The 48,832-nt window shown below is 40.8% G+C and carries 42 protein-coding genes; 22 read left to right on the plus strand and 20 right to left on the minus strand.

What is annotated here, in order from left to right:
- From DPC56_RS07510 to hacA, 3 genes are all read right to left on the minus strand, one after another.
- Positions 1 to 313 (minus strand): isocitrate/isopropylmalate family dehydrogenase (locus DPC56_RS07510; protein ID WP_245923977.1); only part of this gene is annotated, 313 nt, incomplete at its 3' end.
- Positions 314 to 319: 6 nt separating this feature from the next.
- On the minus strand, positions 320 to 799 hold the full coding sequence (locus tag DPC56_RS07515) for a 3-isopropylmalate dehydratase small subunit (RefSeq protein WP_112094463.1): 480 nt from the start codon (positions 797 to 799) through the stop codon (positions 320 to 322).
- A gap of 13 nt (positions 800 to 812) precedes the next feature.
- Positions 813 to 2,069: a homoaconitase large subunit gene (gene hacA, locus DPC56_RS07520; RefSeq protein WP_112094464.1), complete on the minus strand. Its 1,257-nt coding sequence runs from the start codon at positions 2,067 to 2,069 to the stop codon at positions 813 to 815.
- Positions 2,070 to 2,423: 354 nt separating this feature from the next.
- On the opposite strand from hacA, the gene nrdD reads away from it, so the two are divergent.
- The 3 genes from nrdD (at position 2,424) to DPC56_RS07535 (ending at position 7,132) form a co-directional block, all read left to right on the plus strand.
- A complete protein-coding gene (nrdD, locus tag DPC56_RS07525) occupies positions 2,424 to 4,739 on the plus strand; it encodes an anaerobic ribonucleoside-triphosphate reductase (RefSeq protein WP_394339532.1) in 2,316 nt (771 codons plus the stop codon).
- Positions 4,740 to 4,757: 18 nt separating this feature from the next.
- Positions 4,758 to 5,267: an archaemetzincin family Zn-dependent metalloprotease gene (locus tag DPC56_RS07530; protein WP_112094465.1), complete on the plus strand. Its 510-nt coding sequence runs from the start codon at positions 4,758 to 4,760 to the stop codon at positions 5,265 to 5,267.
- 494 nt (positions 5,268 to 5,761) lie between these two features.
- On the plus strand, positions 5,762 to 7,132 hold the full coding sequence (locus DPC56_RS07535) for a COG1361 family protein (protein WP_112094466.1): 1,371 nt from the start codon (positions 5,762 to 5,764) through the stop codon (positions 7,130 to 7,132).
- Positions 7,133 to 7,364: 232 nt separating this feature from the next.
- Here the strand turns inward: DPC56_RS07535 and DPC56_RS07540 are convergent, their stop codons facing one another.
- The 6 genes from DPC56_RS07540 to DPC56_RS07565 all read right to left on the minus strand — a co-directional run bounded on the left by DPC56_RS07540 (position 7,365) and on the right by DPC56_RS07565 (position 13,744).
- Positions 7,365 to 8,438, minus strand: a complete 1,074-nt coding sequence (locus tag DPC56_RS07540; protein ID WP_112094467.1) for a hypothetical protein — start codon at positions 8,436 to 8,438, stop codon at positions 7,365 to 7,367.
- 6 nt (positions 8,439 to 8,444) lie between these two features.
- Positions 8,445 to 8,936 carry a UGSC family (seleno)protein gene (locus DPC56_RS07545; RefSeq protein WP_112094468.1) on the minus strand — a complete coding sequence of 164 codons (492 nt, stop codon included), beginning with the start codon at positions 8,934 to 8,936 and terminating at the stop codon, positions 8,445 to 8,447.
- Complete coding sequence (gene lysS / locus DPC56_RS07550; protein WP_112094500.1) at positions 8,933 to 10,510, minus strand: lysine--tRNA ligase; 1,578 nt, start codon at positions 10,508 to 10,510, stop codon at positions 8,933 to 8,935. The genes DPC56_RS07545 and lysS overlap by 4 nt, the downstream gene beginning before the upstream one ends.
- Positions 10,511 to 10,542: 32 nt before the next feature.
- The gene (gene thiC, locus DPC56_RS07555; RefSeq protein ID WP_112094469.1) at positions 10,543 to 11,844 is read right to left on the minus strand and encodes a phosphomethylpyrimidine synthase; all 1,302 of its coding nucleotides are present in this window, start codon (positions 11,842 to 11,844) and stop codon (positions 10,543 to 10,545) included.
- 7 nt (positions 11,845 to 11,851) lie between these two features.
- Positions 11,852 to 12,784 carry a carbohydrate kinase family protein gene (locus DPC56_RS07560; RefSeq protein WP_112094470.1) on the minus strand — a complete coding sequence of 311 codons (933 nt, stop codon included), beginning with the start codon at positions 12,782 to 12,784 and terminating at the stop codon, positions 11,852 to 11,854.
- A gap of 108 nt (positions 12,785 to 12,892) precedes the next feature.
- Complete coding sequence (locus tag DPC56_RS07565) at positions 12,893 to 13,744, minus strand: LysR family transcriptional regulator (protein ID WP_112094471.1); 852 nt, start codon at positions 13,742 to 13,744, stop codon at positions 12,893 to 12,895.
- A 104-nt stretch (positions 13,745 to 13,848) separates the two neighbouring features.
- On the opposite strand from DPC56_RS07565, the gene hxlB reads away from it, so the two are divergent.
- Positions 13,849 to 14,433 carry a 6-phospho-3-hexuloisomerase gene (hxlB, locus tag DPC56_RS07570; protein ID WP_112094472.1) on the plus strand — a complete coding sequence of 195 codons (585 nt, stop codon included), beginning with the start codon at positions 13,849 to 13,851 and terminating at the stop codon, positions 14,431 to 14,433.
- Positions 14,434 to 14,493: 60 nt separating this feature from the next.
- On the opposite strand, the gene fdhD is transcribed toward hxlB, so the two are convergent.
- The gene (fdhD, locus tag DPC56_RS07575; protein WP_112094473.1) at positions 14,494 to 15,240 is read right to left on the minus strand and encodes a formate dehydrogenase accessory sulfurtransferase FdhD; all 747 of its coding nucleotides are present in this window, start codon (positions 15,238 to 15,240) and stop codon (positions 14,494 to 14,496) included.
- A gap of 88 nt (positions 15,241 to 15,328) precedes the next feature.
- Here fdhD and nuoE point away from each other — a divergent pair, with 88 nt between their 5' ends.
- The 10 genes from nuoE (at position 15,329) to DPC56_RS07620 (ending at position 27,229) form a co-directional block, all read left to right on the plus strand.
- Positions 15,329 to 15,775, plus strand: a complete 447-nt coding sequence (nuoE, locus tag DPC56_RS07580) for an NADH-quinone oxidoreductase subunit NuoE (RefSeq protein WP_112094474.1) — start codon at positions 15,329 to 15,331, stop codon at positions 15,773 to 15,775.
- Between the two features lie 9 nt (positions 15,776 to 15,784).
- On the plus strand, positions 15,785 to 17,632 hold the full coding sequence (locus DPC56_RS07585; protein WP_112094475.1) for an NADH-quinone oxidoreductase subunit NuoF: 1,848 nt from the start codon (positions 15,785 to 15,787) through the stop codon (positions 17,630 to 17,632).
- Between the two features lie 106 nt (positions 17,633 to 17,738).
- Positions 17,739 to 19,121 (plus strand): OB-fold nucleic acid binding domain-containing protein, encoded by a 1,383-nt coding sequence (locus DPC56_RS08515; RefSeq protein ID WP_348638841.1) that lies wholly within the window; start codon positions 17,739 to 17,741, stop codon positions 19,119 to 19,121.
- Positions 19,122 to 19,167: 46 nt separating this feature from the next.
- Positions 19,168 to 20,178, plus strand: a complete 1,011-nt coding sequence (locus tag DPC56_RS08520) for a hypothetical protein (RefSeq protein WP_348638842.1) — start codon at positions 19,168 to 19,170, stop codon at positions 20,176 to 20,178.
- 21 nt (positions 20,179 to 20,199) lie between these two features.
- On the plus strand, positions 20,200 to 21,135 hold the full coding sequence (gene radA, locus DPC56_RS07595) for a DNA repair and recombination protein RadA (protein ID WP_112094476.1): 936 nt from the start codon (positions 20,200 to 20,202) through the stop codon (positions 21,133 to 21,135).
- Between the two features lie 58 nt (positions 21,136 to 21,193).
- Entirely contained in the window at positions 21,194 to 22,096 is a 903-nt protein-coding gene (locus tag DPC56_RS07600) for an AEC family transporter (protein WP_112094477.1), read from the plus strand.
- Positions 22,097 to 22,327: 231 nt separating this feature from the next.
- Positions 22,328 to 24,304, plus strand: a complete 1,977-nt coding sequence (locus tag DPC56_RS07605) for a CoB--CoM heterodisulfide reductase iron-sulfur subunit A family protein (protein ID WP_112094478.1) — start codon at positions 22,328 to 22,330, stop codon at positions 24,302 to 24,304.
- 43 nt (positions 24,305 to 24,347) lie between these two features.
- Positions 24,348 to 25,013: a DUF169 domain-containing protein gene (locus DPC56_RS07610; protein WP_112094479.1), complete on the plus strand. Its 666-nt coding sequence runs from the start codon at positions 24,348 to 24,350 to the stop codon at positions 25,011 to 25,013.
- A gap of 232 nt (positions 25,014 to 25,245) precedes the next feature.
- Positions 25,246 to 26,517, plus strand: a complete 1,272-nt coding sequence (glyA, locus tag DPC56_RS07615) for a serine hydroxymethyltransferase (RefSeq protein ID WP_112094480.1) — start codon at positions 25,246 to 25,248, stop codon at positions 26,515 to 26,517.
- A gap of 19 nt (positions 26,518 to 26,536) precedes the next feature.
- Positions 26,537 to 27,229 carry a dihydromethanopterin reductase (acceptor) gene (locus DPC56_RS07620; RefSeq protein WP_112094481.1) on the plus strand — a complete coding sequence of 231 codons (693 nt, stop codon included), beginning with the start codon at positions 26,537 to 26,539 and terminating at the stop codon, positions 27,227 to 27,229.
- On the opposite strand, the gene DPC56_RS07625 is transcribed toward DPC56_RS07620, so the two are convergent.
- Positions 27,220 to 27,573 carry a DUF192 domain-containing protein gene (locus DPC56_RS07625; RefSeq protein WP_112094482.1) on the minus strand — a complete coding sequence of 118 codons (354 nt, stop codon included), beginning with the start codon at positions 27,571 to 27,573 and terminating at the stop codon, positions 27,220 to 27,222. The two genes, DPC56_RS07620 and DPC56_RS07625, sit on opposite strands and share 10 nt — an antisense overlap.
- A gap of 105 nt (positions 27,574 to 27,678) precedes the next feature.
- Here DPC56_RS07625 and DPC56_RS07630 point away from each other — a divergent pair, with 105 nt between their 5' ends.
- The 6 genes from DPC56_RS07630 (at position 27,679) to DPC56_RS07655 (ending at position 36,875) form a co-directional block, all read left to right on the plus strand.
- Complete coding sequence (locus tag DPC56_RS07630; protein ID WP_112094483.1) at positions 27,679 to 28,884, plus strand: methionine adenosyltransferase; 1,206 nt, start codon at positions 27,679 to 27,681, stop codon at positions 28,882 to 28,884.
- 35 nt (positions 28,885 to 28,919) lie between these two features.
- On the plus strand, positions 28,920 to 32,042 hold the full coding sequence (ileS, locus tag DPC56_RS07635) for an isoleucine--tRNA ligase (RefSeq protein ID WP_112094484.1): 3,123 nt from the start codon (positions 28,920 to 28,922) through the stop codon (positions 32,040 to 32,042).
- A 12-nt stretch (positions 32,043 to 32,054) separates the two neighbouring features.
- Positions 32,055 to 34,196 carry a phosphoribosylformylglycinamidine synthase subunit PurL gene (gene purL / locus DPC56_RS07640; protein WP_112094485.1) on the plus strand — a complete coding sequence of 714 codons (2,142 nt, stop codon included), beginning with the start codon at positions 32,055 to 32,057 and terminating at the stop codon, positions 34,194 to 34,196.
- A gap of 27 nt (positions 34,197 to 34,223) precedes the next feature.
- Positions 34,224 to 34,793, plus strand: coding sequence for a diacylglycerol/polyprenol kinase family protein (locus tag DPC56_RS07645; protein WP_112094486.1), 570 nt, complete (start codon positions 34,224 to 34,226; stop codon positions 34,791 to 34,793).
- 78 nt (positions 34,794 to 34,871) lie between these two features.
- The gene (locus DPC56_RS07650; protein WP_181454427.1) at positions 34,872 to 36,581 is read left to right on the plus strand and encodes a DUF128 domain-containing protein; all 1,710 of its coding nucleotides are present in this window, start codon (positions 34,872 to 34,874) and stop codon (positions 36,579 to 36,581) included.
- 6 nt (positions 36,582 to 36,587) lie between these two features.
- Entirely contained in the window at positions 36,588 to 36,875 is a 288-nt protein-coding gene (locus tag DPC56_RS07655; protein ID WP_112094488.1) for a DUF2097 domain-containing protein, read from the plus strand.
- Positions 36,876 to 36,987: 112 nt separating this feature from the next.
- On the opposite strand, the gene DPC56_RS07660 is transcribed toward DPC56_RS07655, so the two are convergent.
- The 8 genes from DPC56_RS07660 to fdhF form a co-directional block, all read right to left on the minus strand.
- Positions 36,988 to 38,286, minus strand: a complete 1,299-nt coding sequence (locus tag DPC56_RS07660; RefSeq protein WP_112094489.1) for a formylmethanofuran dehydrogenase subunit B — start codon at positions 38,284 to 38,286, stop codon at positions 36,988 to 36,990.
- A 23-nt stretch (positions 38,287 to 38,309) separates the two neighbouring features.
- Positions 38,310 to 39,122 (minus strand): tungsten-dependent formylmethanofuran dehydrogenase subunit FwdC, encoded by an 813-nt coding sequence (gene fwdC, locus DPC56_RS07665; protein ID WP_112094490.1) that lies wholly within the window; start codon positions 39,120 to 39,122, stop codon positions 38,310 to 38,312.
- A complete protein-coding gene (fwdA, locus tag DPC56_RS07670; RefSeq protein WP_112094491.1) occupies positions 39,119 to 40,831 on the minus strand; it encodes a tungsten-dependent formylmethanofuran dehydrogenase subunit FwdA in 1,713 nt (570 codons plus the stop codon). Before fwdA ends, fwdC begins: the two co-directional genes overlap by 4 nt.
- A 12-nt stretch (positions 40,832 to 40,843) precedes the next feature.
- The gene (gene fwdD, locus DPC56_RS07675) at positions 40,844 to 41,239 is read right to left on the minus strand and encodes a tungsten-dependent formylmethanofuran dehydrogenase subunit FwdD (RefSeq protein ID WP_112094492.1); all 396 of its coding nucleotides are present in this window, start codon (positions 41,237 to 41,239) and stop codon (positions 40,844 to 40,846) included.
- Positions 41,236 to 41,484: a 4Fe-4S binding protein gene (locus DPC56_RS07680; RefSeq protein ID WP_112094493.1), complete on the minus strand. Its 249-nt coding sequence runs from the start codon at positions 41,482 to 41,484 to the stop codon at positions 41,236 to 41,238. Before DPC56_RS07680 ends, fwdD begins: the two co-directional genes overlap by 4 nt.
- A gap of 14 nt (positions 41,485 to 41,498) precedes the next feature.
- On the minus strand, positions 41,499 to 42,551 hold the full coding sequence (gene fwdF, locus DPC56_RS07685; protein ID WP_112094494.1) for a tungsten-dependent formylmethanofuran dehydrogenase subunit FwdF: 1,053 nt from the start codon (positions 42,549 to 42,551) through the stop codon (positions 41,499 to 41,501).
- Positions 42,551 to 43,006: a helix-turn-helix domain-containing protein gene (locus DPC56_RS07690; RefSeq protein WP_112094495.1), complete on the minus strand. Its 456-nt coding sequence runs from the start codon at positions 43,004 to 43,006 to the stop codon at positions 42,551 to 42,553. The genes fwdF and DPC56_RS07690 overlap by 1 nt, the downstream gene beginning before the upstream one ends.
- 107 nt (positions 43,007 to 43,113) lie before the next feature.
- A complete protein-coding gene (gene fdhF, locus DPC56_RS07695) occupies positions 43,114 to 45,768 on the minus strand; it encodes a formate dehydrogenase subunit alpha (RefSeq protein ID WP_112094496.1) in 2,655 nt (884 codons plus the stop codon).
- Between the two features lie 76 nt (positions 45,769 to 45,844).
- Here fdhF and mobB point away from each other — a divergent pair, with 76 nt between their 5' ends.
- Complete coding sequence (gene mobB, locus DPC56_RS07700) at positions 45,845 to 46,528, plus strand: molybdopterin-guanine dinucleotide biosynthesis protein B (RefSeq protein ID WP_112094497.1); 684 nt, start codon at positions 45,845 to 45,847, stop codon at positions 46,526 to 46,528.
- Between the two features lie 2 nt (positions 46,529 to 46,530).
- Positions 46,531 to 47,466 (plus strand): GTP 3',8-cyclase MoaA, encoded by a 936-nt coding sequence (moaA, locus tag DPC56_RS07705; protein ID WP_112094498.1) that lies wholly within the window; start codon positions 46,531 to 46,533, stop codon positions 47,464 to 47,466.
- On the opposite strand, the gene DPC56_RS07710 is transcribed toward moaA, so the two are convergent.
- Positions 47,463 to 48,832, minus strand: a 1,370-nt coding sequence (locus tag DPC56_RS07710) for a pseudomurein-binding repeat-containing protein (RefSeq protein WP_281267931.1), incomplete at its 5' end; no start/stop codon positions are given. The genes moaA and DPC56_RS07710 overlap by 4 nt on opposite strands.

The raw sequence follows: 48,832 nt of genomic DNA on the forward strand, positions 1-48,832 counted from the left end.
CACCATACAAACCACCAACACCAGGCAAAGACCTAACAGGCCTCAAATTAACAAACAAATCCAACTCACGCCTGAGTTTAACTATGACATCGGCTGCGGTTTCTCCAGCAGCGCCGAATAAGCAAGCATCTGATTTTTTTATGATCTCTAGGGTTTCATCTGGGAGTGGGTCTCCTGTTTTCTCTGCGCATTCATCTCCAGCCTCTGCGAATTCATATTCAAAATCTAGATCTAGGCCGCCGAGTATGTGAAGTGCGGCGTCCATTACTTCTTTGCCGACTCCGTCTCCTGGTATGACTGCTATTTTGTACATGTGAATTCACCAGTTTTTATTTTTGAGGTAGGGGATTAAACCACCCTTTTTAAGTATTTCGACCATGAATTTTGGTAACTTTTTAAATTTGAATTCCTTTTTATTCTTTTTTATTATACCCTTTTCTAGGTCGATTTCTATTTCGTCTCCTGTTTTCAAGTGTTTTGATATGCCGGGGGCTTCTAGTAGGGGTATTCCAAGGTTTATTGCGTTACGGTAGAATATTCTTGCGAAGGATTCTGCGATTACTGCTGATATCCCAGCACCCTTTAGGGCTAAGGGGGCGTGTTCTCTTGATGAACCGCATCCAAAATTTTTTCCCGCCACTATGAAATCGCCCTTTTTAATTTTATCTGGGAATTTTGGGTCTATACCTTCCATTAAGTGTTTTGCAAGTTCCTTGGGGTCTCTTATGACGAGGTATCTGCCAGGTATTATCTGGTCGGTGTCGATATTATCTGGAAATTTCCAAACTCTTCCTTTCATGGACTTTCACACCTTAGATATTCTTTGGGTGTGTTATTTTTCCTTTTATTGCGGAGGCTGCGGCCACTGCCGCGGATGATAGGTATACTTCCGATTCTGGGCTTCCTTGTCTGCCTTTGAAGTTCCGGTTAGAAGTTGAAAGGCTGACTTCCCCGGGTCCGAGGAGTCCTATGTGTCCTCCGAGGCATGGGCCGCAACATGGGTTGCATATTATTGCACCTGCATCTATGAATATCTTTATTAGGCCTTCGTTTAATGCTTTTGTGTAAACTTCCCTTGAGGCGGGTATTATTAGCATTCTGACTTTTTTTGATACTTTTTTACCCTTTAGTATTTTTGCAGCGTCTCTCAGATCTTCTATGCGCCCGTTTGTGCATGACCCTATGAAGATTTGGTCTATTTCTGTTCCTTCCACTTCACTTATTGGTTTAACGTTATCTACGTTGTGTGGACATGCTATCTGTGGTTCGAGGCCTTCGATGTTTACTTGTATTTTTTCGAGTGAAGGTGCGTCAGGGTCTGTTTTCATGACATTGTAGGGTTTTTTCGATCTTTTTTTCACGTATTCTATGGTTTTTTCATCTGCTTCTATGATTCCTGTTTTGCCACCCATTTCGATTGCCATGTTGCAGAGCACAAGTCTTTCTGAGATGTTCATGTTTTTCACTGTGCTTCCTGTGAATTCACAGGCTTTGTATGTGGCTCCGTCTATCCCAATCTTCCCTATGATATATAATATGATATCCTTTGCATATACATGATCTTTGGGTTGGCCTTCTATTTTGAATTGGATGGTTTCTGGGACTTTGAACCATAGTTTTCCGGTGGCTAGGACCATTGCCATGTCTGTTGATCCTATACCGGTGGCGAATGCTCCGAGGGCTCCGTGGGTGCAAGTATGTGAATCTGTTCCAACTATAACATCTCCGGGGGTGACATGACCTTTTTCTGGGAGTACTTGGTGGCATATACCTTCTCTGACGTCATAGAAGTCCTTTATATTTTGTTCTTTCACGAATTTTCTCATGATTATATGATTTTCAGCAGCTTCTATGGAATCTGCTGGTACTTGGTGGTCGAAGAGTACAACGATTTTGGAGGGATCCCATACTTTTTCCGATCCTATTTTTTTAAATGCTTCAACGGCGAGCGGACCTGTTAGATCATGCATCATGGCCACGTCTATGTTGGCCATTATTATTTCACCGGCTTCTACTTCCTTTTTACCAGCGGCTTTTGCGAGTATTTTTTCAGAAATAGTCATGGGCATGTTTAATCCTCCTAGATTTAGAATTATTGGAGCGATTATAGAATAAGGCGCTCTTTCCTATCCTGGTATATGTTTTGATTTTGTACAATATAAATGCATATTAGAAATACCCCATACAAACCATTTTATTGTAACTAATCATACCCCCATAGAATGGATAAAATGATTCGGAAGTTTTCTTCCGATTTATTTATAAAGGATCATAGAAAACTTATTAATCACCGGTAATCCCTTTATAAAGGGGTTATTAACCTAAAAAAATCGTAGAATTAATATATAGCTTCTGATATAATACTTCTTAGTAATTTTTTCCACCAAAAAAAATATGGTTTGTAATTTAAAAGTGGTGATTTTGTGATTAAAGATTCGCACGTTTTAGCTGCACTTCCTTCAAAAGCAGATATTAGCGTTGAAAAAAACAACGGGATAAGAGAAAAATTCAGCCACGAAAAACTCGTCAAATCACTATTAATGGTCGGTTCACCACTCTGGGCCGCTGAAAAAATAGCATCAAAAGTCGCCAAATCAGCCTACGATGGCATCCCCACCAAAGAAATAAAAATGTTAGTATACACTTCACTAAAAGAAATCGACGAAGAAACAGCAGACAAATACCTAGCCGCCAGAAAATTAAAAGTTAGAACATCACGTGACACAATAGAATCATTCGACCAGAAAAAGATAGAGAAAAGCCTAATAAAAGAAGCTGGGGCGTCACCGCAACTAGCAAAGAGAATAGCCACAGAAGTGTGGAAAGAACTTAAAAAACTTGACGTAGAATACCTTACAGCCCCCATGATAAGGGAAATGGTCAACACCAAACTCATCGAACACGGCCTAGAAAAACTAAGAAGAAAATACACCAGACTAGGAATACCAGTATACAACATAACAGAACTCATAACCGAAGGCTCCAGGGACAACGCAAACATGATACACAACCCAGAAACAGTCCACAAATATGTAGCCGACGAAGCACTCAAACAATACACCCTACTCCACATACTACCACACCGCCTAGCAGACGCACACATGTCAGGAGACATCCACATACACGACCTAGAATTCTTCGCAGCCCGACCACTAAACTGCCTACAACATGATCTAAGATTATTCATAAAACACGGCCTCAGAGTCGACGGCACAGGAGACCACACATCAGTCGCCGGACCTCCAAAACACCTTGAAACCCTCATGAACCATGCCGGAGAGATAATGCTAGCAGCACAACAAAACATGTCAGGCGGCCAGGCCATGAGCCTCTGGAACGTATTCGTAGCACCATTCGCCGCCAAACTATCCTATGATGAGATAAAACAAGCAGTGCAAATGTTCATATTCAACCTCAACATGGCATACGCCGCAAGAGGGAGCCAAGTCCCATTCACAAGCATAAACCTAGAATTCGCAGTACCAGACTTCCTACTAGATGTACCAGCTTACGGGCCCAGAGGCGAACACGTAGGAGTCTACGGAGACTTCTATGAAGAGGCTAGGCAAGTTACAAGGGCATTTACTGAAGTGCTCCTTGAAGGAGACGCTGATGGCAAACCCCACCTATTCCCGAACACAATCTATGTTATTCGCAGGGAAACCCTCAAGGACGAATTTGAAGATGACCTACACCTTGTACATGAATTAGCTGCTAAGTATGGGACAGCATACTTTGTTAACATGCTAGCAGATTACAGGGGCGAAATGTCCAATTACATGGGGTGCAGAACACTCCTATCAGATAACTGGACAGGAGACTGGGAAAAAGATTGTCTCAGAACAGGAAACCTTGCATATGTAACATTAAACCTTCCAAGAATAGCCTACCAGGCAAAAGACGACGATGAGATATTCGATTATCTAGACGAATACCTAGATCTTGCAATAGACGTGTTAAAATTGAGAAGAAAACAGGCTCTTGAATGTCTAAATGACTATAATTTATTACCATTCCTCACACAAGAGATTGAAGGCGAAAACTATTATAGGATAGAAAATGCAACCCTAAGCTTTGGATACGTCGGCCTAAACGAAATGTTAGAATATCATACAGGAAACAGCATCACAGATCCTGATGCCAACAAATTCGGACTCAAGGTAATAAAATATTTATATGAACGCGCCCAGGAACTCAAAAAAGAAACAGGACTGCGATGGAGCGTCCTACAGACGCCAGCCGAGAGCACAGCCCACAGATTCGCAATGCTAGACAGTGAATTACACAGTGAAAAGGCCATACTCCAAGGAAAGGAAGACTCATACTATTATACCAATTCAAGTCACGTTCCAGTAGACTCCGAAGTAGATATTGTGAAAAAGATAAGAATAGAGGAAAAATATCATCCACTGACACCAGGAGGACATATATTCCATGCATGGCTTGGAGAAGCACAACCAGACGCCCAAGCCCTCCAAAAATTCACAAAAAACATCTGCAAAAATACAGACATAGGATTCTGGGCCTACAGCAACACCCTAAGCTTCTGTCTCAGATGTAAAACCCTAATGAGAGGACTCCAGGAGACCTGCGCTAACTGCGGCGAAAAAGATGAAGTAGAATGGTACGACCGCATAACAGGATACGTGCAACAGGTCGGAAGAGCCAAATCATCAAGCGGAGGATGGAACAAAGGGAAAAGACAAGAACTACTCGACAGAAAACGCTACAACCTATAAGGGGTAATTCAGAACACAATGATACTTATACAAGCAATTGGAAAAATTGAAGGAAAAATCCTAGAAATCCTGAAAAACTGTATAAGTAAAATTCTTAACACTAAAGTTATAATCTCTAGCCAATTTTTAGATATTCCAGAAAATGCCTATAATCCACTAAGAGGTCAATATAATTCAACAAAAATACTATTATTTTTAAAAAGTGTCATAAAAGAAGACTTTGATCGCATATTAGGGATAACCGACGCAGATTTATATGCACCAGGTCTAAATTTCGTATTTGGAGAAGCAGAATCCCCTGGAAAATTTGCCATAATATCCCTGTACAGATTAAAACATCCAGATAAGAAAATATTCATAGAAAGAATGCTGAAAGAAGCCATACATGAACTCGGCCACGCCTTTGGATTAGCCCATTGCAGCAATCCATCTTGTGTAATGTATTTCAGCAACAGCATCATAGATACGGACAAAAAAACTTACATGTTCTGTAAAAAGTGTCTAAAGAAATTAAAACTAGCCAATTAAATTTTTTATGGGCTCTGAGCTGAAATTAAATCATTCTTTTAAACAGCAAGGGGGAGCTTTCATGGTCCAAATTTTTCTTTGCAGAATAAGGCCATTGAATAAAATGATAGATTTAAATAGTCCGAGTAGTGAAAATGATTTAGATCCCTTGTAGTATAATTTTTTGGGATAATAATTTCATCTGGTAAGTCCACAAAGCTTTAGACTTCACTTGGACTTTTCTTAGTGGATTTGAGCTCCTTGACTTTGAATGGGTAATGGACTTACAATGTGTTACAATCAATTTATATGTTTCCATTCAAGCCCCTTCCATGTCTAATTTAAACATTTATCGGGAGGTCTCCCCATTATAGATCATACCTACATATCATTATCGTGTATTCCAATAATTTATACAAAAAAATTTTTGATATTGAATAACTTTTCTATTTTATGTACTATTTTAAAAATCTTTAAATAATATCCAACATAAATAGATATAATGACATAGCATTATGAAAAAATTAAAGCAGAAACATAGCGCTATGAAAAAATTAATTGGAGGAATAAAAATACAAAAACAAAAAGTCATTTTCGTCACATTAACGATACTTATTGCACTTTCAATATCCTCAGCAGCATCCGCCACCGACACAAACGAACAAGACTCTAACTTCTCATTAATGGCCGCCCCCATTCAAGGTCAAGCAGGGACCACATTAAAAAATGCTAGTGTTACTGCCACACCTCTCTGGGAAACACCATTTACCTGGACAATTGAGAAAACAGGCCCCACAGAAGAATATACAGTCAATGTTGGAGATTCAATCACAATCCCATACAATGTCACAATCACCAATACACAACAACCAGACATCAGAAAGATCACTGGAATTGTCAACGTCACTAATGGCGGAGACAAGGCCACTGAAAACTTGAACATCATACTAGACTTGTACAAAAAACCAGATGGGGGAGGATACACGACCTTTGTGGGCTCATACCCCGTGGATGTTTCATCAAACCCTGTCCTAGACCCTGAAGAAACTGGAATATACCCATATACCATCGAATTGACAGATGAACAAGTGCAACCAGGCTCAGGATACAAAATAAGCGCGAATATAACAATAACCAACCATTCAGGACGTCTAGGACAACCATTTGGTCCAAGTCCAGATACCACGTTTATATGGCCTTCCCAGTCCACTCTAATTGATGAGGCGATCACAGTCAAGGACACATACATCGACTTAAATGGTGTGGAACATGTCATAGATCTTGGCACATACAGTACCGACCCTACTCTGCCAGGGACCACATATGTGGAGCCTAACAGTTCATATCAGATTCCAACCCAGATTACCATTGGACCTTTTAATACACTTGGCGGGCCATACCCATTCACTAACACTGCAAGTTTTGTCACAACTGACACTGGTGCAACTGGTTCAGATTCTTGGACTGTAAATGTTTATGTAATGGGCGCGAAAGGTACTTTAACTATCGGTTACTGGAAGACACATACTGGCCTCTATGGAAATAACAAGGATGTAGTCACACCACTTTTAGGATCAGGCATCTGGTTAGGTACACCAGATGGAGCTAAAAGTGTGCTGGTAACTAGTGCAGAGCAGGCAAGAGAATTGTTGTCAATGAGTGGAGATGCTTCAAACGGTATTAATAAGTTATATGCTCAACTATTAGCCGCGAAGTTAAACATCGCAAATGGAGCTGATGGCAGTTCTATCTCAACTACAATAGTCGCTGCTGATGAGTTCTTAGCTACTCATAACGCAAGTGATTGGAGTTCATTAACTAAGAAACAAAAACAAGAAGTTCTTAAATGGGCATATCTGCTAGACCAGTACAATAATGGATACTAAAATGTGACATTTTAACTAAAATTCCCCCTTTTTTATTTTTTAGTTTTTTGGGTTGCCTAGTTTTATGTTTAACAGCCAAATGGTAAGCATTGAGAAATCGTATCAAAGGCTTCTTTTTTCATGGATCTCACATATAAAGAAATTTTATCATGTGTTTATATCAATTATGGCCAAGTCATAAAAGCATTTTTTTAAGGGGGGATTATTTGCTGTTATCTGTTTTTTGTGAAGATTATCTTTTCAGGTAATCTTCTATGGAAGTTGCATAGGACCCATTTTTTAATTTTAAAGGTTTGGTGATGGATTTTGAAGATTCTCCGAATCCGGGCGCTACAAGTGTGTGTCTACCTATCCCACCAGCAACCACTATCACTATATCATCCCTTGAGCGTGTTATCCGCACCATATTATCCTCAGCAAACTTTTTATCGAATGAACGACCACCCCTATCAGCCAAATCCAACGAAACCATCGCATTTTCATGTATATAATCTTTCACGTCCTCCTTTTCCCAACCTTCATCTGCAATAGAATTTGCATGCTCCGGACCCATTATAACTAATATTTCACCCGGCACGTGACTATTATTTGAACCAGCAGTGGAAATAGTATGTATTATTGTGTCTAGTATATCCTCTGGCTTAATACTTCTATGGTCGTTTACATTGTATGGAGCTTCTGCACCCATGACAGTCACTGTAGTTGAATTTTCTGGGAAGCCTCTTTCAACATGTAATGGCTCCCAAGGATTTTCATCTTCATTTTCTGCAAAACAGTAAGTGTATTTTGCAGGAGACCCCATGGTAGCATGATCCCCCACCCCTGGTATGGCCCCTGCAATATTGATTAAGCAGAGTCTTAGGGCTCTTCCAAGTGTTGCGTTTGCAAGGTTTCCAGGGCCGAGGCATCCTGTTGAATAATTAAATCCTATCTCGTCTTTCATCGGCCCGTTGATTATCATAGCAACTGCTATTGGATGTGTTGTTGCATTTAATGCTGCTAAGTTGAATTTTTCTTCTGCGATGGCCATGATGGCATGTTCAAGGAATGGCATTAACTGTGGAGGGCATCCTGCCATAACCGCGTTTACCGCGATCTTTTCTATGGTTGCTTTACCATTTCGTGGCGGTAAAACTGCTATAACATCCTCAGGATCCTTTAGGGAATATCTGTAGAATTTTTCCACTCTTTCTGGTGTGGGTGGTATGATGGGTAAGCCGTCGGTGAAACCTTTCTGGTAGAATTCCATGTTTATTTTTTCGAGAGAATCAACTTGAAGGTCGATGTAGCATCCGCATCCTTTCATTGTCTTTCACCGTATGTGTTTTTTGATGTCTTTTATTGTCTGTTTTGTTTTTTTGATAACTTTTTGTTTTTCTAGGCCGGCTATTGGGTGTTTTATTTCGACTATTCTGAGCTTTGGTGCTCCGTGTGCTGTGGCTAGTTCTTTTGCGAATTTGCTGAATTTGTCTGAGCAGATTGTGATAGTTGGGGTTCCTGTTTTTTCGAGGCGTAGGGCGTCTAGTATGAGCCATGTTGTGCAGGATCCGCAGTCTCCAAGTGCTAGTATGCAGAGGTCTGATTGTGCGGCTTCTTGTATTTTTTTGTCTGTTGCGGGTGCTCCTGCGGGTTTTGTGGATCTTAAGATTTTTATATTACCTTTTAGGCTTTTTGGGATTTCTTCGAGTATTATGTCTGCGTTGGGTTTTGTATTGTTGAATAGGGTGATTTTCTCTATTTTCCCTATCCTGTTTATACTGGTTTCTTTTTTTTCTGTTTCTGCGAGTGGACTTAGGATCATCATTTTTCCAGTTTTAGTCTTTTTATGACGAATTCTTTGTCAAGGGATAGGAGGAATGATGCTGCTCTTGGGCCCATCTTTTTCCCTATAAGGACTTTGTAGATTGCCTGGAATCCTTCTCTTGGTTTTAGGTTGTGTTTTCTCAGTGTCTTGTAGATTTCGTCGTGTAGTTCTGTTGCAGTTAACTTTCTTTCTTCTATGATGTCGGCGACTTCGCTGAGGAACATTTTTTGTTCTTTTGATAGTTCTACTGGGGGTAGTTTTTCTTGGACTTGGAATTTCACCATTTCTGGGGCGTATTTTCCCAGCCAGTTTTTCACGTGTTCTATTCTTTCAATGAGTTGTTCTCTTTGAAAATTCTTCAGATCATTTAAGTTTTTATCATCGAATTCTGGGGGTAATTGTGAATTTTTCTTGAGGATTTTATAGATTCTCTGAAGGTTTTCGCCGGCTATCTGATAGGCCACTACCATGAACCTATAGGATGGACGTAATGGCAAGTCCTCAAATTCTTGTATCATAGATGTCTTGTAGATCCTCTTCAATTTTTCTTCTTCTTTTTTTGACGTGGCTGATTCCATGCCATAGTATATTCTTTCTGTGCGGTCGAATTGGTCCATAAAATCTAGGAATGGCATTTCAGGGTTGAAGTCTTTGTGTTTCATTGGTTTGCTCCTGAATATGAAATAATTCAAACTTTCTGGAGGTCCTATTTCTAGCCATTGTCCTGGTGTGAAGAATATGCCCTTTGATTTTGACATGGCTTCTCCTTTGAAGGTTATCCATTCATAGGGTACAGGGTATGGTGGTGGATAATCGAATATTTCCCTGGATATTTCGCTGCTGACATCATAGGATCCTCCGCTCGCTGCATGATCTTTACCAAAGGGTTCGCAGGTGACATTTAACATTTTCCATCGCGCAGCCCATTCCACCCTCCAAGTAAGTTTACCATTTCCCATTTTGATATCTGTTTCACCATTAAATCCGCACTTACATTTATAATAGACAGTATCCCCTTGGAAGTCGTTGGCATAGGTTGTGTTTATTCTACCACATTTATCACAGATGGGATTATAGGGTAACCAGTCATCTGGGAGCGGATTTTCACGATACTTATTAAATATTCTCCTTATATCATCTGCCCTTTCCAAGGATATCCTAATATATTTATTGTATGATCCATCCTTGTACATTTGGGCTCCAGAATATGCTTCAAGTTTTATTTTGAATTTTTTGAGGCTTTCTAAGAATGGTCTTTGGAAGTGTTCCACGAATCCTTCACAACAGCCTTCGGGGCATGGTATCATGGAATATGGTACTCCAAGATACCTCTCGAAACTTTCAGGTAAGGGGTATGGTACTTTACGGAGCGGGTCATGATCATCAGCCACCCATATGGTCTTGGCTTTCATATCATCTTCTAACAGGCTCCTTGTTATGGCATTGGCTATAAAAACGTCACATGAATTCCCAATATGTATGGCTCCTGATATGGAGGTTCCACTGGCTATTACATGTTCTTCTATGTCCTTTTTTTTAAGTTCGTCCGCTATTCTTTCAACCCAGTGCTTCAATGTCATCACCAAAACCCCCTAAAGTTGGAGGTTTAGTCTGTGAAGATATCTTCTTGTGCACTTTCAAGCCATTCGTTCACTATCTTCACTGCACAATACTCTCCACACATTGTACAAGTGTCAGGATCTTCTGGTGGTCTTTCTTCTCTTATTCTCCTGGCGTCTGCAGGACACATTGCAACATCAAATTGTGCTTCCCAGTCCAACTTTTTACGTGCATTGGCCATTATAAGGTCCTTTTCACCATTGTGTATTCCTTTGGACATGTCACCTACGTATGCTCCTATCCTTGTGGCTATAACACCCTCTTTAACATCTTCTGGGAATGGTAGTGCAAGGTGTTCTGCTGGTGTGACATAACAGATGAAATCTGCGCCAGCGGCCGCGGATGCTGCGGCTCCTATCGCGGCTACAATATGATCATAACCGGCTGCTATGTCGGTGACAATAGGTCCTAACATGTAGAATGGGGCTCCTTTGCATAACTTTTTTTGTAATATAACATTTGCTTTTATTTCATCTAATGGTATGTGCCCCGGACCTTCTACCATGGCCTGGACTCCAGCTTCCCTGCTCTTGTCGATTAATTCTCCGAGTATTATGAGTTCTTGGACTTGCGCGCGGTCTGTTGCGTCTGCGATCGCCCCTGCGCGCATACCATTTGCGAGTGATAATACGAAGTCATATTCTTTCGCTATTTCTAGGATGTAGTCGAAGTCTTTGTAGAGTGGGTTTTCTGTTTCATTTTCAACTATCCAAGCTGAAATGAATGCCCCGCCTCTGCTCACGAGGCCTCCTTCGCGGCCTTGTCTTTTTAATCTTTTGAGGGTTTCCATGTTTATGCTGCAGTGTATGGCCATGAAGTCTATGCCATCTTTTGCTTGTTTTTCTATGGTTTTGAACATTATGTCTTCGTCCATGTAGATTGCGGCGCCTTTTTTCCTTATGGTTTCTATGGCCGCCTGGTATACTGGTACGCTGCCTACTGGTATCTGGGAGATTTCTAGGATTCTTTTTCTGATTTTGTCTAGGTCGCCTCCGACTGAGAGTTCCATGAGTGTGTCTGCTTTGTTTTCGATTGCGATTTTTGCTTTTTCTTCCTCCATTTTGAGGTCTACTATGTCTGTAGAGGTTCCTATTGTGGCGTTTACTTTTGTTCTGAGCCCTTCACCTATACCAACGGGTTTCACTTCCCTGTTAATGTTGTTTGGGATGATTATCCTACCATTGGCCACGCCCCTTCTTATAAAATCTTCTGGGACATTTTCTTCTTTGGCGATGGCTTTCATTTCTTCTGTTATGATACCTTTTTTGGCTTCGTCCATTTGTGTCATGGGATCTTCACCCTTTGAGTTTTAGTTTTTCATTCCAGTAATTTTCGTACCGGTTTTTCACCATTTTGTAGTTTGGTATGTTGGTTTGTGTGCCTTCGGCTTCCACTATGAATGATGCTACTGTGGATGCGAATTTTCCACACGTTTCGAGGTCAGCCCCTTCAAGGTAGGCTCGTAGGAAGCCTGCACGGTATGAGTCCCCAGCGCCGGTGGGGTCGATTGCTCTGCGTACTATAGCTCCTATTTCTATTTTTTCCTCTGCGTATATTATGCTGCCTTGTTTTCCATAGGTTTTCACTATTATATGTGGGCCGATTTCTTGTAGTTTTTTTATGTTCATTGAGAGTTTCTTTTGGATTCTGTCTATTTCGAAATGGTTGCCGAATAGTATGTCTGTTAGTCTTATTACCTTTTCTAGTTGTTTTTTTGTGTAAAGGTGGAGGTCTTGTCCCGGGTCGAATGATATGATTTTGTCTTCTTTTCGTGCGATTTCTCCGCATTTGCCATTGAATGATGGGTCGCCTGTGGCTAGGTGGACTGCGCGGGCTTCTTGTATTGTCTTGTATGGTGCTTCAGTGTTTTTGAAGTTTTTGGCCGCTCCCCAGTAAAAGTAGCTTATCTGGTCTTTTTTGGAGTTTGTCATTATGAATGCTGTGGGCGTGCTCTCGTCTTCTATGATGATCATGGAATCTGTGTTTATTTTGAATTTTTTGAGTTTTTCATGGTATTCTGATCCTATGAAGTCTCCTCCTACTGCTGATACTAGCGAGGTTTTGAGGTTGAGGGATGATGCGGTTAGTGCAACGTTTGCAGCGGCGCCGCCGTGCATTTTTTTCATCCTTTTTATGGTTACTGAAGAGTTGGGTGGTGGGAATTCGTCTATTTGGATTATATAATCGATAGCTGTGTGTCCTATTGCTAGTAGGTCTATTTCGTTCAAAGGGAATCACCTTGCAAAATGATTGGGGGGAAAATAGAATATCATCTTAGATGGTATGGGTATTTAGTTACTGGTTAATATTAAACTTTCACTTTTTTTGGGCGTTTTTTATTTGATTCTTTCGAATCCTTCTTTTTGGATTGTAGATTGTCCTTTGTTGGATATGAAGTCTATGAAGTCGTTTATGCGTTCGTTGAATGGTATTATGCTTATCACGTGTCTTGTCTCATTCTTTAGTATGTCGTTTCCTGGGAATTTGCTCGCGTTAAGGAAGGTGTAAAGTTTTGGGTTATTTTGCACTATCTCGAATGCTTGGAATGGTGATTTAACCTTTTTTGCGATCTTAAACTTTATGCCTTTTTCTCTTAATATTCTCCATGCTAGTCTTTGTGAGGAGTTTTCCACGGCGACGAACCTTGCATTGTTAAGTTCGTTGATCTTTTGGATTTTGTCTCCTGGTATGAGTGCTAGGTGGTCGTAGGCGATTGGTATGAAGTCTAGGTTGTTCCTGAATGCTATAAGTGGATCATCTAATGCTATTAGGTCCAATCTGCATTTTTTTGAAAGGTGGTATGCTTCATCGTCGCTACAAGTGTATAGTGCCGCTTCTAATTTATAAGCTTCTATTAATGCCATCATAAGCTGGGAGGATATGTAACCGGCTGCTATTAGGATCCTTTCACTCTCTTCTAGGAGGTTCTTGTATTCATGGTATTTTTTAAGGATTTTAGCCCCTTCTGGTGTGAGTTCAGAACCACTTTTACTACTTTTAACTAACTTGAATCCTAGTTTATCCTCGAATTTTAGTATGCGCCTATTAAATACTTGGACTGTTATACCAACCTTATCGGCGGCTTTTCTCTGGGAACACGTCCTTGAGACCCATTCTAACATTTCAAGTAATTTGTAATCTAATTCAACACCATCTATGGAGATACCAATAATTGGTTTTTCTTTCATGCCAATCAGCGGGGACTATAAAATTTTTTATAATGGATTTAAGACAAATCTTATAAATGTAGTTAAAGTAGTTTATCCTATAAAAAGGGGGTAAGGTGCGAAGGTTGATAATAAAAGAAGCTATCAAGTTAATCATAAAAAACATCCAAGAAGTTTTAGAGAGCATAGATGAAAAAGCCATAGAAAGATTGATTGAAACCTTAACATCCTCTAAGAGAATATTCGTGATCGGATTGGGACGTTCAGGGCTTGTAGCAAAGGCTTTTGCAATGAGACTAATGCACTTGGGCATGAACGTATTCGTAGTTGGGGAGACCATAACCCCAGCCATAAAAGAGGATGATTGTCTGATAGCAATCTCAGGATCTGGGGAGACAAGTTACATTATAAAAGCTGCTAACATAGCCAAGGACAGAGGTTCAAAGGTAGTTGCCATAACATCATACCCGAAATCATCCCTTTCAAAAATCGCAGATCTTACAGTGACTGTAAAAGGGAAAACTAAAATAGATGGTGAACAAAATTATATAAAAAGACAAATGAAGGGCGAACACCACTCAAAAGCACCCCTAGGGACACTATTCGAAGTATCTGCTCTAGTATTCCTAGACGGGCTAATAGCAGAGCTAATGGAAAAACTAAATAAAAAAGAAGAAGATATGAAAAAAATGCATGACGTTTTCGAATGAAATTAACCCATTTCATAGTACAATTGTAGCCCGGCCACCCCCCACTCTTGACCTAAAAATTTATATTTTTATTCTCTCAGGGTGGGTGTAAATATTAAACCTCCTATCCCTCACAAAACCTATCATGGTAAGACCAGCATCCACAGCAACCTTGTAACCAGAATATGTTGGAGCGGCATTTGAAGCTATGATGGGTATACCCACCCTTGCAACTTTTATGAGCATGTCAGCTGGCATGCGACCACTATAAACTATAAAAGTCTCTGCAAAATCAACCATATCAAGGGCACCCGCCCCTATTATCTTATCCACCGCAACATGACGGCTAACATCCTCTGCAAGTATGAACCTATCCCCGCCTACAAGAGCGGCCACATGGGCCCCTCCAGTCATCTTCCATAACCTCGCCCCTTTTACCAGCCTATCAAAAGCCTCAAAAAGTTCATCCTTCGTTATGCTAAATGTGGAATCGACTGCTTCCACAGATTCTATCTTATATCTCCACCCGCCCAGACTATCTGATCCTATAACAGATTCCTTGGCCATGCTATCCTTTAGGTTTATTTCCACGTTTATGGTTTCCCCATTTATATCTAAAAGTTTTATATCAGATACTGTGTCGATTAAACCTTCACCTAAAAGGTATCCTATTGTGAACTCTTTCAAATTATTGGGGGTAACATAGAAACGCCTGGAGAGCATCTCATTTATTATAAGGTGAATTTCTGAATCTTTAACGACTCGTTCTTTGACCTTAGCAATTTTTCCATCAACCTTAAAAGCAATGACATCCTTATATAATCTCATATAATATCCTCTCCTTTAGGATAATATTGGCAGATGGGGAATAAATCTTTGATGTGATGTTGATTTTCGCCAGTAGAGGAGGTCGTTAATGCAAAAATTGAGGGAAATATTAGAATCCTATCAAGGTAAAAGGGAAGATATTATACCAATACTCCAGGATATCCAAGGAAAGTATGGATATTTGCCAGAGAATGCTTTAAGGGAGCTTTCGAAGTTTACGGGGGTTAGTGAGAGTCAAATTTATGGTATTGCAACATTCTATGCTCAATTTAGGTTCACGCCAAAAGGTAAGAAACATGTAATGGTTTGCACGGGCACGGCATGCCATGTAAAAGGCTCTGATCAGATAATAGACGCTATTCAAAGGCACCTCAAAATAAAAGAGGGGGACACCACCCCAGACAATGAATACTCCCTAGAAGCTGTAGGTTGCATCGGCTGCTGCTCACTCGCACCATGTGCCATGATAAACGAAAAGGTAATATCAAGGATAAAACCGAGACAAATAAAAAGACTACTCCCACAAAAGTCATAGAGTGTCAACATGAACTTCGAAAAACTCGTCCAGAAAGCAAAAAAAGAATACTACTCCATCTTCCGAGGAGAACCACCAGCCATCCTCATAGGCTCGGCCACTTGTGGCATATCAGCCGGATCAAATGAAATAAAAAAAGTAATAGAAGATGAAATAACCAGAGAGAACATCGAAGCGAGGATAATACCAGTTGGGTGCATAGGATCATGTTATGCAGAACCTCTCATAGGAATATTCAAAGATAACAAGGAAGGAATATTCTACGGTCCAGTAAACAAAAAAATAGTTAAAGAGATCATCAAAAAGAACATCATAGAAGATGAAGTGGCCGAAGAGAATATTCTAGGCACAATACAAGTAAAAGAAACAGGGAATACAGGTAGTTTTTTCGAATCTGATTTTATGAGGTTACAATCCCGTCAAATACTCAGGAGATGTGGTCTGATAAACCCTGAAGATATAAACCATTATCTTGCAACAGGAGGCTACACAGGCCTATTGAAGGCTCTTGAAATGGGAGCTGATGAAATCATAGACACTATTAAAAGATCGGGTCTGCGTGGAAGGGGTGGAGCAGGATTCCCCACATGGCTGAAATGGGATTTATGCAGACAATCAAATTCTAAAGAAAAGTATATTATATGTAATGCGGATGAAGGAGATCCAGGCGCATTCATGAATCGTTCACTTCTTGAAGGAGATCCACACTCTGTAATTGAAGGAATACTGATAGGAGCCCATACAATCAAGGCCAAAAAAGCATACATTTATTGTAGAGCAGAATATCCAGCCGCATTGGAGAAATTGGAGAAGGCCATAAAAGATTTGGATAAAATAGGCCTCCTAGATATTGAGATCGTGATAAAAAGGGGTGCGGGCGCCTTCGTATGTGGCGAGGAGACCGCGCTCATTGCATCAATTGAAGGCCGAAGAGGCATGCCACGAACAAGGCCACCATTCCCAACCACAAAAGGCCTATGGGGCAAGCCCACTGTAATAAATAATGTGGAAACATTCGCAGCAGTATCCTTAATATTCCAGGAAGGAGTTGAACAGTTCAGTTCAATAGGTACTGGATCAAGTAAAGGCACTAAAACATTTTCACTCGTGGGAGATGTTAAAAGAACAGGCCTTATAGAAGTACCCCTTGGCACAACCCTTAAAAGGGTCATATTTGATATAGGGGGTGGTATAAAAAATGGGGGAAATTTAAAGGCTGTTCAGATAGGGGGGCCATCAGGGGGTTGTCTTCCAGCTTCAATGATGGACACTGAAATTGATTATGATTCACTCACTTCTGCAGGGGCTATCATGGGATCAGGGGGCCTTGTAGTTTTATCAGATGATTCTTGCATGGTGGAAATTGCACGTTATTTTCTTGAATTTACACAAAGGGAATCATGCGGTAAATGTGTACCTTGTCGTTTGGGGACCCAGCAAATGCTATTAATCCTTAATGATATAGTCCAGGGGAATGGAAGTCCAGAGGACATTGAGACGCTCCATGAAGTTGCAGAGGCTGTTAAAGCGGCTTCACTTTGCGGGCTCGGCCAGACAGCGCCGAATCCTGTTCTCACCACCCTTAAATATTTCAGGGAAGAATATGTTGAACATGTTATGAATGGGAGGTGTCCAGCAGCATATTGTAGGGAGTTGATGCATTACTTCATTGACGAAAAACTGTGCACAGGATGCATGGTATGTTCAAAGGTTTGTCCAGCTGATGCTATTGTGGGCTTAGAAGATGAAGTACATTTTATAGATCAGGAGAAGTGTCTGAAATGTGGTTCTTGTATGGATGTTTGTAAAGAAGGTGCGATATTAAAGGTGCCCGGTCCTGGGAAGAGCATAGAATAAACTTATATACCATTTTGTTATTAATTATTATTATAATAGTTTTCACACGCTCTTTCACCAATTTTATTAGGTTTATGATAATGTATTATAATATTGAGGGACAGCGATGAAAAGGGAAATATTAGATGAATATGAGAAGATAAAAGATAAAATTTCAAAGGAAGAGTTCCTAAAACAGCTTGAAGAAAGAAAAAAAGAATACGATGTAGGTTTCATCGATGAGGTTGACATAGCCCATATGATAGTAGGCGAGTACTTAAACCAAGAAAACAAACCATTATCAGAAAGGGAGTATAAGATCGCTGATATAGCGGAAATGGAGGGAGCTGATCGGAACCTTAAAATTATAGGTAGAGTCCTCAGAATATCCAATATAAGGAGCTTCATTAACCGTGCCGGGAAAGAGGGGAAAGTAGCGAATGTCCTATTAGCAGATGAAACCAGGAAGATAAGGGCGGTATTCTGGACACCTAATATAAAGTTACTCAAGAAATTCAAAGAAGGAGACATAATCCAAATAGAAGGTTTCCAAGTGAGAGGGGGTTTCGCAGGTAGAAAAGAGATCCACTTACAACCTCGCGCCACAATAAAAGTATTAGACCCGGAAGATCACCCAAACATCCCAGAATACAAGGAAGAAATAACACCCATAGCCGAAATCAAAGAAGAAGACGAAGAAGTCAACATTATAGCGAGGATAACCCGCATATCAAGGATAAGAACCTTCGAAAGGAATGGTAGGGAAGGCAAAATCGCATCAATGGAACTAAAAGACGAAACAGGGAAAATAACCTACACCCTTTGGAACAGGGACACAGAACTTATAAAAAACCTCCCCTTGAAAGAAGGTGACGCCATAAAAGTACTAGGCGCCCAAACAAGAAAAAGGGAAGGAGAAGTCTACTTAACCCATCATGGACTTACAAGGATTATAAAAGGAGACTTCAAAGTCCCTGAGGTGGAAGAGAAAATATTAAAAATAGGGGACCTCCACGAGGAAAGAGACGTGAACGTAATCGGCCTCGTTACAAAAGTCCACGATAAAATAAACTTTGAAAGAGCCGATGGGACAACAGGATCCCTAAGATCCCTTGAGATAATGGATGATACAGGAGCTGTTAGAGTAACACTATGGCACGAAGACGCGGACCTAGACATAAAAAAGGGTGATATAATAAAAATAGAAGGCGGGAATGTTGAATTTGACAATTACACATCATCCTATCGTATAAACACAAACTGGAACACTAGGATAACCATAAACCCTGAAGAGGACACAGGACTCATAAAAGTCCTAAAAGAATATAGGGAACATTTAAAACCTGCGAAGATATCCTCAATACTGGAAATGGAGGATGAAGGCGAAGAAGTTGATGTGGTCGGCCGCATATTATCACTAAGAGACCCTAGGGAATTTCAAAGGGAGGATGGTGTAGGTATATTCAGGAGCATGGAGTTGGCAGATGACACAGGCGTCATAAGACCCTAGGGAATTTCAAAGGGAGGATGGTGTAGGTATATTCAGGAGCATGGAGTTGGCAGATGACACAGGCGTCATAAGAGTCACATTATGGGATGATAAAGCAACCACATCATTAAAAGTAGGAGACGCTATAAGAATAGAAAATGCTAGAATCCGATTGGGCCTATATGACATTGAATTAAGTGTGGGTAAAACCGCAAGGATAATGAAACCCCTCCCAGAGGACGTGAAGGAGCTCCCAAGCATGGAAGAACTTGAAGATGTTATCTACACCACCAAGAAAATTGATGAGATAGAGGAGGATGACAGGAGAATAAAGATTGTCGGGAGAGTCATCGACCTTTACGAGCCTAGGGAATTTCAAAGGGAGGATGGTGTAGGTATATTCAGGAGCATGGAGTTGGCAGATGACACAGGCGTCATAAGAGTCACATTATGGGATGAGAAGGCAGACACACCCCTCAACATAGGGGATGCTGTGAAAATAGAAAACCCCCGTGTAAGATATAGAAACGAGAATCTTGAACTTAGTTTGGGTCGAGATTCCCAGATAGAAGTTATCAAAGGAGAAGTCGAGGATTTACCCAGTTTCGAGGAAATAGAGGAGATGGTTTACCCATATAAGAGTATAGGCGACCTTGATGAGGAGTCCGAGAATGTGAAAATTTCGGGGGAATTAACAGACCTTTATGGTGATAGAATAGTATCATATCGTTGTCCAAGGTGTAACACGCGCCTTGATGTCAGCGAGGAAAATATATGCAATTTCTGTGGCGAGGTAATAGATGAACCACGCCACCTACTCATAATACCCGGCCGGATCACTGATGAGACCGGAGAAATAAGGATAACATTCTTTGGAAGAGAAGCCGAAAAATTGCTTGGAATGAAAACAGAGGAAGTAGTGGATGTGATTAACAAGACAGGTGATGAAGGGGCTTTACATGATAAAGTTGAAGATCTTAATGGCGTGCATGTAACTGTAATAGGGAATGCGAATTTCGATGAATATAATGAAGAATTAAGATTCAATCCCAAAAAGATTGTGGATATCAAATTTTAAAATCAAAGAAGGAGAATGAAAATGGTTGAACTCGAAGATCTCCCAAACGTAGGGTCCAAAACAGCTCAGAAGCTTAGAGAAGCAGGATTTGGGGACATGATGCGTCTTGCAACAGCCACGGCTAAAGAGTTATCAGTTAAAGCAGATATAGGTGAAGGAGTGGCTGAGAAGATAATAGAAGCGGCTAGAAAAGCCGAGAAGATAGACTTTGAAACAGCACTTGATGTGATGGAAAGGCGTAAAGATATTGGAAGGATAACCACTGGTAGCAAGGCACTAGATGAGCTTATAGGTGGTGGAATAGAAACACAAGCCATAACAGAGGTTTTCGGAGAATATGGGTCTGGTAAGAGCCAATTAGCCCACGAACTTGTTGTTACAGTCCAACTACCCGAGGATAGGGGTGGGTTAAACGGTGAAGCAGTATTTATAGACACAGAGAACACATTCAGACCAGAAAGGGTCGAACAGATAGCTAACGCTTTCGAACTTAACATCGAAGAGGTCATGGAAAGGATATACATTGCAAGGGCTTTTAATTCAAGTCATCAGATACTCATGGCCGAGAAAGTGAATGAATTAATCCAGGAGGGTAAGGATATAAGACTTGTCATAGTGGATTCGCTCACATCCCATTTCAGGGCAGAATATGTGGGGAGAGAATCCCTTGCAACGAGACAACAAAAGTTAAATCAGCACTTGCATACCTTACAGAACATTGCCAATACTTACAATGCGGCCATTTTCGTAACTAACCAAGTCCAGGCACGGCCTGACGCTTTCTTCGGGAGCCCGACAAAGGCTATAGGAGGGCACGTGCTTGGACACGCGGCCACTTACCGTATATGGTTGAAGAAAGGGTTAGCTGGTAAGAGGATAGCGAGATTAGTTGACAGCCCACACCTACCAGAAGGTGAATGCGTCTTTAAAATAACTAATGATGGTATAGTAGACTAGCCCCCCTGTTCCCCATTTTTTTGGTGGGGGGCTTGTGTGGATGTAATTGTGATAATTTATGAACTCCTTTGAGACCGTGCTTTCAATAGTCTTAATGGTTTTACTTGGTTATATCACAAAAACTTTAGGTGTTCTCAAAGAAGAGGATGCTTATTCTCTGAATAAAGTGGTTGTGAATATTGCTATACCATCTTTGATTTTTAACTCGATTTATAATTCGAAGATTTCAACTATCACGGCCCTTTTAAAGATGCCTTTTGTATCTATGACAGTTAGCCTTTTAATTGGGATAATGGTGTTCTCATGGACTAGAATAGCATATTATGATAAGAGACGTGCTTGGAGCATAATATTACCAGCTGCCATGGTCAATTCTGGTTTTATGGGCTATCCAGTAATCTTGGGAGTTTTTGGCGGTTCTGGTCTTTTAAGGGCGATATTATATGATATGGGGTCGGTATTCGTCTTTTTAACTATGGGAGTCTTATTATCTTTCATTTTTGGCAATGATTATAGGAGGATTTTGAAGAGGACGATCTTTTTCCCTCCACTCTGGGGTCTTTTCTTGGGCATAGCATTTAATGCCTTTAATTTACCTCTTGGACTCATATCCCATATTATAGATTACCTTTCAAAGGCAGCCGTACCTCTTATAATGATCTCTTTGGGTTTATCATTAGATTTTAAGGTTATAAAGTCTTCTTTAAAGGATGCTGTGATAGTAAGCACTTTCAGACTTTTGATATCGCCACTTTTAGCTGTTCTGATCGTGATGTTATTCCTATTTTCGGGTTTGGAAAAATCTGTTGCAATTATAGAAGCTGCAATGCCATCTGCCATGCTTAGCATGGTCCTATCCATCGAAAACGACCTTGATATTAACTTAACCGCTGCTTGTGTATTCATGAGCACAACACTCAGTCTAATAAGCCTACCACTGATAATAGCCCTTATTGGATGAAAAACACTTCCCAATTCTAATCAAAACCCCCCAAAGTATGATCTTACTGATCCGAAAACCCATATATTCTTTTAGCTACCTTTTTCAGGCTACAATGGAAATAAAACAAAGGTCATGGTTATCATATATAAAGTTTACTTAAATACACTAATAGAAACTTTTATTTATTACTGTGATAGAGTTTACATCATCTTATAGTTATATCTACATTTTAGTAAAAAGGTGGTTTAATTGGCAGAAGAAAAAAAGGAAGAAATGGAAGAACCACGAATCGGCGTCTACGTTTGTCACTGTGGGGTGAACATAGCCGGAGTAGCTGACATTGATGAAATAAGAGACTATGCAGCAACCCTCCCCAACGTAGTCGTAGCCAGAGACTACAAATACTACTGCTCAGACCCAGGACAATTAGAAATACAACAGGACATAAAAGAACTAGGACTAAACAGGGTCATAGTGGCCGCATGCTCCCCTAGACTCCACGAACCCACTTTCAGAAGATGCGTTGAAGAAGCAGGCCTCAACCCATTCCTATTTGAATTCGCAAACATAAGGGAACAGAACACATGGGTCCACATGCACGAACCAGAAGCGGCAACAGAAAAAGCTAAAGACCTAGTAAGGATGGCAGTCGCCAAAGCAAGACTGCTAGAACCACTAGAAACTTCAAAAGTCAGCGTCGAAGACAAAGCATTAGTCATAGGAGGGGGAGTAGCAGGTATACAAGCAGCCCTAGACCTAGCTGACATGGGCTTTAAAACATACCTCGTCGAGAGAAGGCCAAGTATCGGAGGCCGAATGGCCCAACTAGACAAGACATTCCCAACCTTGGACTGTTCAATGTGTATCCTCTCACCAAAAATGGTGGACGTGGGTAAACACGAAAACATAGAACTCATAACCTACGCAGAAGTTAAAGAAGTGGACGGTTACATTGGAAACTTCAAAGTAACAATCGAAAAGAAACCAAGATACATTATTGAAGAAGAGTGTGTAGGCTGCGGTACATGTGTAGAAGTATGTCCAATTGAAATGCCAAACTATTTCGATGAAGGCATTGGAATGACCAAAGCAGTATACATACCATTCCCACAGGCAGTTCCATTATGCGCCACCATAAACAAGGACTACTGTATAGAATGTAACTTATGTCACGAAGTCTGTGAAAGAGGCGCTGTAAACCACGACCAAGAACCAGAAGAAATAGAACTAGAAGTAGGCACAATCATAGTAGCAACAGGCTACGACCCATATGATCCAACAGAGAAACTAGAATACGGATACGGCAAATACACCAATGTAATAACTGGTATAGAACTCGAAAGATTGATCAACGCATCCGGGCCCACAGAGGGTAAAGTACTCAAGCCATCAGATGGTAAAAAACCAAAGAGGATCGCCTTCATACACTGTGTCGGTTCAAGAGACGAACAAATCGGAAAGCCCTACTGTTCAAGAGTCTGCTGTATGTACATCATGAAAAACGCCCAATTAATAAAAGACAAAGTCCCAGAAACCGAAATAGCATGCTACTACATGGATATTCGAGCATTTGGTAAGGGATTCGAAGAATTCTACAAACGATCACAAGAACAATATGGTATAAAATTCATCAGAGGAAGAGCAGCCGAGATAATAGAAAACCCAGACCTCACATTAACAGTAAGGGCAGAAGACACCCTCCTCGGCAAAACAACAGAGTACACATATGACATGGTCGTACTAGGCGTTGGATTAACACCACCAGAAGGAATCGAGGACCTTAGAAAGACCATAGGATTGTCAAAGTCTGCTGACGGCTTCCTAATGGAAGCACACCCAAAACTCAGACCTGTTGACACCTTAACAGATGGAGTATACCTAGCAGGCGTATCACAAGGTCCAAAAGACATACCAGATTCAGTAGCACAATCTTCAGGCGCAGCAGCCCGAGCAGCCATCCCAATGGTCAAAGGAGAAGTTGAAATCGAACCCATAGTTGCTGTCACAGACCTTGACATATGCGGCGGATGCCAAGTATGCGTAGAATTATGCCCATTCGGTGCCATTGAAATAAAAGACGACCAAGCAAACGTAAACGTTGCCTTGTGTAAAGGCTGCGGAACATGTGTAGCCGCATGCCCATCAGGCGCTATGGACCAACAACACTTCAGAACAAAACAGATAATGGCACAAATCGAAGCAGCATTCAAAGAACCGGCAAAATAACCCCTCAACCCAATATTTATTTTTTTATGGGGGTTTCCCTATTTTGAATAAAGAAACTGCGGAAAAGCTTAAAAAATTACTAAACCTAGAAAAGGAACCAGTCGCAATCGCATGGTCAGCGAAAGAACCAGATGACATGACCAGAGAAAAAGGGAAGTCACGTTTTTGTGAAAAAGTAGATAAAGCACTTGAAGGGGAAGTATTTTATTCAACAGCCGAAGAAGAAGAATGCTTTGGAGGCGCGAGATACTCTGGTATGAAAGACCCCAAAGAGTTCCCAAAGAATATGAGAACAGGAGCATTCCTAGTTTCCATGGGAATCCACGATAGCATACAATCAGTCCAGAGATCATGGCAAAAAAACATGGCAATAGAACCAGGAATATTTTCAAGCATACTATTCGCACCACTATCCAAGGCAAAATTCACACCAGATGTAATAGTCATCATATGTAATGGTAAACAAGCAATGGAATTACTACACGCTAATGCATATGATAGTATTTCAGATCCACTCGGTGCTGATGTTGGCCCTATCTGCAGTACAATGGGTGCCTGTCCATACCTCACAGGACAGGTGACATATGGTTTCGCAGATGTTGGTTCAAGAAGACACATGAAAAACCTCAGAGACGAGGATGTGATGGTCAGCATACCATACCAGCACGTTAATAGGATCGTCCATAATCTAGAAGAAATGAAAGCATAGAATAGACACTCCCCTTTTATACAATTTTAGATTCTTTAAATTGGCATTTGAGATTTTAAACATTTTTGAAATAAACCCTACACTAGGAATGTTTTACTTTTTTTTTATATGAGAAGTTCATAAGGGAATGATACAATACTATAAAAACTTAAACTATAATAATAATTCCCAAGCTCAATTAATCTTGGGAAATAAAATTTTTTTGGTATAAACTGTGAGGGAGATGAACCAAATGATAAATAATCAAATTTACGCTGAGAAAATCCGAAATTTCATGAAGGACCATAATAAATGGATGGAAAATAGCATCAATTTAATTGCCAGTGAAAATATTACAAGTTCGCGGGTTAAAGAGGCCCTAACATCTGATCTATCCCATAGGTATGCAGAAGGCCTGCCAGGTAAACGATTCTATGAAGGTTGCTACTATATAGATAAAATCGAAGAATTGGCAATAGATTTATGTAAAAAACTTTTCAATGCAGAGCACGCAAATGTACAACCCACATCCGGTGTTGTGGCAAACCTAGCATCATTCTTCGCGCTCACAAATGTAGGGGACACCATAATGGCATTGGAGATCCCATATGGGGGCCATTTATCCCATGCGAGTGTGAGCGCGGCTGGTGTAAGGGGATTAAGGATCCAAGCCCACCCATTTGATGTGGATAGGATGAACATCGACCCTGAGAACATGAAAAAGAAGATAATCGAATTAAAACCCAAACTGATACTCTTAGGCGGGAGTCTTTTCCTGTTCCCACATCCAGTGGAAGAAGCAAGGGAAGCCGCCGATGAAGTGGGTGCCAGCATAATGTATGACGGAGCTCACGTACTAGGTTTGATCGCTGGTAAATGTTTCCAAGACCCTCTAAAGGAGGGAGCCGATGTTCTAGTAGGCAGCACCCATAAAACCTTCCCAGGACCACAAGGTGGCATAATACTATGTGGGCAGGAACTGGCAGATAAAATAGATGAGGCCGTATTCCCTGGGCTGGTCAGTAACCATCACCTGCATCATGTAGCAGGTCTTGGGATCACTGCAGCTGAAATGTTAGAATTTGGGGAAGCTTATGCGAAGGACACCATAAAGAATGCTAAGAAACTCGCTGAAAACCTCTATGAGTTAGGATTTAATGTTTTATGTGAAGATTTTGGATTCACAGAATCCCACCAGCTTGTTATGGATGTTTCAAATATTGGGAGGGCTGTGGAGATTGCTAAAAGACTTGAAGATAACAATATCATATTAAACAAGAATTTGCTCCCATGGGATGATGTTAACAAGTCAAATGATCCCTCAGGTATACGTATAGGCACCCAAGAGGTTACAAGGCGCGGCATGAAAGAGTCAGAAATGGGTGAGATAGCAGAATATATAAAAAGGGCGGTTATAGATAAAAAGGATGTTAAAGAGGAAGTTTCAGAGTTCATGTCCGAGTATACGAAAGTTCATTACGCATTTGAAGAGTCAGAAGCCTATAAGTATCTGGACATCATCTGATGGAGGGGACTGATTTAGAATGAAAATAGCCTGGGCATTCACAGGAGCCGGACACCTACTCCTTGAAAGCGTCGAAGAACTCGAAAAACTTGCAAAGGAGCATAAAGTCACAATAATGGTCTCAAGAGCCGCTGAAGAAGTACTAAAAATGTACGGCCTCTTCGAACGTGTTAAAAAATTAGAGGGAGGATACTATAGAGAACTAGTACTAGAAAGGGATGAAGGTTTCAGTTTCCCGATAACTGGGAGATTCTCCCTCGGCCGTTATGATCTGCTTATAGTATCGCCTGCAACTGCAAATACAGTGGCCAAGATAGTTCATGGAATAGCAGACACTCTCGTCACGAATGCGGTTGCACAAGCCGGTAAAGGCAAAGTCAGGACAATAATACTCCCAGTGGATTTAGAAGAAGGCGAAGTCGAGACTGTGATACCCTCAAAGTTAGAATTGAGTATTTGCAAGAGGTGTGAAACATGTAATGCCGCCGCGGCCTGCCCACAGGATGCGATAATACCAGGGGTGGAAATACAACTTTTAAAATGTATAGGATGTGGTAATTGTCAAAGGGCTTGTCCATATGGGGCTGTATCAGGTGGGAGTATCATAACACTTCATATGAGGAGTATAGACGTGGATAATACAAGGCGCCTTGAGAAGATGGATGGCATCCAGGTCATCAGAGAACCAAAAGAGTTTTGGGATCATCTATAGAACTCCATAATATCCCCTATCCTCGTCCCGGAATCTTCTATACTCCCCTGTGGAAGTTCTATTATATACTTAGCCGGCTTCTTGGGTATGTATATCTGCCATGGTTTTAGAGTGGCCAAGTCCACAACCCTTTTCTCTGAATCTAGGAATATGACATCTAATGGTATTTTCATAAAGAACATGTGTATACTCGAACCCCTACGCCCCCTACCCTCTGGCATCTCTAAAAGTAAACCCCTTTTTATATCTTTTTTAAACATAAAGCCTTTGAATCTTGAAATGAATGTATCCGCGATTTTCACATTACCAAGGCATTCGTTCCTGGTCCTGTTCAAAACTTTCATCGAGTCACCCTTTACTTACTGGAAGATTATAATTATTTATATTATCAGTTCAAAAAATCATATCTATCATAGTAATTATTTTCATATACTTGGGAGGTTACTATTGTGAGAAACATAATCGTAGAACCACTTAAACAGCCGTCAATCGAGGAGCAAAAAATAGAAATAGTAGAAAGGAAGGGTATAGGACACCCTGATAGTATAAGTGATGGTATAGCAGAATCTGTTAGCAGAGCTCTTTGCAATGCTTATCTCGAACATTTCGGGGCTATAATGCATCATAACACCGATGAGGTTCAGATAACAGCAGGAGAGTCCGCTCCAAAATTTGGCGGCGGTGAAATATTAAGACCAATAAACATACTATTAACCGGCCGGGGCATCTCAGAAGTTGACAATAAAAAAATAGGGATAGACCGTATAGCAATAGGAGCAGCTAAAGAATACCTGAAAGAAAATATAAGAAACCTCGATGTTGAAACATGCACTGTAGTAGAATGCAAGATAGGCCACGGCTCAGGAGAACTAAGGGACGTGTTCGCAAGAAGGGACAGCGCCCCATTATCCAATGACACATCATTTGGGGTTGGATTCGCCCCATTTTCAGAAACAGAGACCATAGTACTTGAAACTGAAAGGCTGCTAAATTCTAAAAAGTTCAAGAGAAAATATCCAGCGGTCGGCGAAGACGTGAAAGTCATGGGTTTAAGGGAAAATGATGAGATAACCTTAACAGTCGCAGTTGCCATGATTGACAAATACATAGCAGACCTTGAAGAATACATAGAAGTTAAAAACCTCCTCGAAGAGGAAATCATAGATCTTACCAGGAAATACACTGACAGAAACGTTGAAATATTCATAAACACAGCTGACAGATACGATGAAGAAAAACCTTCAGTTTATATAACGGTTACGGGAACATCAGCCGAAATGGGAGATGACGGCTCAGCAGGGCGTGGGAACAGGGCTAACGGGCTCATAACACCCAACAGGCCAATGTCACTGGAGGCTACTTCTGGTAAAAATCCAATAAACCATGTGGGTAAAATATACAACCTCCTAGCTAACCAGATGGCATCAGATATCATAAAAGAAGTGGAAGGTGTTAAGCAAGTCCATATAATGATCCTAAGCCAGATAGGCAAACCAATCAACCAACCCAAAACAGCAACATCCCAGATACTACTTGAAGAAGGTTACAAGATAGAAGACGTCAAAGGGGATATCTCAAGGATAATGGATGAATGGCTCGACAATATAGGGGACATAACAGAGATGTTAATAAAAGGGAAACTTAAAACATTCTAATTCTTCACAACATCCCCCAAAATGGGAGAGTTATCATGCCAATCCAGGAGGCTGAAAGAACATATCAACCGCACCGTATCGAAGAAAAAGTCCAAGACTTCTGGGAAGAAAGGGACATCTACGAGCGGATTAAAAGACTCAGAAAGGATAAACCAAGATATTCATTCCTAGACGGTCCACCATATTGCAGTGGCAGGATACACCTTGGAACAGCATGGAATAAGATTATAAAGGATGCATACCTCAGGTTCAAGAGCATGAACGGATTCTATGTCAGAAGACAAGCCGGTTGGGATGCTCACGGACTCCCAATTGAACATAAGGTAGAAGGGCTCCTCGGCATAAAAAGTAAAAAGGAAATAGAGAAAGTAGGGATAGAAAAGTTCGTGGAAAAGTGTAGAGAATTCGCAATTAAAAACAAGGAAATAATGACGGGACAATTCAAAAGACTAGGGGTTTGGATGGACTGGGAGAAACCCTACATTACCTTCGACCCAAATTACATGGAATCTTGTTGGTGGACCCTAAAACAAGCACATAAAAAGAACCTGCTCATAAATGACCTCCGAGTTATAACATGGTGCCCACGTTGTGAAACGGCCTTGGCACTGGCTGAAATAGACTACCATGAAAAGGAAGATCCTTCAATATACGTGAAATTCCCACTAGAAGAAAAGGATCATTACATCCTAGTATGGACAACAACACCATGGACCCTCCCAGCCAACATGGCAGTAACCGTGCACCCTGATTTTGATTATATCTATGCAAAAGCTGGTAAAGAAACATACCTTTTGGCAGAGTCCCTGGCAGACACCATACTAGAAGATTACGAGATAACAGGAAGGGTTAAGGGGAGTGAACTTGAAGGATTAAAATATGAGCACCCCCTCAAGGAAGAAGTACCATACCACAAGAATTTTGAACATCGTATCATAGTAGGAGAACATGTAACCCTTACAGAGGGGACAGGATGCGTGCACACAGCCCCAGGCCATGGACCAGAGGACTTTGAAATCGGTAAAAAGTATGGACTGCCAATATTCTGTCCAGTAGATGAAGCTGGGAAATTCAAAGAAGAAGCGGGCAAATACAAGGGCCAATTTGTAAAGGATGCCGATCCATCCATCATCCAAGATCTCAAATCAAAAGGTCTGCTATTCAAAGCAGGTACCATCAGGCACCGTTACGGTTTCTGTTGGAGGTGTAAGACACCAATAATATACCTTGCAACCCAACAATGGTTCCTGAAAATCACAGAAATAAAAGATAAAATGTTAGATGAAATCGAGAAGGTTGAATGGATCCCAAGTTGGGCTGGTGAAAGCAGATTCCGCAATTGGATCGAAAACGCGAAAGACTGGACAATATCAAGACAAAGGTATTGGGGGATACCATTACCCATTTGGATATGTGAAAAATGTGGTAAAATCAAGGTTATAGGATCCATCAAAGAACTTAAAGAAAACATGATCCAAGGAGAGCTCAAAGGCGACTTCATACACAGACCCCACGTGGACAGGATAATCTTAAAGTGTGAATGCGGTTCAAAAATGAGAAGAACACCAGATGTATTAGACGTTTGGATCGACTCCGGGGTCGCTGGTTGGGCTTCACTCTACTACCCAAAGGAGAAAAGCTTATTCAATAAATGGTTCCCGTATGATTTCATAACAGAAGGTCATGACCAGACAAGGGGTTGGTTCTATTCACAGCTTGGCTGTGGAGTCATAGCACTCGACCAAGTACCATACAAGAAGGTACTAATGCACGGCTTCACCCTCGATGAGGAAGGCCGAAAGATGAGTAAATCCCTTGGAAACGTGGTCGAACCTGAAGAAGTCATCGAAAAATATGGCGTTGACGTCCTCAGATTCTACCTCCTATGGGCCAATAAACCATGGGAAGATCTTAAATTTGTATGGGAAGAACTTAAAAATATTAATAAGATGTTCAACATTCTCTGGAACGTTTACGTTTTCGCAACCACCTATATGGTCCTAGACCGCTTCAACCCTTATGATCATGATGAAAAAGAACTTAAATTCAGGCCAGAAGATCAGTGGATACTATCAAGGATAAATTCAGCAGCTGATAAAGTGACAAGCGCACTTGAGAGACTCCTATTCCATAAAGCCACACGAGAATTACACGATTTTATAATAGAGGATCTTAGCAGATGGTATGTTAGGCTTATACGTAGCAGGACATGGATCGAAAAGGAAGACCCAGATAAGATAGCAGCATATTATACCCTCTACAATGTCCTTAAGACCCTAATAACTATAATGGCACCTATAACACCCCACTTAACGGAGGACATTTACCAGAATTTAGTAAGGGGCGCTGATCCAAACGTCCCTGAGAGCATACACATGCTAAACTGGGAATACAACCCAGAACTCATAGATGAGGATCTTGAAGAAAAAATGGATATTGTGAGAGATGTTATTGAAGCATGTGCACGTGCAAGGGACAAGGCAAAATACAAGCTCAGATGGCCAGTTAAGAACATAACAGTAGTATCTGAGGACAAAAGGATACTCAAGGCTGTGGAATCACTTAGGGATGTTGTTATCGAACAAGCGAACACCAAGGAGTTAGACGTGACCTTGGAGTTTGAAAGGATGAAAATACATGCCAAACCCAACCCAAAAACCCTAGGACCGCGCCTTAGAGGAGACATGCCCCTAGTAATGAAAAAACTTCAAGAAAAAGACGGATCCAGTATAAAATCCATCTTAGAAAGTGAAGGAGTATACACAGTGAATATCAAGGGCAAAGAGATACAATTGGGCGAAGAGGATATCATATTCGAGACAGAATTGCCAGAGGATATAGTGACAGCCAAATTCGATGGTGGGAGCGTATTCGTAGATACAAAATTAACCCATGAAATATTAAGTGAAGCCATGGCAAGGGAGCTCATACGCAGAATACAAGACATGAGAAAAGACCTAGACCTCGATGTTGAAGCACACATTAAAGTCGATGTTAACTGTAGCAACAAATTCAAAAACCTTGTGGAACCCCACAAAGAGTTCATTAAAAATGAAGTGAGAGCAGAAACATTATCATTTAAAGGAGAAAAGATAGGATACGCTAAAAAGTGGAATATATCAGATGAAAGACTTACCATATCAATCTCCAAATTATGAACCGGTGTTAAAATGGTTTTAACTGATGAAGAAATCGAATTTATAAAAAAAAAGCTTGGGAGAGAACCCAATCCACTCGAATATGGGATGCTCGACGTCATGTTCTCAGAGCACTGCTCATATAAAAGCAGCAGGCCCATACTCAAACTATTCCCCACAGAAGGCGAAAAGGTCATAATCGGGCCAGGAGACGATGCAGGAGTTGTGGAAGTAACACCAGAACTAGCACTAGCAGTCGGAATAGAAAGCCATAATCACCCTTCAGCCATAGAACCATATGGTGGCGCCGGCACGGGAATAGGTGGAATACTACGCGATATACTTTCAATGGGGGCCATGCCCATAGCCCTATTAGACTCCTTGCACTTCGGATACCTAGAAGACCAAAAATCAAGATACCTTTTCGAAAACGTCGTGAAAGGAATATCAGATTATGGGAATAGAGTGGGAGTCCCCACAGTAGCTGGTGAAGTTGAATTCGATGAAAACTTCAAATTCAATCCACTAGTAAATGTCATGTGCGTCGGCCTCGTTAAAAAAGATAAGATAAAAAGGGCCACAGCACCTAACCCAGGTGAGGTATTCCTATTAATGGGTGGTAGAACAGGCAGAGATGGGATACATGGGGTCACATTCGCATCAGAAGAACTAACAAGTTCATCAGAGATAGAGGACAGGCCAGCAGTACAAATAGGGGATCCGTTCACAAAGAAGATGGTTTTAGAGGCTAGTCTTGAAATAATGGATAAAGTGGAAGTTTCAGGAGTCAAAGACCTTGGTGGGGGCGGGCTCACCTGTTGCATTTCAGAGATAGTTGCAAAATGCGATAATGGTGCAATAGTAGAACTAGAAAAGATACCTTTACGTGAAGAGGGGATGACACCCTATGAGATAATGTTATCAGAATCCCAAGAAAGAATGCTCTTCGTAATAAAACCAGAAAACATAGAAAAAGCCATGAGGATATGTGAAAAATATGAGCTCCCAGCGGCCATAATAGGCAAAGTCACAGATGACAAAAGAATGAAAGTAATAAAAGGTGGTGAAGTAATCGCGGATTTACCAGCCAAACTCCTCGCAGATCCGCCAGTTATCATAAGAGAAGCCAGAAGACCAACATACACACGAGAAAGTATAAAAGTAGAACATCCACCACTCAAAGAGGCCCTCTTAAAGGTTTTATCTTCACCTAACATTGTAAGTAAAGAATGGGTTTATCGACAATACGATCATGAAGTCCAAATCAGGACCGTGGTCAAACCTGGGGATGATGCAGCGGTCCTAAGAATTGATAAAGAAAATGGGATAGCACTCACAGTAGATTCTAATAGTATACATACAAAACTCGACCCATACCATGGCGGTGCAGGTTCAGTGGCAGAAGCCATAAGAAATGTGGTTTCAATGGGTGCTTGGCCACTTTGCATAGTGGATTGTCTTAATTTTGGAAACCCTGAAAAACCCACTGTATTCTGGGAATTCAGAGAATGCGTTAAAGGCATGGCAAAGGCTGCAAGGACATTTAATACCCCAGTTATAAGTGGTAATGTAAGTTTTTACAATGAGACAGAAGGAGTTACGGTTAACCCCTCACCAGTAGTAGGGGTTGTGGGCTCCCTGAAACTTGACAATATAAAGACAATGGATTTTAAAGGAGAGAATGACAAGATTATAATCGTTGGTTCCACAAGGGAGGAACTGGGAGGATCCGAATATTATAAGAGAGTGCACGGACTCGTAACAGGAGAACCGCCAATTGTAAAGTTCAAGGATGAATTAAAGGCCGCAGAATCCATTCGTAACATTATAGAAAAGTTTGGTGATGGTGTTACGGCAATACATGATTGTTCTAAGGGCGGATTAGGAGTGGCATTAGCAGAGATGAGCATAAAATCAGGTCTAGGAGCCAAGATCAATACCATGAAAATCCCGAACAATTGCAAAAATCAACATCAACTCCTATTTTCAGAATCACATGGCCGGTATATTATAACAGTGAAAGAAGAAATAGCCCATGATATAATAGCAAATATAGGGGTACCATCTTCAGTTATAGGCACCGTTGGTGGCGATAATTTCCAAGTAGATGACTTTAAAGTCCCAGTAGAGAAATTACAGGAGACATATCATGGAGTGATAGAAAGGTACATGTAAAATCCCCCAATTTTTTTGGTGTTTTATTTGAGACATAAGCGAGAAATCCTAAGACAAGCTATACATGCTACTGGCATAATATTCGTGATAATACAGCCTTGGATCGGAGTTAAAAACCTTATTCTACTCGGCATCCTAGCAGCAGTTATAGGAGAGACCATCCGCCGATACGACCTCAGACGCCCCATACCTCTATTTTCACGACTATTAAGAACTTGCCGCAGAGATACTAGTGAAAGAGGATTCATATACTATTTTATAGGCTTAGCCCTCACCTACGCCTTTTTCGGGTCGTATATTCCCATTGCAAACGCCGCCATACTCATTCTAACAATCGGTGATGCTGCATCTACCCTCATCGGTAAACTCTATGGCAAACACCCACTACCATACAAGCCCAATAAAACATTTGAAGGTTCCATCGCATTCATATTCATAGGATTCATCGGAGCATTAACACAAGTGAACCCCCCAATAGCTTTTATTGGAGCGTTCATAGGATCATTAGTAGAAGCATATACTCCCATAGAGGATAATATCACCACACCCCTAATAGCAGGAGTTGGCATGTCCATCTTCTATCTAAACTTTATCTAATCAAAAAAAATTCCATAAAATATATAAAACCAAGTACAATACACTTTAATTGAATTTTTTTATTCTTTTTCGTGGGCGATGGTGTCAAACGTGTCTAGGGAAACCGACAAGAAAATGATGGAAATTTTAAGGATATTATCCGAACACGAAGAGATCCTCGGAGCGAAAGCAATAGCCAAAGAACTTAAAAAGAAAGGCTACAACCTAGGGGAAAGAGCAGTCAGATATCACATGCGCATACTCGACGAAAAAGGATTCACTAAACGCATAGGATACTCCGGCCGGAAAATAACAAAAAAAGGGTTAAAAGAAATAGAAAAGGGCCTCGTATACGACCAAGTCGATTTCATATTCTCAAAGTTCGAAGAAATGATACACAATACAAGCTTCAACCCGAACACTGGTAAAGGGAAGGTTGTAGTAAACACATCCACAATACCTCCCGGAGCCTTTCCTATTATCAAAAAAGCCTTCAAAGAAGGATTATGTGTAAGTCCACATGCAAGATTGGAGAAAATAGATGGAAATTATAAGATAATGACAGTATGTGGCACCACAATCGATGGTCTACTCCTCAAAGAGGGCATACCCATAATCCCAACCTTCGCAGGATTAGTTGAAATAAAAGATCATACGCCAAGAAGGTTTACAGAACTCATAGCATATAAAAAGACTTCAATGATGCCACTTGAAGCCTTCACAGCAAGGGAGATGACATCAGTCCTCAATGTGATAAAACATGGCGAAGGGATGATACCCGCCAACTTCCGCCTCGTACCAGAAACAGGCCGCAAAAAAGCCCTAAGAATATTGTATAAACTCCAAAAGATGAACATCGGGGGAGTCCTCAAGATAGGCGAAGCCGGGGAAAACATCCTAGGCATACCAGTAGATGATGGAATGGTCGGAATAGCGATCATAGGAGGTATAACACCCCTCTGCGCAGCCCAAGAGGCAGGCTATAATATTAGTATTAAAATGGCCGAGACCCTACTAGAATTTAACAAACTAGATTTAGTTACACGCCCCAGAAAATTGTTAAAAAAGCCAAAAAAGCCCAGTAAAGAAAAGATTAAAATCCTATTAACCAAGGCATGGAATCTAATACAAAAAGTAGATTTTGACCCTGATACAATAAGAGGAAAAGTTATAACTAACATTTCAATTTTAAAAAAAGAAGACCTTGACAGGGCCCTTACAATTATCCGAAGGGTGTGCGAGGAAAAACCAGAATACTTAACATCACCCTATTTTAGGATCATGGAATTAGAAGGGGACAAAGTAGGCATAGCTACTATATGTAGTTTAACAGTTGATGGAGTTCTCATAAACAGTGGCATAATGTCAACACCCACCTATAGTGGATTACTCGAGATAAAAGATGGCATGCGAAGGTTTGTTGAACTTACAGCATATAGTGGATCATCAGTCGAACCCCATGAAATATACATTTCAAAGGGCATGACAAAAGTATATGACCCTCACAGCGAATCTGATAGGATACTGGCAAGTTTGAGGGAGATACCTTATATTGCAAGGGAAAAAACCCTAAAGGTGACGGAGAAACTCAAAGAAGCTGGATTCAACATTTTCAAGGTTGGTAAAACAAACGAGATCCTCTATAATGCCAAGGTTGGAAGATATAAAGTGGGCATCGTCACACCAGGCGGTTTAAACCCCATTGCAGCGATAAAGGAAAATGGAGTGGATGTGAAAGTTAAAGCCATTGAATCACTCATGGATATAGATAACTTTTTTACCATCAAAGAAGATAGAGAAATAAGGTGATAATATATGGAAACCGAAAAAAGATGTGCAACATGTGAAGAACTCTGCCGTTACATAAAAGAGGAAGTAAAACCTGGAGACATTGTAAGATTGTCCCTTGGCAGGGTATATATCCCAGGGGAAGTTATAACAAACAACAATGGTATCATACAAGTAAAAATTGACAGTGAAATGATAAAAGGACTTACAACAATCGACGTGGAAAAACTCAAGGATTATCTCATAGAACTAGAACACGAATGTGAAGGTAATGTCTGCATAATAGAGGCAGTGGATGAGGAGGGTCAAGAATGAGTCAAACATTCCAAATAATCTCTATAATATTAGTAGGTTTTGTTGTTGTATCATTATTATGTCATATGCTTAACAGACACCCCATATAAAAAAATATAAAATAAAGGGAGTTTTATTTGGATGCTTTTATCTCCCTCACTTTTTCTAGGATTTTCTCCACAATTTCTTTATCTGGTAATAGGTCTGTTTCAACGACTTTTCTCATCCTTATAGGCACGCCTTCCATCCTATAAGCTGTGCCCTCTGCTTCAAGGCCGACGATAGCTGGTGGGATTATAATATCTGCTAATTCCGTTGTTGGAGTCCTGTGGGGTTCAACAGCTATCACTGGGATCTCTGTCATGTATTCAACAGCCTTCTGTGGGAAATGAGCCCCAGGGTCAGATGCTATAACCATCAATGCATCTGCTTCCCTGTTCTGGAGTAGATCATTCGCACCAGTCTCCCCAGGGTTGTATCTTGGTTCGCCAGCTGAAAAGTCGACACAGTATGGGAATCCGCTCTCCCAAGAAGCCACCTGGTTGAATCCGGTAACATTATAATGGCCTCTCATTGGTATTAGGTTGAATTTACCAAAGTCGTTCAAGTCTTCGGTTAGCATAATGGCCGTGTCAATGTTCCTGTGTTTTCCTCTACTCTGGGTTAGGCCCATACCCCAGAATAGTATCCCGAATTGGGCGTTTTTCATGATTTCAACTGCTTCTTCGATGGTTTCTCTTGGTATTCCTGCCACTTCCTCGTATAGTATTTCATGTCCTAATAGGTATGCTCTCATTGCATCGATAAGTTCATAGTCCCTGTCGAATTCTACCTGTAAGTGGATGTCTGCAAGTTTTGCGGTGTCTGTTTCCCTGGGATCTACTACGATGACTGTCCTGTCAGGTCTGCCACGTTCCCTGAAGAATCCTCTGGAGAATACATGCCGTGATATGTGTCTTGGGTGGGCGTGCATTGGGTTGCATCCCCAGTAGACTATAACATCTGCTCTGTTTTTAACTTCCCCGAGTGTACATGTGGGGTATCCCACGTCCTGTAGTGCTAGTACTGAAGGACCATGGCATACAGATGCTGTGTTGTCGATGACTGCTCCTGTTTCCTCTGCTAATTCCATGCCCACAGCATGCGCTTCACATTCAGTAGAACTCCAACCATATAATAGGGGTCTTTTGGCTTCTGCAAGGATCTCAGCGGCTTTTTCTATTGCTTCATCATAAGTTACTTCGATTAGTTCCCCATTTTTCCTTATGAGTGGTTTTGTATAGCGTGTTGCACCCTTTGTATGTACGAACTTGTTGTGAGCGATTCTGCAAGCGTTTATAGTACCTACTATTTCATTGTTTTCTACTTTACATATGATGTCGTCACATAGGGTTCCGCAGAAGGGGCAGACAACATTTTTAACATATTCCATGACGATACCTCCATCTTGGCCTCTTATGGGACTATATGGCCGTTACCTCTAACAGCCACGTATACTGTCCCTTTCGCGCCTTTAATAGCATGATCTCCTAGGAACTTGTAGAAAGCTCCGGGTATTGTTTGTCCATCTACTTCAATATCTTTTTCAACGCCTAGGTATTCGAATCCTGGGAGGAATTCGTTGACTATACCTTTTACTACTATTGTTCCTCCAGCCATTTCGGCACCGACCCTAGCAATAGCGTCTCCTTCGACTATGATAAGTCCATTGTTCATGTGTATTCCTGTCATTATGTTCACGTCGCCTTTGATGATGATTTTGCCACCGTTCATGTATTCTCCGATCTCGTTACCAGCGTTTCCATGGACTATTATGGTGCCGCCTTGCATGCCTCTCCAGTCTCCACGGTATGAGGATCCTACATAGTCTCCAGCATCTCCTAGGATTTCTAGTTCGCCACCCATCATGGTTTGCCCTGCCCATGGTCCGGCGTTTCCTTCAACTGTTATTTTACCACCTTTCATCTCAGCGCCGACATACATGTTGACATCGCCTTTTATGAGGATTTCGCCGGCGCTCATCCCTTCTCCTATCCTCTTTGTCCTGTCAACGTCGCCGTCAATGATTATTTTGAGGTCTGCAGGATTCTCGGATGATTCGCCAGTTACTTCGAAGAAGTCTGATAATTTAACAGGGGTGTTCCCATGGAGTATTTCAATGTTTTTGATCTCTTCGACAGTTTTACCTGCGAATACGTCAGGTTTTATGTTGGAGGCTTCTAATGGCACCTCTGGCTGGTCTAGAGGAGTTAATATTATCTCACTCATAACATCACCCCTTTAACTGGAGCAGACTTTGGCAGATATGTATCTTGTACAGGATAATTCTCTAGGTTTACAGAATAGTATTGTTTGAATTTTCTTTCAACATCAGCTAGGACTTCTTTGTATATGTCTTCTTCTACTTGGGTGTCAACCCAGTATGTTCTTCCATGTTCTCTTGTCTTGACAACGTTACCATCTTTTACTATTATTTTCCCATCTTTTAGGACGTAGCTTGCATTTTCGAATGCTTTTTCGATTTCCATGTAATCGTTGGATGGGTCTGTGGTCTCTGGGTTGATATCATATATTGCTATATCAGCATCTGCACCCACTCCAAGGTGTCCTTTAACATCACTTAATCCAAGGGCTTTTGCTGGTGTGGATCTTGAAACTTGGGCTATTTCATAGAATGTGTATTCTCTGTCAATGGTGGCTATGCTGCTCCTTCTCTGGGCCCAACTGTGCAATTTCTCTTCTATATATTCCATTCTGTATTTGTTACTCATTAGCCAAGCTTTGATCCTTGGGTACCTGGTGAATGGGCCGGCGTTTGGATGGTCTGTTGTAAGACAAACTTTGTTAGCATCCTTGATTAATAGGAATAATTCTAGGCCTATCCCCCATTGGACTGATGGGACCGGCGCTCTTGGCATGTATAAGAATGGGACTACACCTGCACCGGTTTCGAGTTCGACGTCACAGTTTGCCCATTTGAGGCCGTTTAGTGAGTGCAGGTCGTATTCCATTGGACCATCTGCTGTCATGGTGGTTGTTTCATCTAATGTTACTTGTCCAACGTCTATGATTAGATGGTCATGTTTGTTCACATAATCTGCTATTTCTGGGGCTCCTGATTCGAAGTCTCTCCATGTTGTCCCGGCATAACTATGGAATTGTACGTGCGTAGCATATAATATTGTATCTCTGCTTCCTACTGCCGGGTTGGGTTTTATGCCCTTGGGGACGTCAAAGGATGCGAGTGTTGTCTCGTAATTACCAGGGTGTCCGAGGTCGTTACAATGTAAGTGTATTGAATGTGGCATTCTTAATTTCTCATTGACTTCTGCGAGTCCTTTTATGATCTCTGCGGGGGTGATATCAAAGTATGGTGCGGGTTCGTGTATGCCATGAACGTTTCCACCCCATCCCCATGCTTCTGTACCTGCAGGGTTCACAAGTTTGATGGTGTAGCCTTTTGTGGCTTTTAGGAGCCATGATGCGTATGCTGCGCATCTGTCGATATCTCCTTCTTTGAGGTATTCCATTACGAACCAGTTGTTACCGAATAGTGTGTAGGCTGAATGGTCTATTAGGGGTGTGTCATGGAATTCTTCGTGTGTGTGTCTTGCGAGTAATGGTGGCATTGCAGCTTCCATTGCAGTGGTATAGCCCATCTTTGCATAATTGTATCCTGCCATGAAGGTTGAAGGGACTGAAAATCCGCTCCCGGCTCTTCCACCTTTAAATTTTGCAGCGGCTTTTTTACTGTCTTCTGGCCTGTAGGTTCTTCCTATGTTGACTTTTGGGCCTGCTATGTGTGCGTGTGGATCCACACCTCCAGGCATTACTATTTTGCCTGAGGCGTCGATAACTTTTGCATCGTCGCTGACGCTTTCAACGATTTTACCGTCTTTGACGCATATGTCCATCTTTTCCCCGTCAATGTCGTTTAGGGGGCAGTAAACAAATCCGTTTTTTATTATAAGCTCCATTTTTATCCTCCCTTAAATTTGACCGAGTTTGCCATAAACTTTTTTCATTAATGTGGGCATGTCAAGGACTTCTTCATCTGTTGGTATGACTTCTACAGGAATGTTTTTAAAGCTTGGTGTTGCTGTGGAGTCTGTGTTGGGTCTTACAACGCGATTGGCCCATGGCCCCATTGGAATGTATATCATGTCTTCTGGTAGGGCTTCTTTTGCTTCGGCAACTTTAACGACAACGTCTCCGTATTCTGAGATGACTTTTACGTTGTCGCCTTCTTTTACTCCCAGTTCTCTCATCATCTCGGGGTTCATGTAGACTATTGCAGCAGCATCCACGTATAATTTAAGGTCTTTCCCGGCTTCTATGGCTTGTCCTTGCCATATGGTTCTACCAGTATTTAGTATTGCTCTCATTCTGATTCCTCCAGTCTTATTGCATCTACGGGACAGCTTTCAACGCATGTTCCACATTTTCCGCAAAGATCTGGATTTTTTATGTTGATGACACCATCTTCTACTATCATTATAACTTCTACGTCTTCTGTTGGTCCTTTACCTCCTGCGATTTCAGGACTTCTTAGGGCATTTACTGGACATGCTACGACGCAGTTTCCACACCCGTGACAGAGGTCTGGGTATGCTTTTAATTCGATTGCCATTGGTTAAACCCCCATTATTTTGTTAAGGATTCGAATGCATTTTGCCATGCTTTTGATCTGGTTGGTGTGTAGTTGATGTTTGTCCTTTTGACTGTTATTGCATCTACAGGACAAGATTTTTCGCATGCTCCACAGTAGATGCAGAATTTTTCGTCTTTGTGGAGCTTTTCGGGTTTTTCTCCGGGTTTTTCCGGTTTGGGGAATGAGAGGACGTTACATGGGCATACCATGACGCATGTTTCGCATCCTTGACATTTTTCTTCGTCGAGTATTAGTTCGCCTTCGAATGGTTTTGTGACCTTGGCAGCGTCTACTGGGCAAATTTCTTGGCACCATCCACAGTTGACACATAATTCGGGGTCTATGTAGGATGTTCCTGTTATTTCTGGTTCTTCTATTTCATAGTCTCCGTATGGGCAGATTCTACATACTTGCATTATTGCGTCGACTGGGCATACTCTCTTGCAGATTCCACAGTGTACGCATTTGTCTTCGTCTACGTTGATGTCGCTTGCTATAACTGGGTTTATTGATGTTGGTTCTTCGTAGGTTATTTCGATGGCGTCTGCTGGGCACATTTCTTCACAGATTCCGCAGTAGATGCATGTGTCTTTGTCTATTTCGATTTCTCCCGTGACTAGATCTTTTCTTTCTGGGAGGTCTCTTGTTATGGTTATGGCGTCTTGTGGGCATGCTGTTTCACAAGCTTTACAGTTTATGCATTCTTCTTCGTCGATTTCGGCAGATTTTAACAGTTGTGGATATGCTGGGATTTCTTTTATGGATGTGCCATCTATTTGAAGATCTAGTGCTTGGAATGGGCATATTGAACTGCACATCCCGCATAGTACGCATTTTTCTTCGTCTATTGTTATTTTACCTGTTTCTTGTTCTGTCCTGATCATGGCACCTGTGGGGTTGACTTCAATTGCTTCTACTGGGCATATTTCTTCACATAATCCGCAGACTGCGCAGAGACCGTTGTTGAAAGACAATTTTCGCGTTTCTTCGCCGGCTCTTTCAACTGTGATGTTCCCCCCTTCCTCTATTACTTCTGTAGTCTCCATCAATCTTCTACCTCCTCAATTTCTATAGAATTTGTCGGACACATTTCAACACATATGAGGCAACCACAACACCATTTAGGGTTGATTTCTGCTTTTAGTTCATTTAGTTTTATGGCTTTCATAAGGCAACTGTCTATGCAAATTCCGCATCCGATGCACGAATTTTTCACTGAGGCTTTGAATTTTCTTTTTTGGCAAGCTTTGATTATTGTTCTTGTTTTATTTGTGTCCTGTAAGAGGGCGTAGGTTAGAAGTAGGAAGTCCCTTGGGCATAATTCCGTTATCACCTTTGCGACTTCTATCGATTTTATTGAAAGGTTTCTGCCGTTTAGGTAGTGGGAAACTGTGGATCTGTTGATGCCTAGTTTATTGGCTACCTCTTTTTGTGTGTGTCCCTGTTTTGTCAAGTTTATTGCTGCAAGGTACCTGAGTCCTGAAATTATATGTTTTGGCATCGGGTCACCATGTGTGCTAATCACACTTTTATGATTATTTTATTTAAAATATTTCTACCAAGAAAAAATAGAAAATTATATATACTATTGTGTGGTATGTACACGTACTATTGTGGGATTAAATCAACACAAGAAACCTTTAAAGCAGGCATCCCAGAAAGAGGATCCCTCACAGAACTTGTAAGACAATTGACAAGAGCAAAATGGAAACTCATAAAAGCAACACCCTCCATTAAAGCTTCATTAAATTTTACCTTCGCCTTAACAGCCCCTCGCCTTGACTTAACCAAAACAAAATCGCCTTCACGGACTCCTAGCCTCTCCCCATCGACAGGATTCATCTCAAGAAACTTCCAATCCTTAAATTTTTCAAGGCCCCTGACTTTACTCGTCATGGTTCTTGTATGATACTGATATAAACTTCTACCTGTAATGAGCATGAAGGGATAATCCTTGTCAGGAGTCTCAAATAACTTTAATGAGGGTAAAATGAACTTTGCTCTACCATTTTCCCGTGTAAAACCATCCTTATAAAGAAAAGTAGACCCTGGATCCTCTTCACTTCTACAAGGCCATTGTATTCCCTCACTTTCTAGTCTTTTATATGATATGCCGCTATATGATGGTACAACTTCTCTTATCTCATTAAATATTTCCCTAGGATTTTCGAATTCGAAACCAGCGGCCCCCATTTTCTTAGCGATCTTGGATATGATCCACCAGTCAGGTTTAGCATCTCCTGGTGGTCTAATAGCAGATCTTATCAATTGCACCCTTCTTTCAGTGTTTGTGAATGTACCATCTTTTTCTGCGAATGAACAAGCAGGTAAAATAACATCCGCAAATTTTGAAGTTTCACTGGGGAATATGTCCTGTACGATTAAAAATTCAATATTTTTAAGGGCTTCTTCCACACTCTTTATATCTGGTTCGCTTAAAATGGGATTTTCACCCATGATATACAATGCTTTTATTTTACCTTTGCATGCATTTTCAAAAATTTCAGGCAATATTATCCCTTTTTCTGTGGGAAGTTTGCAATTCCATTTTTTTTCAAATTTTTCCCTATGATTATCAATTGATTGATAACCTGGGTACATATCTGGTAGTGCACCCATATCAGAAGATCCTTGAACGTTATTCTGTCCCCTTAGTGGGTTAATACCAGTATTGACCCTTCCAACGTTACCAGTTAGCAGTGCTAGGTTACTAAGTGCAAAGACATTATCTGTCCCATTAACATGCTGGGTTATTCCCATGGCATAGATTATTGAGGCGGTGGGGGAAGATGCATAGAGTATACCAGCCTCTCTAATATCATCATGGGATATTCCAGTTAATAATTCTATTTCGTCCCATTCAAGACCGCTAAGATATTCCCTGAATGATTCAAATCCTTCAGTTCTTTCTTTTATGAATTCGTGGTCTATAAGATCCTCTTCTAATATGGCCTTGCACATTCCCAAAATTAGGGGAACATCAGTACCTGGTTTATTCCTTAAGTAAATATCAGCATGTCTTACAAGCTCTATCCTTGTTGGATTAACCACTATAAGCTTTGAACCATTTTTAACAGCTTCTATAATCTTATATGCGATTACTGGGTGTGTTTCGGTTGTGTTGGTTCCAATTGCTAAAATGCAAGCGGATTTTTTAAGTTCGTTGATCGAATTGGTCATTGCACCGCTCCCAAGACTTTCCTTTAAAGCTACGAGGGAAGGGGCATGACAGAGTCTTGCACAGTGGTCTATATTATTGGACTTCATCACAGTCCTTGTAAATTTCTGCAGCAGATAATTTTCTTCATTAGTACACTTTGCAGAGGCTATGGCTGCAAATTCATCCCCATTATATTTTGAAAGTTTATCTGCTATGAATGAAATAGCTTCATCCCATTCAACCTCTTTGAACTCGCCATCTTCCTTTATGAGAGGTTTTTCTAATCTTTCAATGCTGTTAACGAAATTTAAGGCGAATCTCCCCTTTACGCAAAGTCTGCCATTGTTAACCGGATTTTTAGGATCCCCCCTTGCACTGACAATCCTATTACCCCTGATTCCAAGGTAGATTCCACAACCCACACCACAGTATGGACATACTGTTTTAACTTCTCTTGATGGTTTCTCTGATTTCTTTACAAGGGCCCCAACTGGACAAGTTTCAACACATTCACCACAAGATACACAAGATGAATCTAATAAAGGTTTATCCATGAATGTACTAATCTTGGTTTTGGCGCCTCTGAATGCGAAATCTATTGCATTTACACCTATAATATCACATGATTGGACGCATAAACCGCAGAGTATGCACTTACCATTATCCTTCAGGAAGAATGGGTTAGAATCATCAATTGAATTGTCAATTTTAAGTTCCCTCAATTTTGCCAAATTCTCGGCATTAATACCAAGATAAGAAGATACATTCTCTAATTTACATTCTCCAGATTTAGGACATTTAAGACAATCCCCATCATGTTCATTTATTAACAGGGAAACTATAACCTTCCTAATCCTGTTAAGCCTATCAGAATCAGATGTTACTTCCATACCATCCTCTACCCGGGTTTCACATGCAGTTACAAGTCTGCCGTCAGAGGTCTCAACTAGACACAACCTACAAGCGCCAAAAGCATCCAAACCCGGCCTGAAACAAAGATGGGGTATGTATATATTGTTTTCCAATGCAGCATCCAATATACTTTTACCCTCATCTACTCTAATACTCTGGCCATCCAGGATAATCTCTATTTTCTTCTTCATAAAAATCCTTAAAATTTTTTATTTGATTGAGAAAATTTATCTTTATCTAAAAATAAATCTTTGTCCTGGTGACCCTATGAAGATACTTGGCATAATAGGCACAAAAGACACTGGTAAAACAACGCTTGTAACAAGGTTAATAAAAGGATTGACCGACAAAGGCTATAAGGTCGGAACAATAAAACATACTCATGGAAGATTTGACTTTCCAGGTAAAGATACTGAAATACACCGCAAGGCAGGGGCGAAATTAGTCATAGGAGCGGGAAAAGAAACATTTTTCCTCTCCCCAAAAGAAAAGAATATCAAATGGATAATATCAACAATACCATTTATAGAAGAAATAGATTTCCTAATCATAGAAGGATTCAAAAAAATGGAATTTGCCAACATATCCACATCTATAGAAAATGAATTCACCATAAAAAAAGTAGATCCATTCTCCCTCAAAGACGAAGAATTCAAAGAAATACTACAATTAACAGAAAAAAGAACCTATGGCCTCCTATTAGGCCTAAATTGTGGAAAGTGCGGTTTCGAATCTTGCGAAGAATTTGCACGGGCAAAGGTTAAAGGGGATGCAGATGATGTTAATTGTAAAAGCCAATTCAAAAGGGCAATGTTACGCATAAATGGCAATCCAATACCACTCAACCCCTTTGTCCAAAAAATCATGTCAGAGACCATTACTGGGATGGTTAAATCTCTTCAAAGAGAAGAAACCGAAATTGACAAAATAGAGATCATAATAAAATGGTGAAAATGAAAATCTATGACAACTATAACAGGCCGGTAACATCATTAAGGATCTCAATAACTACAAAATGCAACTTAAATTGTTTCTATTGTCATAAAGATGGTATAGTCCCCAGTTCCCAGGAGATGACAGCAGATGAAATAGAAAAAGCATGTAAAGTCGCATCCCGATTAGGTATAACCAAAATAAGACTATCAGGTGGCGAACCGTTGCTCAGGGATGATATAATCACAATAATAGAAAAAATCAGCACCATAGGATTCAAAGACATATCACTCACTACCAACGGCACACTACTTGAAGAATACAGTTCCAGACTCAAAGAAGCCGGCCTTAATAGAGTCAACGTGAGCCTTGACACGCTCGATTCCAACACATACAAGTTCATAACGGGTAAAAACCACCTAGAGAAAGTTAAAGCTGGTATAAAAGCCGCAGTTAAAGCAGGCCTATACCCAATCAAGGTTAACATGGTAATGATGAAAAATATAAATTCACATGAAATCTGGGACATGTTCAAATTCTGCCATCAACAAGGAGCCATACTCCAACTCATCGAACTTTTAACCACAGAGCAATGCCCAGGTAATGGTTTTGAAAAATACCATTATAACCTCGCCGAAATCGAAAAAAAACTCTCCAAAATAGCTGATAAAGTGAAAACTAGGAAATTCATGCAAGATAGGAGAAAATATTATATCAATGGTGGGGAAATCGAAATCGTAAGACCAATGGACAATACACGATTTTGTGAAAACTGTACAAGGATGAGAATAACCCCAGACGGCAAATTAAAACCATGCCTCTTGAGAAACGACAATCTCATTGACATGAAAAAAGCGCTTCAGGAAGATAACCTAGAAAAACTCCGCAGATTATTCATTAAAGCAATAAAAAACAGATACCCATATTATCAAAAAAATAAAAAGGGAAACCCCTAATTTGGTAGATAGTATGGATTCCCATCCCAGAAACTACTATCGATGAGACCATACCTGAAAAGCACGTAGCCAGTTGCCCCACCATTAAACGCGGCCATTATATCCGATTCAAGCTCCGCTTTGGGGATTGGTGTTGGATCGGAATCTGATCTATAAGTTTGTAAACCTGTCCACACTTCTTTCCCGCCGCACCTGTTCTTCACATACTCTGTCACTTCTTCTATCCAAGCTGTTGTCTCATAATAGTTACCCTTGTATGCCATTGGGATGAGCACGTCAAGATATGGCGCAAGCCGACCGTAATCCTGGCCATAAAGGTAAGCATTTGATGTTTCTTCTGGCATTAGCGCCGCTGATACTAGAATCGCTGGATTAACGCTTTTCACGGTCTCATATATTCTCTGAACCACTCCTGTTATAATATCTGTCGCATTTGGGAACTTATAGGCAGTTCCTGGATAGCGGATATAGTCAAGGTGGATACCACCAACACCCTGAAAACTTAGAAGCTCTTGAACCCTGTTTATCAATTTTTCAATATGGGATTCATTTGTGGGATCAACCCAATCACCGTTTTCTCGCAGACAGATTACCCATGCACTTACACGAATACCAGCATCTGAAGCGCCTTTAAGGAAGTTCAGAAGCGCAGTCCTATATTCCATCTTGGTGAAGGCCTGCTGTTCCAAGAATATATCTGTTATACCCTTATTCTTAAGGGCGGCGAAATTAACCTTGTCCATGGTATAAGCATGAACCCATATCGCACCATGTGCTATTGGACCTTCATTATTTTTTATATTAATTACTGTCACGTAATTTGGTAGTCTTCCGTTGGTGTTGTAGAAGTTTATTATCCTGCTGTAGGCGTAGATTAGGCTTTGGTAGTTTACTTTACCAATGCTCGTACTAACATAATCAGGGGATCTTTTGTTGGTTTCCATGAATTTTTTGATGCTTTGGGCCATTTGCAAATATTCTGTCTTTGTTAGCGTCCCAATCGCTGTGGTCTTCAATGGATCCGTCGGCGATTTATAATTATTAATAGGTACACTTATTTTCTGGTTAATGTTTAAGTTTATTGTTGTGGTTACTGCAGCGTATAAGTAATCATCTGATGTTATGTTCCTATTGTTTACCACGATCTTGGAGGGTATCCCACAATTTTGACTTACATAACTTGTTATTGCTCTAGCAATTGAAGATATCTCATTATATGATAACTGGGGCGTTGATGTACTTGGTATAGTGCTGATTTTCACATTTTTTATTGTCACAGAACTTGGTAGTCTTCCGTTGGTGTTGTAGAAGTTTATTATCCTGCTGTAGGCGTAGATTAGGCTTTGGTAGTTTATTTTGCCAATGC

It is taken from the genome of Methanothermobacter tenebrarum, from assembly GCF_003264935.1.
In the GTDB taxonomy this organism is placed as follows: Archaea; Methanobacteriota; Methanobacteria; order Methanobacteriales; family DSM-23052; genus Methanothermobacter_A; species Methanothermobacter_A tenebrarum_A.

Excerpts from the sequence above, each read along its gene's own strand:
- fdhF (WP_112094496.1), bottom strand. The coding sequence starts at position 45,768 with ATGAAGAAGAAAATAGAGATTATCCTGGATGGCCAGAGTATTAGAGTA.
- DPC56_RS07620 (WP_112094481.1), top strand. The coding sequence starts at position 26,537 with ATGAAAATAGCCTGGGCATTCACAGGAGCCGGACACCTACTCCTTGAA.
- fdhD (WP_112094473.1), bottom strand. The coding sequence starts at position 15,240 with ATGAGATTATATAAGGATGTCATTGCTTTTAAGGTTGATGGAAAAATT.
- DPC56_RS07565 (WP_112094471.1), bottom strand. The coding sequence starts at position 13,744 with ATGAAAGAAAAACCAATTATTGGTATCTCCATAGATGGTGTTGAATTA.
- fwdF (WP_112094494.1), bottom strand. The coding sequence starts at position 42,551 with ATGGAGACTACAGAAGTAATAGAGGAAGGGGGGAACATCACAGTTGAA.
- DPC56_RS07545 (WP_112094468.1), bottom strand. The coding sequence starts at position 8,936 with ATGATGATCCTAAGTCCACTCGCAGAAACAGAAAAAAAAGAAACCAGT.
- radA (WP_112094476.1), top strand. The coding sequence starts at position 20,200 with ATGGTTGAACTCGAAGATCTCCCAAACGTAGGGTCCAAAACAGCTCAG.
- moaA (WP_112094498.1), top strand. The coding sequence starts at position 46,531 with ATGAAAATCTATGACAACTATAACAGGCCGGTAACATCATTAAGGATC.
- DPC56_RS08515 (WP_348638841.1), top strand. The coding sequence starts at position 17,739 with ATGAAAAGGGAAATATTAGATGAATATGAGAAGATAAAAGATAAAATT.
- DPC56_RS07660 (WP_112094489.1), bottom strand. The coding sequence starts at position 38,286 with ATGGAATATGTTAAAAATGTTGTCTGCCCCTTCTGCGGAACCCTATGT.
- DPC56_RS07650 (WP_181454427.1), top strand. The coding sequence starts at position 34,872 with ATGGTGTCAAACGTGTCTAGGGAAACCGACAAGAAAATGATGGAAATT.
- mobB (WP_112094497.1), top strand. The coding sequence starts at position 45,845 with ATGAAGATACTTGGCATAATAGGCACAAAAGACACTGGTAAAACAACG.
- fwdA (WP_112094491.1), bottom strand. The coding sequence starts at position 40,831 with ATGGAGCTTATAATAAAAAACGGATTTGTTTACTGCCCCCTAAACGAC.
- DPC56_RS07600 (WP_112094477.1), top strand. The coding sequence starts at position 21,194 with ATGAACTCCTTTGAGACCGTGCTTTCAATAGTCTTAATGGTTTTACTT.
- fwdD (WP_112094492.1), bottom strand. The coding sequence starts at position 41,239 with ATGAGAGCAATACTAAATACTGGTAGAACCATATGGCAAGGACAAGCC.
- DPC56_RS07680 (WP_112094493.1), bottom strand. The coding sequence starts at position 41,484 with ATGGCAATCGAATTAAAAGCATACCCAGACCTCTGTCACGGGTGTGGA.
- purL (WP_112094485.1), top strand. The coding sequence starts at position 32,055 with ATGGTTTTAACTGATGAAGAAATCGAATTTATAAAAAAAAAGCTTGGG.
- DPC56_RS07530 (WP_112094465.1), top strand. The coding sequence starts at position 4,758 with ATGATACTTATACAAGCAATTGGAAAAATTGAAGGAAAAATCCTAGAA.
- DPC56_RS07690 (WP_112094495.1), bottom strand. The coding sequence starts at position 43,006 with ATGCCAAAACATATAATTTCAGGACTCAGGTACCTTGCAGCAATAAAC.
- DPC56_RS07535 (WP_112094466.1), top strand. The coding sequence starts at position 5,762 with ATGAAAAAATTAAAGCAGAAACATAGCGCTATGAAAAAATTAATTGGA.
- glyA (WP_112094480.1), top strand. The coding sequence starts at position 25,246 with ATGATAAATAATCAAATTTACGCTGAGAAAATCCGAAATTTCATGAAG.
- DPC56_RS07655 (WP_112094488.1), top strand. The coding sequence starts at position 36,588 with ATGGAAACCGAAAAAAGATGTGCAACATGTGAAGAACTCTGCCGTTAC.
- DPC56_RS07625 (WP_112094482.1), bottom strand. The coding sequence starts at position 27,573 with ATGAAAGTTTTGAACAGGACCAGGAACGAATGCCTTGGTAATGTGAAA.
- ileS (WP_112094484.1), top strand. The coding sequence starts at position 28,920 with ATGCCAATCCAGGAGGCTGAAAGAACATATCAACCGCACCGTATCGAA.
- fwdC (WP_112094490.1), bottom strand. The coding sequence starts at position 39,122 with ATGAGTGAGATAATATTAACTCCTCTAGACCAGCCAGAGGTGCCATTA.
- nuoE (WP_112094474.1), top strand. The coding sequence starts at position 15,329 with ATGCAAAAATTGAGGGAAATATTAGAATCCTATCAAGGTAAAAGGGAA.
- hacA (WP_112094464.1), bottom strand. The coding sequence starts at position 2,069 with ATGCCCATGACTATTTCTGAAAAAATACTCGCAAAAGCCGCTGGTAAA.
- DPC56_RS07540 (WP_112094467.1), bottom strand. The coding sequence starts at position 8,438 with ATGAAAGGATGCGGATGCTACATCGACCTTCAAGTTGATTCTCTCGAA.
- DPC56_RS07585 (WP_112094475.1), top strand. The coding sequence starts at position 15,785 with ATGAACTTCGAAAAACTCGTCCAGAAAGCAAAAAAAGAATACTACTCC.
- thiC (WP_112094469.1), bottom strand. The coding sequence starts at position 11,844 with ATGACACAAATGGACGAAGCCAAAAAAGGTATCATAACAGAAGAAATG.
- DPC56_RS07515 (WP_112094463.1), bottom strand. The coding sequence starts at position 799 with ATGAAAGGAAGAGTTTGGAAATTTCCAGATAATATCGACACCGACCAG.